A 57,671-nucleotide genomic window follows, 5' to 3' on the forward strand; every position below is an offset into this window, starting at 1 on the left:
GGTCTTGTTTCATAATTTTCTTGCTCCAGGAGATGGAGACCCTCTTGAATTAACAGTACTAGGAAATAGAATGTATATGAGAGCAAATGGACCTACTATAGGTTCGGAGTTATTTGCTACAACAGGCAATACAGGTATAAATAACACCTATCTTGTTAAAGATATTGCACTATTTGGGGCAAATAGTAGACCTTTTTATCTAAATACCTACAACAATGAATTGTTTTTTATAGCTAGTGATGATCCTAGTGGTAGTGGTAGTATTTTTGATTTATGGGTGTCAAATGGAACACAACAAGGAACCATTAAAATTGCACCTCCTATTGCCCCAAATATAGGTCCCTTGAATGAAAATGAGAGAAACTTTACAGTAGTAAACAATTCTTTGTTTTTTACAGCAAGCTTTAATTCTAATGGAAATGAATTGTGGAAACTTACAGCAACTAATTTATCGGCCTCAGAATTCGATTGGTCTAACGAATTAAAAGTCTATCCAAATCCTTCTGATGATTTAGTTACTATCCAGTTTCAAAATGACTTTAAAGGAAGTTATTCTTTGTTTAATCATTTAGGAAAACAAATCCTAACTCATACGATTAATTCACTTGAAACTCAAATTTCATTAGAAAAGTATACCTCAGGAATGTATCTTTTAGTTTTAAGTAGTGATAATGGAGAACAAATTCAAACCTATAAAATTCTAAAAAAATAAACAGTTACACAAAAACAAAAAAATCATGAATAAAAAAATATACATATTAATTGCTTTTTTTTGGCTTAGTCAATTAAGTATAGCACAATACCAGTTTACACAAGTAGCCGAAATTAACGCTGGAAGTGATGGTAGTAATCCAAGGTATTTTATGGAATATAATGGAGAACTATATTTTAATGCATCCACTAGTTTTCAACAAAGACTTTATAAAACATCAGGTTCAGGAGCTACTTTAGTGGCTGATATAAATGGAAATGGTGTGGGTTATAACCCTAAACCTTTAAAAGTAATTAATAATAAATTACTTTTTCTCGCCTCTTCTCAAGCACATGGTGGAGAGCTTTTTATAACAGATGGTACCGCTTCTGGTACTGAAGTCTTATTGGATATTTATCCAGGTACAAATGGATCAAGTCTTAACTATGATTATCTCGATTTCTATGGAGAATTAAATGGAGAATTGTATTTTTGGGCACGAGAAGTTTCAGGGCCTTATTCGCTTTGGAAAACAGATGGTACTTCTTCAGGAACAGTTAAGATTTTAGATCCTGCTTTTTCAGGAGGACCAAATTATATGACAACCTACAACGGGAAAATTTATTTCGCGGCTTATAGTGCACCAGGCGAAAATCCTGAATTGTATGTTACTGATGGAACTGCTAGTGGAACTGGATTGTTTTTAGAAATAAATCCTTCAACAGCATCAAATTTATCTTCTGGCTCAAATCCAAATGATTTATTTGTATATGATGGTTATTTGTTCTTTTCTGCTGACGATGGAACGAATGGTAGAGAACTTTGGAGAACCAATGGAACTGCTGTTGGAACAACTATGGTGGCAGACATTTTTCCAAATACTTTAAATCCTTCTTTTGGAAAAGGGAGTAATCCAGGTGATTTTATTGAATTTAACAATGAACTTTATTTTACTGCAAGAGGTTATGATGCAGGGTTGAATCAAGTAACTGGGAATGAATTGTATAAATATTCAATTGCAGATGGTTGGAATAGAGTTAAGGATTTTTATCCTGGTAATTTAAATAATGGTATTGGTTCTAATAATCCTTTCTTTATTTTAAATAATGAATTATACGTTGCTGCTCAAGATGGAACAGCGGGTTCGAATCAATATGAGATTTGGAAAACGGATGGTACTGAAAGCGGTACAATAAAAGTAGTTAATGCAAGTACTCTGAATAATGAATCGCCTAATTTTTCATTGCAAGACAAAAAATTTACAGTTTTAAATAATAAACTTATTTTTGAACATAATATCCAACAAATTTGGGTTACTGATGGAACTAATGCAGGTACACAAGAATTAACCAATACTGGTGTTACCAACGTGCCTATTGGTGTTTCAGCATTTCAACCCATTGTTTTTAACGACGAAATATACTTTGGTGGAAATTACCCAACACAAGGCGTTGAACTTTGGAAATTAGCAGATACTACCTTATCTATTGAAGATTTTAGTACAAATGAAAAAATTAGTGTTTATCCAAATCCTACAAAAGATTATGTAAATATTGATATCAAGAATAAAGATTTTATTACAGAAATATATGATTTATCCGGAAAGTTATTAGTAACAACAAGCGATTCTAAAATTGACATGAATAAATTTAATAATGGAATATACCTACTTAAAATTATCACTGTAAATGAAACAATGTTTCAAAAAATTATAAAGCACTAAAGAATCGGGTATTTTACCCGATTTTTTTTATTTCCCAATACAGAAATTAGCAAAAATATTACCCAATAATTCATCATTAGTCACTTCACCAGTAATTTCACCGAAATAGAACAAAGCCTGACGAATATCGATAGCCATTAAATCGGAAGAAATCCCAGAGTCTAATCCCCATTTCACTTTTTGTACCTCTTCCAACGCTTTTAATAACGAATCGTAATGACGTGTATTGGTCACAATCGTTTCATTATTGCGTAAAGCCCCTGTGTTTACAAAAGAGAGTAGGGTTTCTTTTAGAGTATCGATACCTAATTTTTGTTTGGCGCTTATGGTTATAAGTTGTAAGTTATAAGTTGTAAGTTGTTCTTGTAGGTTTGTAATCTCTTTTTCAGTTAATAAATCGGCTTTGTTGGCAACCACAACAATTGGTTTTAAAGGAAACATATTTTTGATTTTTTCTGTTTCAACCTTTAAGCTTTTTAAACTGTCAACTGTCAACTGTAAACTGTCCACTAAATACAAAACCACCTGTGCTTGTTCTATCTTCTCGAAAGTTTTTTGAATACCAATACTTTCTACTACGTCTTTCGTTTCGCGAATTCCAGCAGTATCTATAAAACGGAAACCAATCCCTTCAATGACTAACTCATCTTCAATAGTATCGCGAGTCGTTCCAGCAATGTCAGAAACTATGGCACGTTCTTCATTCAATAAGGCATTCAATAAGGTCGATTTCCCAACATTTGGCTCTCCAACAATGGCAACAGGAATTCCGTTTTTAATTACATTTCCTACTGCAAAAGAATCAATCAAACGTTTTAATACAAATTCAATACGACTTAATAAATCATTAAAAGCAGATCGATCCGCAAACTCTACATCTTCTTCTGCAAAGTCTAATTCTAATTCAATTAAAGAAGCAAAGTTTAATAGCTCTTCACGCAATTTAGCAATCTCATTACTAAAACCACCACGCATTTGTTGCATGGCTATTTGATGACTCGCCTCATTATCGGAAGCTATTAAATCGGCTACAGCTTCAGCTTGCGATAAGTCGAGCTTACCATTTAAAAAAGCACGTAAAGTAAATTCACCCGCTTGTGCCATTTTAGCTCCTTTACGCAATAATAATTGTATGATTTGTTGTTGTATGAATGTAGAACCATGACAAGAAATTTCTACTACATTTTCACCAGTATACGAATTAGGCCCTTTAAAAAGAGACACTAAAACTTGGTCATAGGTTTTACTATCGGCAACAATATGCCCTAAGTGGATGGTATGTGTTTTTTGTTGTGCTAAGTCTTTCTTAGATACCGATTGAAAAACGGAACCAGCAATATGTATCGCATCTTTACCCGATAAGCGAATTACAGCAATAGCACCAGCTCCAGATGGAGTAGCAAGAGCAACAATAGTTTCTTGTGAAATCATTTTTTATTGAATATGCTGCAAAGATACTGAAAAGGGATTAGTAATTAATATTTAGTGATTAGACTTAAGGAAAAAGTAAAAAACTTAATAACTGTAAACTGAATATTGTAAATTGAATATTGTAAACTGATTACTGAATATTGAGACTGAACACAGATTCATTATATTTGCACTATAAATTTTACAAATGGATCAATACACAGCATTAAGAACGATACAACAAACAGCAATAAAAAAACTAAAGCAAGAACTGAATATTTTAAGCTTTCTGAGGTTATTCACATTGGGCACAGCCTTGTTTTCGGGATATTACCTGTATGTAACTGGAAATCAGACCTATCTTTATATCGGTTTAGTTGCTATTGTAGTGTTTTTAGTTTTACTTCGTTTTTATGACAAGAAAGCAATAATAAAAAAGCATAAGGAAGCTATTGTAGCCATTAATACAGATGAATTGGCTTTTCTAAACGGGGAAAAGATTCCTTTTGATGATGGAATTGAATGTACTGATGTACACCATGAATATGCTTATGATTTGGATATTTTCGGACACAAATCTTTATTCCAAAACTTAAATAGAACCTATACTTATATTGGTAAGAAAACATTAGCAGCTTCTTTATTGAAACAATTGCCTAATGAAAACATTGTAGCCAATCAGGAAGCAGTGAAAGAGTTGGCTCAGAAAATAGAATGGCGACAAGATTTTATGGCAAATGCTAAATTGGGTAATGATGAAGCTTCATTTTATGCTAAATTATTAGCTTGGAGTAAAGATAATAATGAAGAATTACCATGGTTAACAACTGTTTTATCCTTTGTATTACCTCTTGTCTTTATTAGCCTCTTCGTAACTGATTATTTGGTAGATACCAACGATTTATCATCCTACATCTTTATTTCTTTTTTAATTAACTTGGGTTTTGCTTTCAAACATGTGCAAAGAATTAAACAAGAAAATGAAGTTTCGACTGCTATTGACAAAATTGTGAAACAATATGGGCTAATGATTCATGATATAGAAGGAACCACTTTTAAAGCATCTAAATTAGTAGCATTGCAAAGTGCATTAAAAACAAATTCCGACAAAGCGAGTGTGGCTTTACAGAAATTATCGAAGTTGTTTTCGATATTAGACAGTGTTGCTAATCCTTTGGTTACTGTGCTTTTGAATGGAATGTTTTTGTATCATTTGCATAGTTTAAAAGCTATTATTGCATGGAAAAATAAAAATGCTAAACAGCTAGAGTACTGGTTGTCCATTATAGGAGAGTTTGAAATGCTAAACAGTTTGGCTAATTTCTCTTATAATAATCCTGAATTTACATTCCCAACTTTGAATACAAAACATGAAGTGCGTTTTGAAAACCTTTCTCATCCTTTGTTGAATGCGAAGAATAGAGTGGCAAATACCGTTACATTTCAACCGCAATCGTTCATTATTCTAACAGGGTCTAATATGTCTGGAAAAAGTACGTTTCTAAGAAGTCTAGGCGTAAATATGGTATTAGCAGGAATGGGTTCGGTGGTTTGTGCAACGGCAGCCAACATTCATCCAATGCCTATTTTGGTTTCCATGCGATTGTCAGATTCTTTGTCGGACAGTGAATCTTATTTTTATGCAGAAATTAAGCGTTTAAAACAAATTATGGATGCGCTAGAAAATCAACGTTCTTTTGTGTTGTTAGATGAGATATTGCGAGGTACAAATTCCGATGACAAACGTTCTGGAACAGTTGAAGTGATAAAGAAAATGATGACTCAAAAAGCAATTGGTGCTATTGCTACGCATGATATAGAAGTATGTTTGTTAGCAGATGAATCTCCTGAAGCATTAATAAACAAATGTTTTGAAGTAGCAATTAACAATGACGATTTGCATTTTGATTATACCTTACGCAATGGTATTTGTAAAAATAAAAGTGCTACTTTCTTAATGAAAAAGATTGGAGTTATTTAATTGTTTTATTCTAATAAAAAAAAGCTACAAGTAACCCTTTGGGTATAGTGTAGCTTTTTAGTAAAAAATAAAACAAAAAAACAAAATATAACTAGTTTGAGGCTAAAAATTCTTTATTTATAAATTTAACTTGGCTGTTTAAACTCCAATTGTATTCTAAGTATTCAATTTGTGCATTGTCTTTTATGCGTGTATCAGCATATTTGTTAATATAGTCTATAATAGAAGCATTGTTTTTTAAGAAGTCACTTGCAAACCAGTCAAATACTTTAGAAAGTTTCACTTCTTTTCTAGAGATATCATTTTTAGTGGTGTTGTTAATGAAATTTTTAGCAGCTACTTCCAGTTGATTTTCAATTGTATCTGCATAAAAAGGAACTCTATTGATATTCGGACAAGATATTGAAGCACAATTGATAGCAAAATGTGCACGTTCATCTAATGTTTTGCTTAATATTTCTTTTTCAATATAATTCAAAGAAACATATTGATTTTTAACGGGTATAAAACGTAAATCGAACGATTGTGTGATGTCTTTTATACTATTAATAGGGAAGTTATCTACAATTAATTTTATAGAATATACATTATAGATATTGATCCAATGTGATAATTCCTGATTTTTACTCCAGTTAGGATACGTTTCTAAAGATTCAAATCGGTCTATTACTTTTCTTAAATCGGTTTGATTTTCATAGATGGCATCATAATCTACATAACCATCTTCCGAAACATACGTAAATAAGAAGTCTTCATAGAATTGATAGTTCATATATTGACTAAAAGCAGTTGTTTGTGTTAAAAGGAATACTGTTGTTATTAAGATAAATTTTCTCATGGTGTTTTACTTCTTAGGTTTAAATACACTTACGAGAAAATTGAAGTCTTGGTTTTTTTAGATTAAAAAATAGAACGAAAAACAGTAATTAAGTAGCTATATTGTTTGTTTTACGGAATGGAATTTTATGGAACAATTTAAGTACTGTTTATTGTTGTTTCAGTTCTACTTTTCTACCATCATAATCTTCAATAATAACAGTTTTTCCATAGGATGTTAGGGCAATTTCTTTGATAATTTTCCAGTGGGATAATGCCAACTTTTGTAGTGTTTCTTCTAGATGAGGTACTTCAAACCCCAACCGTAAAGTAGTATCTGGCTGAGTAGTGTTGTTTGGCAATGGATAGATTTCAAAAACTAAACCGTCGAGAGTTGCAGCATAATGAAAAGGTCCATTGTTATGATTGTGATAATCGAATACTATTCCTAATGCTTCATATTGTTGCTTTATTATTGCAATGGCATTGGTTTTTATCACGATTAAATTGATTTTTACCATGTCGTAATTCCGTATGTTATACCACTTTCTTTAAATACTGCTTTAATTAAATCATATTTTTCGGAGCAATAGCTTCCTATTGTCAGCGCTTTATTGCTTGATCTATAGTTTAAACATTCAAAGCAAATTTCGATGTATCCCAGTATTTTTTGGTTTTTATCAAGGAAAATTATTGCATTTCGAGGCATATAACAACCTTTTACAATGACTATTCCTGACTTGTTATTATAATTAAAAAATATATCGGTTAATTTTTCAATTTGAGATAGTGTCAATGTTTCAACTTCATGAAATTCTTTCTCATTAAAATAGTCCTCTTTAACCTTTAGATTATTGAAGTATTTTATTAAAGAATCTCCATGACCACCAACCTTTGTGATATGAGAAACTACTTTTATTTCGGTAATAGAATCTATGGAAAGTAGCGATAATCTTTTTTTAAAGCTATAATTAGTACTACGAATACATTCTTCTCTCTTTTCCTGCTTAGTTTTTTGCTGTGAAAAAGTACTAAAGGAAATTAAAAAAAGTAAAGACAATAATAAATTTTTCATGAGTAGTATTGCGTTTGTTTATATTTTTCCTTTGTTTTTAATAATTGTTGTCATCATTTCTGAAATATAGCCTTTTTTCTGGGTTTCATTTGCAAAATAGATTGCTTTTTTTACATTCTTTAGCTTGTAATGAATTTCTGCAATATTCGCAGTATACATCACATCTTCAGGACAAATATCGGCAGCTTTTTCAAAATAGGGTAGTGCTTTTTCATATTCTTTGTCGTCGTCTAACAAACAGCCATAATTGTTATAAATGCGTGATAAACCATAACGATCATCTTTCGTTTTTTCAATATAATAGGCTTCTTTATCATAGCATGCTTCTTTTCCGTAACGATAGAATACAATGCGTGCTTCATAAAAATATAAAATACCGTCGGAAGGATTTTCTTTAATGGCCTGTTTGCATTTTTCTTCAGCTATAGCATATTCTTTTTTTTGCATGTGTTCATAAATACAAGTATACAGCGTTTCCTTTCGTTTGTTTTCTTCTTGTTCTTTTAGTTTTGTAGTTATTTCTAATAAGTTATGCTCTACATTATTATTTTCCCAAGCATTGAAATTTGAAGGTTGATTGTTAATGTTTAGGTTAAGTTGAATAGTTGCTGTAACTACATCTAAGGAAAGATTAAGTTCAAAAGTAGTAGCTTTTTTACTTAATAAAAGAGCATACAATACTGCTGTGTCAATTTCAATAGTAGTCCATTTTCTTATGCCATTTGCATAACAATAACAGACTAAAGAATGAGGAAGTGTACTTTCAATTCTAGTGGTTGTTACTTCATCAGCTACTATTTTTATATCTTCACTGTCAGCATTATAATAATTGGTTTCTATTAAGTGTTTTTGTGGAGTTGCTACAGTTAAGTCCCAAGAAAAAAAAGTTTCGTTCAGTTTTGTTCTTTTCTCAATGATAGCTTTCAATTCGGGTTGTAAAGTAATTTTGTTTAAACCACGTTTTTCTATATAAACTTCTTTTGCAATGTTTTTTTCTTCTTCAGTAATGGTTTGAGAAACGTGTAAGGAATGTTCTAAAAGAAGCTTTTGACCGCTATATAATTTTATTTTTCCATTTTTAAAGAAAGAAATAGTGATTGTATCGGTTTTGTTACCTCTTAGAATTTGGGGTTCGTCAGTTGGGTATTTATTTTCTTCAAAATGTAATTTTTCGTAAGGAAATGTTATTATATCTTCATAATAAACATTTTCCATAACTGAAAAGTAAGCCACTTTAAATTGATTTGTATTTATAGGAATAAATATGCTTTCATGGTATCTTGGTGAAAAGAGGATTTCATTTCTTGCTGTTATATTTAATGAAGCCAAAGGAACGGATGAATCGTTTTTTTCTTTTTGATGTAATGATAGCCAAGCACCTCTTTTTTTAAGGGTATTTAAAAAGGCTATTTCATCGATTTGTAATAAAAATTCAGGGTCATATTTTATTTTAAAGTGAACTTTGGTATATCTTAATGCTTGCGCATATTGTTTTCGTGAAGCAATAATTTCTCTAGAGACGAAATAGGCAATGGGAAGTCCAAAAACAATTGCCAGCCAAAAGTAAAACAACCCTGCATATAAAATGTTTTCTTTTTGATGTACTACCAATACATAGGCACCAATATTGGCAATTACTAAGATGAAAAGTACAATAACATAAGTCCTTAAAAAAGACAATAAAGCTATAAATGAAGGCACTTTTGGTCTAGAACGACTATTTCCATTGGGAGAAAAACTTTTTAAGCCTAACCAAAGGCTATTAATAATTCCTGCACCAATGAGAATTAGAAATACAGTAAAAATAGTTCCGAAAAAGTATAAACTGATATAGGTAATTATTGATACAACTAGAAGTGCTAAAGCTGGTGCAAGAATGTATTCATTCCAATTGAAATAGATTTCTTCAGTTTTTCTATATGAGCTGTATTTTTCCATTTAAGTTAAGTTTTACTTTCTGTTGTAAAAATATTTCTTTTAATGTGAGTTGGCTTCACTATAAATAATGATTTTTCATGACAAAAAACATATTGAATTTATACCTGTTTCTGGATAAATGATTGCGTAAAAAAGTATTGAAAATGAATATTAGGTTTTAAGGTTTTTATTCCAATATCGTACTAAAAGAAGACAGAAAAGAAATACAAAGACATAATATACAGCTAAATAATCGAAGTTTGTTGCTATTTTTAAAATACAATTTATAAGTAATACAATTAAAATAAAACCAGTAAATAATAACCCCCATTTTTCATTAAAACTAAGTTTCAAAAGAATTAGATTCCCTAAAAACAGATAAAAAGCCCACGGAATAGTATGTAAAAATAGCATTCCAATATATAGATTAATAATCTGTTCTCCTTCTAAAAGTTGATATATTAAAATGAAATGAACGGCTATAATTCCTATTATGAATGATAAACCAATACTGTGTTTAATTTTTAAATTCATTGCAAATTATTTTTTCTTAAATTTTCTTTTTGCAACTAACCATTCTTTTTCTTCAACAATCCAGTATTTCTCTGTCCAAAGGTTATTTTCATTGAACACATATCTAAACTTTTCTACTTCATGATGAGCCCTACCTCCAATCATTATTCGAGGATACTTTTCTTCTGGAATATTTGATCGTTTTAATTCAATAATATTATTATGGGTATCATATTTATAACTTATGGTTTCAACTCTAAAAACACCTTCAAATTTAGAGAATGTTTTGTGTTCTATAACATTTGCTTTGTCATCGTATTTTAATTCATAGCGATAACCAAATAGACTGTCAACTCCACCTTTACATGATCTTTCTATAATTTGAGGTAAATTTTGATGATTGAAATTAGAATACATTTCTTTACAAAAATTATTCATTTCAATTATCTGGTTTTTATCGTTATAAATATAACTATATTTGAGAGTGTCTTGGTCTTGTATTTTATACATAAGATTCCCTTTCTCATCATATTTATGGATTACTTTTACTGTTAATCGTGACCTTAAATAGTTACTTATACTTTCTATTCTTCCGTCATTTAATCGTATCTTTTTTGTCCAGCCAGATTTCCAGTTTTTATCATAATAGTTAATAATTTTTACACTTTTATATTTTTTAAAGTTTTCATTATTTTCTAATTCTTGATATTGAGCATAAGTAGTTTTCGAAAATAGTATAAGAGTTAAGAATAAGAAAGTTAATTGTTTCATTTTGTTGAAATGAGTAGTTTATAAATTATTTCGTTTTTAATTGCTTTTCCTCTCTTTTAAGCCATTGATTATACCGACTTTGAAATTCATTGATATCAATATAGCTAAAGTAGTACTCAATTAAATTAGGATTATCATCACAAAAAGTGAGGGTACAGTTTTGTATTCTTGTCATTTCAAAAAAAGGCATTCTTTTAATTTTATCTGCAATGATTATCGCAACTTCACCTTTTGTTAAAGTTCGATTATGACATTCCGAATAAATTTTGGTACGAGAAGCATCAGTAAAAAAAGTCGATAAAGTTGATAAAATAGAAGTCCCTTTCGCAATTATTTTTTTTGCTGCTATTGTAGTGTTTATTCCTTTAGAGTTAGTTGTAGTAATACTATTTAATAATGTGTCTATATCGCTTCTTGTTCGAGAAAAACAGATATTAGTACTTATTATTAGAAGCAGTATGATTATTTTTTTATTCATTTTATAGTGTTGTAAATTCAAATATAAGTAACTCCTATGTTTTTACATTATCATAACAATCAAATTTCACCAAAAACAGGTATTTCTACGTTATTTTTCTTAATTTCATTACTTTATATTTGATTGAAAATAGAAAAGCGTTTGCTTATGCATATAAAGAACAAAATACTATTGATAATTATATTCTTGTTTGTCGCAATTTCATTGTCTGCACAAAATGAAAAATTAATTATTGGGAGAACGTCAGGGAAATTAATAGTAAAGAAAAATAAAGAATTGAGAGTATTTGGCTTTAGTAATTCACTTTCTGGGCAAGTAACCTTACCTGGCTCTTTAATTGAAGTGAAACAAGGAGATAGTGTGCATATTGATTTTTGGAATATATCGCAAGGTAATCCTGTCTCATTATATTCTAAAGGGATTGATTTTGAACTGCAAAACGAAGCGCATCAATCTATTAAGGAAAAGCAACCAATTGACCATATGGAGCATGGTTTTTATACTTTCTCTACTAAAAATAGAGGGACTTACCTTTATTATAGCCCAGAAAATTATCCATTTAATCTTCAAGCAGGAATGTTCGGAGTGGTCATTATTAGATCAAAAAAAACCGATTCTTCATCTGTGACTAAGAATAATGAGTTGCTATGGTGCAGTTATGAAATTGATACGAATTGGCATACTGATGCAATTATGGATTTGGAACATGATGATATAAACAAACCTATAGAACTTCCAGATTATGAACCGAAACACTTTTTAATTAATGGTGTTGCTACTAAAAAAACAAGGGGTTTGCAAACGTATGTTGACCGAAGTGAAAAGATTGTACTTCGTATTGTAAATGCTGGTTTGTATCGAAACGAAATTCTATTTCCGTTAGAAACAGAGGTAGGTCTTGTTTTTGGAAAAACGAATGCTATTGTTGCTACTTCTAAAAATAAGAAAGTGCTACTTGAAGCAGGCGATTGTATTGAATTATCTATTTCCTTAGCGGAAGTAAATAAAAAAGATACTATTATTTATCAATACATCGAATCAAAAACTAACCAAATGAAACACAAAGCAAAAATTTCAGTTTTTAATTAATACTTAAAGCAAATGAACATGAAAACAATCACTTTTAGCATTATTATATTCTTTTCTTTTTTCATCGGTTTTGCGCAAGGCAAATCTACTTTTTCGGTTGTTGGTAATGCAATCAATAAGGAAAGTTTAACAAAAGGCAAACGTTTGGATATTTCAAAAATTAAAGTAGAAAACACTTCCGACAAACCAATATACTTAGTTTGGGAAACAGTATATAATTCTTTTCCAAAGGAATGGGATTGTTCAATGTGTCAACATGGAGCTTGTCAGATTGGGATTCCAAAAGGTTCTGTTTTTAACAAATTGAATGCAGATCAGCAAGGATTTATTGCCATTCATGTAATTCCTGCTCAAAAAACTGGAAAAGGAGTCGTTAAATTTAAGATCTATGATAAGGCAAATCCAGAATATTCAGAAATCCTCACTTTTGAAGTAGAGGTATTATAAAGCAAACAAATATCCAATTAATAGTAATTAAAACAAACAAAATGAAAAAAGTAATTCTTTTATTAGCAACGATTTTGATGACAGGCATGAGCTATAGTCAAAACAAAAGTAACATCAAGTATGTACGATTAAATGCTTCTTCACCAGAAGCACAAGCCGATTTGGAAGCAATGAATGTAGCTTTCAAGAAAATGCGAGAAATGGGCTGTGAGAATGGTTTAGCGTGGTATTATCAGGGAGCAATGCATAATATTCCTGGAACCATTAATGGGAAAAATGTACTTTGTCCAGAATATCAGAACAGTGACGATAAATTATGGGCTTGGGGAGATTGTACACATAACGGTTCTCAAAATGCAAAATTACATTTTCTGCTTTGGCACAGAATGTACATTTGGTATTTAGAAAAAATTGTTAGAGATTTATCTGGGAAAGCTGATTTTGCACTTCCTTATTGGAATTATGGACAAAACAACACAATGCCAAGTTTATTAAGTAATAAACAAACCTCTTTGTATGAACAAGCACGATATAGTGTACTTAATAATGGGCAACCCATTCCTACTGAAAATGTGAATGATATTGAAGAGGCTATTAATGAATTAAAGACCAATCCTTCTTTTGCAGGAGATGCTGGTTTTAGTAGAAGTTTAGAAGGTTCGCCTCATGGTTATATGCATGATCTAATTGGAGGAACATATGCTAATCCAAGTGAAACTTTTTTTAATGAAATTTATCAATTAGATGATTATTCAGGTTTAATGGCAAACGTACCTTCTGCTGGTTTTGACCCTGTTTTTTGGTTACATCACAGTATGGTGGATCGTATTTGGGAATCTTGGGAAGCTACTTCTTATGGACAAAGACCTACTTTAGCTGAATTAGAAAAATATCCTTGGCAATATGAATTTATTGCTCCTAATGGAGACAGAGTGACTTATACTGTAGCACAAATGTATGATGTTGTTTTTAATTTAGATTATCGTTATGATAATTTACTTTATACAGATGGAGATATGGTGTTGGCTTCTAATGAAAAAGCAACTATGAATAAAGCCTCTTTTCAAGATCCAAAAAAGAAAATTATTTGGGAACAAAAAATAGATAGAACACTTGGAGACGCTATTTTCGTTCATAAAGTAGCAAGTAAATTCTCTAAAAACACGAATAAAGCATTTAAAAGTGAAGCCAATACAAATGTGGTTTTAAACTTAGATGTAGTAGTATATAAAGAACCAAAAGATTATTATAAAGTTTATCTTCGTTATCCTGGAGAAGAGGATCAATACGTTGGAACAATGACATTCTTTGGTGTGGCTCACGATCATGGAACGGGAGAGAATCATACGATTGGAGAGAATGGTGTAAAACTGAATTACTCTTATTATGTATCGGACGATTTATTAGACACTGATAAAAATTTTGAAGTAATCATCAAGAAAAATGGTTCAGGAGATGTGAATGTTACCTTAGAGAAAATTAGTATGGTAAAGCTTAATTAATCAAATTATTTTATAAAATATAAAACGATACTTTTTTAAGAGTATCGTTTTTTATTAATCTACTTTTGGTAAAAAACGTAAAAGAAATAAAGAGATTAGTCCACAAGATAAAAAACCTAAGAATAAAGGAATAGCTGTTTTATCGATAAATAACCCCACAATTATAGCAAATGGAACGGCAATAATTGTAGAGATAAATCCTCTTAATGAAGCTCCAATTCCTGCAATATGACCAATAGGTTGCATAGCAAGAGCGGTTACATTACCAAAGATAAATCCTAATGATAAAAATTGAATACCCATAAAAGAAAGTAGAATATAGATAGGAGGATTTTGAGTATTATAAAAGAGAACCAAATATGCTAAAGCAGAAAAGCTAAACAGATATAAGGCTTTTGTAGACAGTTTTTTCATTCCTAATTTCACGACTAATGAACCATTTAGAAATGTAGCCACTCCTAAAAAAAATGAGATTCCTGCAAAAATATAGGCAAACTCATCTATAAGTCCGTACTGGTCTTGAAAAATTTGTTTTGAGCTGCTTAAGAAAACCATAAAACCACCTGTCATACATCCAGAAATTAAAGTAAAAACGACACTGTCTTTATACCTAAAAAACTCTTTTGTACCATTTATAAAAAGATTTTTAGTCAGTTTAATTTTCATTGATGCTATTAATGTTTCCTCTTGTCTGATAAAAAACCAAACTAAAACAATAAATGAAAATAGGACTTGAAAATAGAAAACGGACTGCCAATTGTACATTTTTAAAATAAATTGTCCCAAAATAGGAGCAACCATTGGAACTGATATAAAAATTACAGAAATGAAAGACATTATTCTTGCCATTTGGTTGCCTTTATATAAATCGCGAATAATAGAAATACAAATAATTCTTGGAGCAGAAAGTCCAATCCCTTGCAGAACTCTACCAAACAACATCATTTCTAACGACTGTGCATAAATACAAATGAAACTAGAAAAGAGGAAGATTAAAACACCTATCAATACACTAGGTTTTCTTCCTAAACTATCCGAAATAGTTCCGAAAAATAATTGACCAATTCCTAACCCTAGAAATATCATGGTAATGATTTGTTGTAAATCGCTATTTTTCGAATTGCCAATCGCATTGCCGATAGCAGATAGACAAGGTAGAATAGAATCTATAGATAAGGCAACATTGGCCATTAAAAAAGCCATTAAAGCAATGAATTCTAATTCTGATGTTTTCTTTTTTAATACAATTTGCATGAAAATATACTTAGTAGTGGTTATAGCTAGTTAGAAAACAGAAATACTTATTTTAACAAACGAATAGAATAGTTTTCTATTTTCTATAAATTATTATTCTGCAAAGTTTAGAAGAAAAAGGGATTAAAAAGTTAAGGTAGATTAAGAAATTATTTTTTGCGAAGTAAGCTAAGAAATTCAGGGGTAATACCTAAATAACTAGCAATATGTTTTTGAGAAATTCGTTGCAGTAAATGAGGGAACTTTGTAATTAAATTTTGAAAACGTTGTTCTGCCGTTAATGTAAACGATTCAATAATACGTTGTTGTTGTTTAATAAAAGCATTTTGATAGAGCGTAATAGAATATCTAGAAAAAGAGGGATATGTTTCTAATAAATGATTCCATTTTTCTTTACTAATAGTTAGAACGGTAGTGTTTTCGAGTGCTTGTATATTATAAGTAGCTTCGTTTTCTTGAATAAAGCTTTGCAAATCACCAATCCAGTGATTTTCGGTACCAAATAGAATATTATGTTCTTTTCCATTATAATCAATGACAAAACAACGAATACATCCTTTAATAATAAAGTATTCTTGATTAGAAATATGTCCAGTTTGTAGTAAGAACTCTTTCTTTTTATATTCTTTTGTTTCAAAATGAGAAAGGATTGCATTTACCTCTTCTTTATTGAAATTGCCATATTTTAATAGGTGATCTTTCAAGTTTTATGTGTTTTACTTTTTTTGCATTAATTTAATCAATCCTAGCTGATGTACATGTTGTCCACGGATATGCACATTGATCATCATCATGTAACCAACCTTCAATTACTTTATTATTCAATTTGAACCGTACTTTTGCCCAAAGATCTTTTATTTCAATCAATCCCGTTTTTAAATACACTGGAGATCTATAAACGAGATTAGATTGTATTGAAGGCTCAGAATAAAATTTAATTCCTTTAGAACCTTCAATTGCTATCTCTGAAATTTCTATTCTTAGATTGTCTTTTTTGATCCAACACCCTTTGTATTTATTGATGTCTTTATTTACTTCATGTGAAGAGCAGTCTGGCACAATCATTAAATTTTCTATTTCAAACCATCCATTTTTAGATTTTAATAATGTTAGTTTATACCAACAAAAAATTTCATCACTATTTGATAATTGTGCTACTATCTTTCCATCAATTTTATCATAAATACTTAATAGTTCTGTAGTTTCTTGTTCATAGAAACATTCTACAAAATCTCTGTAAAATATGCTTGCTTCTTTTTTTTGAGAAAATGTTGTTGAAGTTATAATGAATATAATGAAGATTAGTTTATTCATTGCTATAATTTTTTTGAAACGAAATATAAAACTATTAGCTCAATTAAAAGTGAAATACTATTATTTGGATAGTTCTTTAAATCTATTTTCATTACTACTTTTTTATACCTCTTGCATTAGCTTTTCGAAATCCCAAACTGTTGCAAATTCCTCATTTAAGTTAGCAAGAGTTGTTAAATGGATTAATTCTGAGTCATATTTTTCTCCATTAATTCCAACTCTGTCAAAAGTTGCTGTAGCGTCAGAAATTAAATAAGTTTCATAGCCAAAATTACCAGCCATACGAGTAGAAGTAGAGACACAATGATTCGTTGTTATACCAACAATTACTAAAGAAGTACAATTTAATTGGTCTAATTGCTCTTTCAAATCGGTTCCTATAAAAGCACTATTTACATTTTTTGTAATAATTGGTTCGTTTTCAAGCGGTAATACATGTTCATTAAATTGAAAACCAGGATTGGTTTTATAGAGCTTAGAATTTAGATTGGTAGAACTATGCCTGATGTGAAATATTGGTAAATTGAGTGTTCTCCATTGCTTTAATATTGATCCACAAACAATTTCTGCATTTTTATTATTTCTATTTCCGCCCCAATATTCTTCTTCTAAAAAGGCTTTTTGTACATCAATTAAAAGTAAGGCAGTATTTTTCTCTCTTAGTTTCATTTTAGAATAGGTCTTAAATTCAAATATAAAGAAAATCGTTTAAGTTATTACTATTAATTGTTTTTTAGAATTGAGAGCTTTAAATAATTAGTTAGTTGTTAATTTTCATTTTTCTTAAGATTAAAACATCATCTTTTGAATGCTCTAATTTTTTTGACCTATCACCACAATATATGTAAGGGAAAGAATGGTTAAAATGATCAATTTCAAATTTTTTCATTTTTCTTGAATATATTAAATAGCTTTGATTTAATTCTAATATTGGACATAATCCACTAAAATTTCTTGAATAGATTTTAATTTTAGTTTTAAAGTTTCCTTTAAACTTTTCTTTAACTTCTAAAATAAACCAATAATTGTATTCTGATTCAAAATCTATTGGACCATTACTATTATAGTCCGTTGCGTTTAACTTTTCAGTTCGAATAACCTCAATTACTTTTCCAATGAAAACATATTCAGATTGTTCAATACTGTCTTCAATGTTTGGAATTGAAGTATCATATGTTAGGCATAAAGATGTATTATCTGTTTTTCTGTTTCCTTGGGAAAAGAGAATTAATGAACTAAATAAAATAAATATGAATTTTATAAGTTTAAAATTTAATACCATATTGATGTAAAATATTTTTTTGAAATAATACTATTTCTGTAATAAAACAAAATCCAACAACAATTAATTAAATGCTGTTGGATTGTTTCGTATATAAGCAACAATTAAAGCAACAATGTCTTCTTCTTGCTCATCGTTAAAGAAAAGTTCATCTAAATCTTCCCAACCAGAAATCGCTTTTTCGTCTAGTTTATTAATAGCATTTTGTCTTTTTACAGTATCTTCTGAATAATTATTTACGCCAAATAATCCAATCGCTTTTGCAATAATATTTGCAGTTTTTGGTGCGGCTATATCTTTATAAGCGTTTACTATTTCTCTAGCAAAGCTTCCTGTTTCTCCATTAAAGAAATAGTGAAATCCACCTTCATTCATAGCACCTTCAAAAATATCGATAAGGACAAATGTAGTTTCGGCAGGAGTAAGATTATCGCTTTCTTGTTTTTTGTTCCAAACGTTAGTTCCAATAGCTTCAATAATTTCGATTTCGTCAGTAAGTTGAAGTATTTCATTAGTATTTTTCATTTCTTCTATTTTTATATCTTTTCTTGTAATGCTTTAATTTCGTCTCTAAGTCTTGCTGCCTGCATGAAATCGAGTTCTTTGGCTGCTTTTTCCATGGCTTTGCGTTTTTCGCGTATTTTTTTCTCTATTTCGGGTTTACTTAAGTATTCACTTTCTGGCTCTGCTGCTTTGTATTCTAAATTGTCATAGTATTGTGTTGAAACCGAATTGTTACTAAGCGCATTTCCTAGACTTTTGTTTAAAGCCTTAGGTTCTAGTCCGTGTTTGGTATTGTATGCCGTTTGTTTCTCACGTCGATAAGTAGTTTCGTCGATGGTTTTTTGCATACTTTTTGTTATTTTATCGGCATACATAATGGCTTTTCCATTTACGTTTCGGGCAGCACGTCCTACAGTTTGTGTTAAGGAGCGATGACTACGTAAAAAACCTTCTTTGTCGGCATCGAGAATGGCTACAAGAGAAACTTCTGGTAAATCCAAGCCTTCACGAAGTAGATTAACACCAATTAGTACATCAAAGAGTCCTTTTCGAAGATCTTGCATAATTTGTACTCGTTCTAACGTGTCCACATCAGAATGAATATAACGACAACGAATGGCTACTTTAGTAAGGTACTTTGTTAGTTCTTCTGCCATTCTTTTTGTAAGTGTAGTAATTAGCACGCGTTCATCAACTTCACAACGCAATTGTATTTCTTCAATTAAATCGTCTATTTGATTTTCGCTTGGGCGTATTTCTATAATAGGATCGAGTAGTCCTGTAGGTCGAATAATTTGTTCTACATAAATTCCTTCACATTTTTCTAGTTCATAATCGGCTGGTGTTGCAGAAACATAAACAACCTGATTTTGCAAGGCTTCAAACTCTTCAAACTTTAAAGGTCTATTGTCCATTGCAGCAGGTAATCGGAAACCATATTCTACTAGGTTTTCTTTTCTACTTCGATCTCCTCCATACATGGCATGTACTTGTGAAATGGTAACGTGACTTTCATCGACAACCATTAAAAAATCATCTGGAAAGTAATCGAGTAAACAGAATGGTCTTGTACCTGCTTCTCTACCGTCCAAATAGCGAGAATAGTTTTCTATCCCTGAACAATACCCAAGTTCGCGTATCATTTCTAAATCGAAATTGGTACGTTCTTCCAATCGTTTAGCTTCTAAGTGTTTTCCAATCTCTCTAAAATATTCAACTTGTTTCACCATGTCTTGTTGAATAGCCCAAATTGCTTGTTGTAATACATCTGGAGACGTTACAAACATGTTTGCAGGATAGACGTTTAGTTTTTCGTATTTTTCTATCACTTGAGCCGTTCTTGGATCGAAAGCTTCTATTTCTTCTATTTCGTCTCCAAAAAAATGTACTCTAAAAGGATCGTCTGCATAACTTGGGAAAATTTCAACCGTATCACCTTTAATTCTAAAGGTTCCTGGTGTAAATTCTGCTTCGGTTCTAGCATAGAGACTTTGTACTAATTTGTGGAGTAGTTTGGTTCTAGATATGACTTGATCTCGTTCGATGGAAATAACATTTTTCTGAAACTCTACGGGATTTCCTATACCATAGAGGCAAGAAACAGAGGAAATAACAACAATATCTCTTCGTCCTGAAAGTAGGGCAGAAGTAGTACTTAATCGAAGTTTTTCAAGTTCTTCATTAATGGAAAGGTCTTTTTCTATATAAGTTCCTGTAACAGGAATAAAGGCTTCGGGCTGATAATAATCGTAATAAGAAACAAAATATTGTACAGAATTATTAGGGAAAAATTGTTTGAATTCGGAATATAACTGTGCAGCTAATGTTTTATTATGTGCTAATATTAAAGTAGGTTTTTGTACTTCTTGTATCATATTAGCAACAGTAAATGTTTTTCCTGAACCAGTTACTCCTAATAATGTTTGGTATTTTTCTCCATCAACAATTCCTTTTGCTAATTTTTCAATGGCTTGCGGCTGATCTCCTGTTGGAACGTATTCGGATACTACTTGGAACTTCATTTAAAATGGGTACTTTTTTTATATCTGTAAAGTTACAAAGTTAATTTAAGATTTTTTCATTGCAGAATAAATTATATATTTGTTATTACTGTTTTAGCCCTAACACTTTACAAATCAAATAACAAATGAAAAACAAATTACACTTAACTACGCTATTACTATTATTTATAAACGGTTTGTCTGGACAGAGTTTTATTCAGGCTTATGCAGATATTGCAAACCAAGTTTCTCAATCGAATGTTACTAATAATTTAACAGAATTTGAAGCTTTAGGCGTGAAAAGAAGAGGAACACAACCTTTGGAAGATACCTATACTTGGTTGCGAAATAAATACCTTGGTTTTGGTTATACTGCAGCTCAATTGCAAGAAGATACTTTTACAAACGGAAGTTTTACGTGTAAAAATTTAATTGTTACGAAAGTAGGGACACTTTACCCAGATACTTTTGTTATTATTTGTGGACATTATGATTCTTTAAATGGTACAGGTACAAATGATAACGGTAGTGGTGTAAATACGATTCTTGAAGTTGCGCGCTTATTACAAAATGTATCAACAGAATATTCTATTAAATTCATTAATTTTAGTGGTGAAGAAGATGGACTTGTTGGAAGTAATCATTATGTGAATACTGTGGTGAATGGAACGGTTCCTAAAATGGATATAAAATTAGTTTTTAATATTGATCAAGTGGGAGGTGTTGCTGGAATGACAAACAACACAATTACTTGCGAACGCGATACGGGTACACCAACAACTAATAATGCAGCTTCTAACACAATTACAAATGAATTAATTACTTGTGTTGGGCTTTATTCTCCTTTAAATACCAATCTTTCCTATGCGTATTCTTCAGATTATATGCCATTTGAAAATAATGATGAAGTGATTACAGGTTTTTATGAAACGAATGAAACCACGCACGGTCATTCGGCTACTGATTTGTTAGTGAATATGGATCCTGTTTATAACTATAATGTTGCAAAAGCAGCTACAGGCGCAATGTTGCATTTTGCAGTTGCTCCGACTACTTTAAATGATGAAAGCTTTACTACCTTCAATGAAATTAGTTTTTTTCCAAATCCTGTTAAAGATTATTTAACAATTAACTTAGGAACAAACCCGGAAGCTAATTATTTGTTGAAATTAAACGATATTCAAGGAAAAGAGGTCTATTCGAATACTTTTTTAGGAACACAACAGTTAGTATCTCTTAACTTAGATACTTTATCAAAAGGCATGTATGTTGCTACTTTAAGTTCGGATAAAACTATTGTGAGAAAGAAAATTATTATGGAATAGTTTGGAATGATTAAATCAACTATATTAAAAAACACCTCTTTTAAATTGCTTTAAAGAGGTGTTTTTTGTTTTTAGGTACTTGAAAATGGTTGTCTAATACTTGGGTGCTTTTGTACTGCGGTTTTTTTAGTAGAAGGTTGCTTTATTGAAAAGCAAAAAGGCCATTTTACAAAAGTAAAACGACCTTTTTTACATAACAGGCTTAACAATCTTAATGATTTTAAAGTAGTCATTAACTACTCATAACAGTAAAATAATAATAATAACATTTCTGATACAAACTTAGACTATACTTGTTGTAGTTAATGATAGTTTATTATCTAAAAATGATAGTTTGTTAACTACTTTAATGGAGTAGAGATATGGATTAATGTTAGTGGCTTAATCCCAACATTCCATTAATAGTAAATCTCCTTTTAGATGTTCTATCATTACAATTCCGTCTTCTGCTACATGATTACTACTTCCCGTTCTGTAACCAATTGTTAAAGTGTCGTTTTCTAAAGGATAATATAGGTTTTTGGAATAGATACCAGAAACTTCTCCAATTGGTATAATGGATAAAGGTGTTTCTTTTGGATACCATTTTTCAAACTTAGTTGGTAGAAGAAAAATTTTAGAATGATCGTCTAGAATTACAATTTTTAATTGATTTCTATATTGTACAATATTGGTAATATTGGTAATTGTATGATCGGCTCTTTTTCCTGTTGCCCAGACAATATTAACAGCAGGTATTCCTCTTTTAATGAGGTATTCAAATGCTTTTTCGAGATCGGTTTTGTCTTGATCTGGTGTGTGAACAATTTCTATAGGGTATTGACTGTTTTTATAATATTCAGCATCAAAACCTCTGTCGAAATCACCTAAAAGGACATCAATTTTTATTCCTAATTCTAAAACACGTTCTATTGCTGAATCTAAAACAATTACTAACGGAGACCATTCTAATAGTTGCCCTAATAGTTCTTCATTACAAGCTAATCCGTTTGCAATAATTAAAGCAGGTTCTTGGTCGTCTCGAACAATATGGTGTGAAGACATAATTGATAATCTAATTAGGTTTTAGTACTACGAATGTATTGTTTTTAAATAAAAATAGCAATTTCAAGATTGAAATTGCTATTAATTTTTTAGCGTTTACTTTATTTATTGTACTACATAGCTTTCTGTATCAATTTCACCTAAACTAAAATATCCAAAAGGGAAATTATTAGTATTGGTTTGGTTGATAATGTTTCCTCTAAGTGTAGCAGGTGGAGATGAGAAAGGGTTTCCTCCGTCAGAACCAGCAATATTTAATAATTTTTCCATGTAGTTAAAATATCTCACAGAAATGCCTTGAACAGATAAATCTAAAACGTCATTTGCAACAATTTCATCATCAATATAAATTCCGAACATTTGATTTCCTTGAAAAAACTCATCATCTGCTGTTCCATATTCAGGAAAAGCATTGTTACTGTTTTTTACACCTAATAAATAGTAGTTGTCTTGTAGTCCGTTATCTTGATAGAAAAATTTAATCTCAATTGCATCATCAAATCCTGAAATTACAGATTGTTCCACATAGTCTATTTCTGGAGTTGGATATAACGTATCGGTTGCAGTATAGGTTTCACCATTGTAAATAACGGTTAACGTATAGGTACCATTAATAACTGGATTAAAATTAGTACAGATATAGTTACCTGTTCCAACGTCTTCAATAAAGTCGTAGGTGGTTGTTCCGTCAAATATGGTTACTGTTGCTCCATTTGCATTTGGTATTGTTGCGTCATAAAAATTTGTAGTCGTCGTTAAACGAATAGTTTGTTCGTTACCGCTAGTTCCTTTTTGCCATTTGATTGATGCATCTATTACTAATTTAGGTGTGTCTGTATCTAAATCAATATCTACTACATCTTCACATGAATACATTGTTATTAATGTGACAACTGCGATTGTTATTCTAATTATAATTTTGATCATTGTTTTAAAATTTAAAATTATAGGTTACACTTGGAACTATTCCAAAGATTGATAAGCGAACTGCTTCGTTTTTTCCAGATTCTGCATTTTGCCTGAAACTTATTGACGCAGCGTTTTTACGGCTATATACATTATAAATACCAAAAACCCACTCTCCTTTAATTCTCTTGTCTTTACTATTTCTAGGAGTTAGAGTAGCAGAAATATCCAAACGATGATAAGCGGGTAAATTATTACCATTTCTTTCTCCATAGCTTGGAATTGAAAGTCCTTGATATTCATATTGTCCGTTAGGATAGGTTACAGGTTGTCCTGTTTGTAGTGAAAAAATACTACCAAAACTCCATTTATCATTCAATTCATAAATACCTGTAACTGATAAATTATGTGTTTTGTCCCAACCCGTTTTGTACCAATTTCCGTTATTAATACCAATTTCGGTAGCTGTTCTTCCTGCTGTTTTTTGTTCTGATCGCGATAAAGTATAAGAAATCCAACCGTTCAATTTTCCTTCGTTTTTTCGAGCTAAAATTTCAAGTCCATAGGCTCTAGATTTTCCTCCTAAAACAACTTGTTCAATAGCGTTATTTGCAATTAAATCGGCTCCATCAATATAGTCTAAACGGTTTTGTACATCTTTATAAAAAGACTCTATTTCGAATGAATATCTTCCGTTTTTGATATTTTTTTGGTAACCAATTGCGTATTGATCTAATATTTGAGGTTTCAAGAAATCATCACTTGGTGCCCAAACATCTAATGGAGTAGGAGATTGTGTATTAGATATAAGGTGTAGATATTGAGACATTCTATTGTAACTCGCTTTTACTGATTGATTCTCATCAATAATATAGGCAATAGACAAACGAGGTTCTAAGTTATCAAAACTTGCAATCGTTTCGTTTTTGCCATATTTTTTTGTTCCAATTGGTGTCGCTTTTTCATAGATTTTTAAATCTTCATCATAGGAAACCGCTTGGTTGTTTTCGTAAACATTAATTTCTTGTGCTCCTAAACGATAAAACATACTGTAGCGCAAACCGTAGTTGATAGAGAATTTATCGGATAGTTTTTGTTCTGCATCAATATAGATTGCTGGTTCAAAAGCATATTTTTTATCTAATTGTTTCGGATTAATTTGAGAATCTGGTCCGTTTGGTTTAATTTTTCCAGGGTTGAAATCGTAATAAACTGTATTTATACCATAGGTAAGTTTTGTTTTTTCTGATAAATAATGTTTAAAGTCATATTTCAAATTGTAGTTTTTTATACCACTATCCCAATTGAAACCAATGAAATCAAGTTCTAAACCATAATAATAATCACTATATATTAAAGATAAGTTAGAGAAAAGTTTGTCACTAAATAAGTGATTCCATCTCATGTTTAACACAGAATTACCATAGGTGTTAATAAAACTTTTGCTTAAACTGAAAACATCTCTACCAAAATAACCCGAAACATAAAGATTATTATTGTCGTTAAGTTTATAACTTAATTTAGTGTTTAAATCATAGAAATAAGCTGAATTTTCATTACCAGAAAGCTTTAAGAAAAGATGCGCATATGAACTTCTTCCAGCAACAAGAAATGAACCTTTGTCTTTTACAATTGGACCTTCGGCTAATAATCGACTAGAAATAAGTCCGATTCCTCCATTTAAATGGAACTTATTGCTATTTCCGTCTTTTTGATAAATGTCTAAAACGGAAGCTACTCTTCCTCCAAAACGAGCAGGAACACCACCTTTATATAATTTTAAATCTTTAATTGCATCGGCATTAAAAACAGAGAAAAATCCAAATAGGTGAGAAGAGTTGTAAATTGTTGCTTCATCTAATAGAATTAAATTTTGATCGGCTGCTCCTCCACGAACATTAAAACCAGATTGTCCTTCTCCAGCATTGGTTACACCAGGTAATGTTAATATCGATTTTAGAATATCTGCTTCCCCTAGAACGGCTGGCATTTTTTTAATAGTGCTTACCGAAATTTTGTTAACACTCATTTCTGGTTTCTGAATGTTTGGCTTGTATTGATTTTCGGTAACGATAATTTCATTCAATTGAACGTTACTTTCTTTTATACTTATGTTTTTTCGGGTATTTTCTTGAAGATTAATTTGTTCAACAACATCTTCAAAACCGATATAAGTATACCGAATTGTATAATTACCTTTTGGAAGCGTTATGGAAAAATAACCATATTCGTTTGTTGTTGTTCCTGTTTTTAACTCTTCAATTATTACTGTTACACCTATTAATGTTTCATTTGTGCTTTCATCTGAAATTGTACCACTAAGAGTAACTTTTTCTTGAGAAAAGCTGACGAGTGAAAATAATAAGAGTACTAAGGATAAAATTTTCGTTTTATTGTACATGAGTTTTACTTTGAATTTAATTCTATTGTTTTTTATGTTTATTTCCTACAAAAATCGATTAAAATACACTGTTTACTGTTCAAACTTATAAATCGGAACTCATTTTCTTGAATTCTGATGGGGTTTTATTGGTTATTTTTTTAAATGTTGTGTTAAATGTTGTTTTGGAATTAAAACCAACTTCAAAACCAATTCCTAGTAAACTAAGATGATTATTGTTTTGAATTAATTTTTTAGCTTCTTCAATTCTATACCTATTAATGAATTGATAAAAATTTTCATTAAAACCAGTATTAATAACATAGGAAAGTATATGTGTTGAAGTATTTATTTCTTGTGCTAATTTTTCTAAATTTAATTCGCAGTCTAAAAAAGGCTTTTTCCGATTCATGATTATTAATAACCTACTTTTAAAATCATTTAGGACATCATCTTCAATAAGTTTTTTCTTTTTTTCTGTAGGTGTATTTATCTCAACAATTAAATCATTGATATTTTCAATGGAGTTAAATGGATAAACTTCTTTTTGTTTAGACCAGTTATAGGTGATGAAAAATATACCAGAAAGATAAACTGCATCTACAGCAGGAGAAAGAGTATAATTGGATGTGTCTAAAATAATTTCAACCATCCAAAAGAATATCATGATTAATAAGCAAACACATAAATATTGCAGCCATTTTAAATCTATTTTTTCGGTATTAGAAGAAAAAAAGCGAATATTCTTTTTATGTTTAAGTAACTTTATATAGGAAAGTATAGGATATAATAGAAGTTGAGTAATTAATGAAGTAACTAAGGTAAATTGAATACCATTTGCAATAATAGACTCAACATCATTCGGTTCTTTATTATCATCGATAGCAAATAGAAATATTACTAATAAAGCTATTGAAAGCGGTAAAAAGAAATGCAGATAATTCCTTTTTCTCCATTTAGTATCTGGATTGGTAAAGTAAACAATGCTTAAATAGAATAATGGGCTAATCGAAAAACATGACAAAACTGAAATTATACTTAATAAAAGGCTATTTTCAGACATGTTGCAATCGTCTAGAAGCGTTTCGAAAGCAATAAAAAAAATACAAATAATAAAACTAGCAAACCATTTATTTGCTTTTATATTAATTTTTTGAGTGTTTGTGATAATTAAAAAAGCAAGTAAAAAAGTGCTACCTGCAAAAAGTGAATGCAGAACATTAATCATGTTTTATTAGAAATTAAAAAAGTTAAAGTCATGATTTGTAATTAATTATTTTTTCGGTAATAGTGATATCTATGTTTTTCTCTCTAAAAAATATAAATTTAATAGTATATAAACTCAAATAATGAAAACAAATTGTATAATTTTGTTAACGGTATAATTATTGCAATACAAATATTGATAATTTTTTTACAATTTCAGAATTGAAAGTGTTAATGTATGGTTAATTGTTGCGGTTATTTATATACTTAATTTTAGGTTTGTTGATATGATTTTTATGAAAAAATATAGATTAATTATAGTAATTCTTTTTCTTGGTTTCAATTTGTTTGCGCAAGTTGACACTAAAAAAAAGAAATTGACAATTCAGTTAAGTAATCCATTTGAAAAAGAGACTACTTCAACACCTCCTTCAGAATTTTCTTCTTCTTTACCTTCCTTAGAATATAAAAGCACTTTAAATGAAAATAAAAATTATTTAAAGAAATATTCTACGCTAAACAAGAAAACAAATTCTAAAAGTATACTAGATGAAAGTAATGATTTTGTTAATCTAGGAGATGAGATAAAAGATAAATTAAATAAAGAATTGGCAGAAGAAGGAAATTGGGAAGATGTTTTTTTTGGAAAGTATAGGGTTACAACTCCGATCATTAAAATTATGACACGTGATTTTGCAGAACCAGATGGAGATAGAGTACAAATACTTTTAAACAATCTTATTTTAGTTCAAAGTATTCTTTTGGATGTTGGTTATAAAACTAATTATATCGATTTAAGGGAAGGCGATAATTTGTTAGATATATTAGCTTTAAATCAAGGTTTGGCGGGGCCTAATACTGCTACTTTTACTATTTATGATGGTAATGGTAATTTACTAACTACGGATAATTGGAATTTAAAAAAAGGTGTGTCAGCTAAATTTATTATTGAATATGTTAAAGAAATAGATAGTAAGTAATAAATAATATTATAGATTTTACACTAAATATATATAATAAAAAATGCCCCAAATAGTGTCTAACTTTTTGGGGCATGTTCAATTTTGGTCGCTTTTTTTATTGTAATATATTTAATTTGAAGCTTAGTTCAATTTATCTAAAATAGTATTTAAAGTTATACTTGGACGCATTGCTTTCTCTGTAGCTTCAAAATTTGGATGATAATAACCACCAATTGCTTGTGGTTTTCCTTGTGCAGCGATTAATTCTTCATTAATTTTGGCTTCATTAGTATTCAAGTCAGTCGCAATTGGAGCAAATTTAGCTTTCAATTCTGCATCTTTATCTTGGTTTGCTAATGCATTTGCCCAATATAACGCTAAATAGAAATGAGATCCTCTATTGTCTAAACTTCCAAGTTTTCTAGCAGGAGATTTGTCGTTTTGTAAAAACAATTCAGTTGCTTCATCTAAAGTTTCAGATAAAACTAACGCTTTAGGATTATTGAATACATTACCTAAGTGTTCATAAGAAACACCTAAAGCTAAAAATTCACCTAAAGAATCCCAACGTAAATAGCCTTCTTCAATAAATTGCTCAATATGTTTTGGAGCAGAACCACCAGCACCTGTTTCAAATAATCCACCACCATTCATTAATGGAACAATAGATAACATTTTTGCAGATGTACCTACTTCTAAAATAGGGAATAAATCAGTTAAATAGTCACGTAATACATTTCCTGTAACAGAAACAGTATCTAAGCCTTTAACAATTCTTTCTAAAGATAATTTAGTAGCATCTACTGGATTCATGATACGTATGTCTAAACCATTAGTATCATGATCTTTTAAATATAAGTTTACTTTTTCTATAATTTGTCTGTCATGTGCTCTTTTCTCATCTAACCAGAAAACAGTTGGTACGCCAGTAGCTCTTGCTCTGTTTACCGCTAATTTTACCCAGTCTTGAATTGGAGCGTCTTTTACTTGACACATTCTAAAAACGTCACCAGTTTCAACAGCTTGTTCCATTAATATCGTTCCGTTTGCATCTTTCACAGTAACAGTACCGTTTGCAGTCAATTGGAACGTTTTGTCATGAGAACCATATTCTTCTGCTTTTTGCGCCATTAAACCTACATTAGGAACACTTCCCATTGTTTTAGGGTCTAAAGCACCATTTTCTTTACAGAAGTCAATTGTTGCTTGGTAAATACCAGCATAACATCTGTCTGGAATAATTGCTTTTGTATCTTGAGATTTACCTTCTGCATTCCACATTTTTCCAGAATTACGAATCATTGCAGGCATAGAAGCATCAATAATTACATCAGAAGGAACGTGTAGGTTTGTAATTCCTTTATCAGAATTAACCATTGCTAAAGCAGGTCCGTTTTCAATTGCAGCTGTTAAAGCAGCTTCAACTTCTGCTTGTTTTGCATTACCTTGAATTTTTGCATAAACATCTCCTAAACCATTACGAGTGTCTACTCCGATTTCTTCAAATAAAGAGGCATATTTTTCAAACACATCTTTAAAATATACTTCCACAAAAGCACCAAATAGAAGAGGGTCTGAAATTTTCATCATTGTTGCTTTCAAATGTACCGAAAACAATACACCTTTTGCTTTTGCATCAGCAACTTGCTCAGTAATGAAAGATTTAAGCTTTGCCATGTTCATTACAGAACTATCAATTATTTCACCTGCTTTTAAAGGAGCATTTTCTTTCAAAACTTTAGTAGTTCCATTTGCATCTGTAAAAACAATAGAAAAAGATCCAGCTTCTTTTACAATAACCGATTTTTCAGTACCATAAAAATCACCTTCATTCATATGAGATACATGTGATTTTGAATCTGATGACCAAGCTCCCATTGAGTGCGGATGTGCCTTTGCATAGTTTTTAACAGCTTTAGGAGCTCTTCTGTCTGAATTCCCTTCACGAAGAACTGGATTAACAGCAGAACCTAAAACTTTAGCATATTTTGTTTTTATTGTTTTTTCTTCATCAGATTGTGCATCTTCTGGAAAGTCTGGAATTGCATAACCTTGTGATTGTAATTCTGTAATTGCTTCTTTTAATTGAGGAACAGAAGCAGAAATATTTGGTAACTTTATAATGTTAGCTTCTGGAGTTGTTGCTAATTGACCTAATTCAATTAATGCATCTCCAATTTTTTGATCTTCTTTTAAAAATTCAGGAAAATTTGCCAAAATTCTACCTGCTAATGAAATATCTCTTGTTTCAATTGCAATATTTGCAGGTTTTGAGAAAGCTTTTACTATTGGTAAGAACGAATGTGTTGCCAACATTGGTGCTTCATCAGTAATAGTATAAATAATCTTTGGTTGATTTGACATGTATAAATGTATTATAGTTTATTAAAAATTTTTAAGCCTCGCAAATATAGTAAATTATGATGTTTTTTAATGTGTTTTTGTTTTCTAAATTACTGTTTTAGCAATTTGATAATATAATTATATTTTTTTATTACAATTCTGAAATCAAAATAATAATCGTAGTATTTTTTAGCTTTTTTAAGCATGTGTTTTTTTTATAGTAGCATAAATAAAAATAATATAACCTATTCTGTATCATGTGAATAATTGTATTACTTTTGCACCGCTTTTAACCCCTTTTTTACAAAAATGAAAAAAATATTGCTATTAACCATTGCATTTTGTTTTCCTTTTTATTTGTTTTCTCAAGTTGGTATTGGAACTACATCTCCAAGTCCTTCTTCTGCTTTAGAAATAAAAAGCACAAATGCGGGATTGCTTATCCCAAGAATTAGTCTTTCATCTACTACAGATCATACTACTATTACTAGCCCTGAAACGAGTTTGTTAATTTACAACAAGTCTAATGTTTCTGATGTTACTCCTGGATTTTATTACTGGGATTCCACTTGGAAAAGATTGGATAACCCTAGTTCTGGTATAGTAGGATCTTCTGGTGGTTGGAATTTAAATGGAAATTCATTGACAACAGGAAATGAGTATTTTGGTACATCAAATTATAACCCACTAAATTTCAGGGTTAATAATAAAAATTTTGGAAGATTTCATCCAAATGGTGGTTTAGCATTAGGCTCTAATGCTGTAGCAAATGATAATAGTGCTATTGCTATTGGAACAAACGCTAGTGCAACTACATCAAATGAAGCTATCGCAATAGGTTCGTCTTCATCTGCAAGTGCATATCAATCTATTGCTTTTGGAGTTAGTTCATCTGCTTCAGGAAACGAAACTATTGCATTAGGAAAGAGATCTTTGGCCTCGGGTTATAGATCAACTGCTATTGGAGTAGGAAGTAACTCTTCAAATAATAACTCTACTGCAGTTGGTAATTCATCTGTAGCATCAGGTGAACAAGCAACTGCAGTAGGTACAGAAGCAACTGCAAGTGGTCAAAATGCTACAGCAATTGGATATCAAGCAAAAGCGAATCAAGCTAATTCTATTGTATTAGGAAATTCTACGAATAATAACAATAAAGTTGGAATAGGTACAAATACACCAGATGAACGTCTGCATGTTAATGGTTCTGTTAAAATTGTAGATGGAAATCAAGGAGCGGGAAAAGTCCTTGTCTCTGATGCAAATGGAAAAGCTACTTGGACAGATATTAATGATACGAAGACTTATGGTGAAATTTTTAGAAAATCAAATTTGGTGTTATCTTCTGGAGCTATTAACTTAGGTACAAATGGAGTTGGAAGTGGTGTAACGCAGAACGGTACCAATATTCAGGTGCAAACAACTGGTTTATATAGAATTTCTTATACTGTTTCATTACGAAAAAATTCTGGGAGTTCAACTAATGTAGAGTTCTATTTAGGAATTTATGGAAGTGAGATTGCAGGTACAAGAACTTATGCGTCAGTATCTAATGGTGAAACAAGAACTGTATCTTTTGTAAAATTGGTTAATTTAAATGCCTATCAAGCAGTTTCAATCTACTCTTCTTTGTCAGATTCAAACATAAATTTATTAAGTGGATCAAACTTAATCGTTGAGTTAGTTAAGTAGATTATTTTTTTAATTGTAATTTTGGGTTTTAATATTATAATTGAAAAATTTGAGAACATCCATAATTAAACATATTTCTAATACAGAAAACTTTAAAAAACAACTTCTACATTGGTCTAACCAATTTAGAGAAGTTGTTTTTTTAGATTCTAATAATTACACTCATAAATATTCTAGCTATGATTTAGTTTTCGCAGTAGATGCCTTTACATCTATTAAAACGGATTATCATAATGCATTTGAAGATTTATATCAATACCAATCGCATAGTAAAGATTGGCTTTTTGGTTATCTTTCCTACGATTTAAAAAATGATACAGAAGTACTTCATTCTAAAAATTTAGATAACTTAGAATTTCCTGATGTGTATTTTTTTCAACCAAAGAAATTGTTTTTTCTAAAAGGGAATGCTTTAGAAATTCAATATTTAAATATGTGCGATGATGAAGTTGATGATGACTTTAATGCGATTATTAATTTTCAGTCTGAATTTACAAATTATGAATCTTCCATCGCTATTCAACAAAGAATTGATAAAGAAAACTACCTATCTAAAGTGGGTAAAATGTTAGAATATATTCATCGAGGTGATATTTATGAAGCTAATTTTTGCATGGAGTTTTTTGCAGAAAATACCACAATAGATCCTGCATTTGTTTATCAAAAACTAAATGAAATTTCGGAACCTCCTTTTGCTGTTTTCTTTAAAAATAAGGACAACTTTTTAATGTCCTCATCACCAGAAAGATATTTGAAAAAGGAAGGTGACAAAGTAATATCACAGCCAATAAAAGGAACAGCAAGAAGAAGTTTTGATATTGAACAAGATAATTTTTTAAAAGAAGATCTAGGAAAAAACACAAAAGAACGTTCGGAAAACATAATGATTGTTGACTTAGTTCGTAATGATTTGTCTCATACAGCTAAAAAAGGAACAGTAAAAGTTGAAGAATTGTGTGAAGTTTTTACTTTTAAACAAGTCCATCAAATGATTTCTACAGTTGTTTCGGAAGTAGAAAATACAATCTCTCCAATAGAAATAATAAAATCTACTTTTCCAATGGGAAGTATGACTGGAGCTCCAAAAATTTCAGCAATGAAAATTATTGAAGAATTAGAAGAAACGAAACGTGGATTGTATAGTGGAGCAGTGGGCTATTTTTCTCCTACAGGTGATTTCGATTTTAATGTTGTTATTAGAAGTATACTTTATAATGCGAAAAATAATTATCTTTCTTTTTCTGTTGGCAGTGCTATAACTGCACAATCTAATCCTGAAAATGAATATGAAGAATGTTTGCTTAAAGCGAAAGCAATGTTTGAAGTCTTGAGTTGAGTTTTTCAATTAGAGTAAAAAAGAGAAAAGAATTCAATTAAACAGGAGTTTTTCAGGTAATTATTAACGAACTTCAAATACAAAATCAATACGTAATCTAATGTTAAATAAATTCAAACAACATTTAAAAAATGATTTTTCTTTTTTAAAGAATAAATCTATTTTTTTGGCAGTAAGCGGAGGATTGGACAGTATGGTAATGTTGCATCTTTTTCAACAATTAGAATATGATATTGCTATTTTACATTGTAATTTTCAGTTGAGAGGGAAAGAGAGTGATGGAGATACTGATTTTGTAATAGACTATGCAGAACAATTTAATATCGCTTGGGTAATAGGTCATTTTGATACTAAAGCGTTTGCTAAAGACAATAAATTATCTACTCAAGTTGCAGCACGAGAGTTACGATATGATTGGTTTTTAGAACAATTAGAAGAAAAAGAGTTCGATTTTGTTGCGACAGCACACCACGCAGATGATGATTTAGAAACGTTTATAATCAATTTAAGTCGTGGAACAGGGATTGAAGGTTTAGTTGGAATTCCAGAAACGAATGAAGCTATAATTCGTCCACTTTTGCCATTTTCTAGAATTGAAATTGAGGACTATGCAAAACAAAATAATCTAAAATGGCGAGAAGACTCTAGTAATGCTTCAGATAATTATTTAAGAAATAAAATCAGACATCATGTTGTTCCTCAATTAAAAGAACTAAGTCCTACTTTTTTACAGAGTTTTATAAAAACACAAGACTATTTAAGTCAAGCAAACTCCATGATGGAAGATGCAGCTATGATTGCTTATATGAATATTGCAACCCATAATGGAGATGAAATTCATTTTGATATTGAGGCAATGAAAAATATACCTAGGCTTGAAGGTTATTTGCATTTTTGGTTTAAAAAATACGGATTCACAGCTTGGAAAGATATTTTAGAACTATTAGATGCACAAACAGGAAAAAAAGTTAATTCTGCTTCACATTTGTTGTTAAAGAATCGTAAAGTATTAGTTTTATCAAAAATTAAAATAAAAAAAGCACTAGAGAAGGTGTATAGTATTAAGAAAGATCAAGAAAATCTTAAAATTCCCTTAAATATTACCTTTTGTAACATAGGTTACATAACTAACTCGAATAACAATATTATATTTGTTGATGCTGAAAAATTAAATTATCCATTAGAGATTAGAAAAAAACGTGAAGGCGATGTTTTTCATCCTTCGGGTATGAATGGAAAGAAGAAATTGAGTAAGTACTTTAAAGATGAAAAATATTCACTTTTAGAAAAAGAAGAACAATGGTTGCTTATATCAAACAATGAAATTGTTTGGGTTATTGGGAAAAGAGCCGATCAGCGTTTTTTAGCAAATGAAAAAACAATAAATACTCTAAAAATAGAACTTAAATAATGAAGAAATTTTTAACCTTTTTTATACTATTAGTTTCCTTTATTGGAAATTCGCAGATTTTAGATCCAGTGAAATGGACTACGAAAGTTGTTCAACTATCAAATGATGAATTTGAGCTGGTAATGAACGCTAAAATAGATAATGAATGGCACATGTATTCGCAATTCACTCCAGATGGAGGAGCATTACCAGCAGTATTTGAATATAGAAATGCAAAAGGGAATTATACTTTAGTAGGAAAAACTAAGGAAAGTACTTATAAAAAGATTTTTAATGATATTTTTGAAGTAGATGAATATTATTTTGCAAATACAGCACAATTCAAGCAAAAAATAAAAGTTACGAATACAAAACTTAAAGAAGTAAAAGTATATTTAGAATATCAAGCATGTAAAGAACAATGCATTCAGCAAGATAAGACTTTTATATTTAAACTACCTGAAATAAAAGAAGTAACAAAAGTAGAAGAAAAAACAACTGAATCTCCAGTGATTAAAGAAGAAAAAAAAACTGAAGAAGTTGCTGCTGTTATTGAAGAATTAGTAGAAAAAGACACTTCAGAAACTAAAGTCGATAAAAATAGAGAAGACGTTAAACAAGTTGATAAAGCAACAAGTGAGGTTAGCACTAAAAATGAAAATCCTGATGATGAGATTAATAATTGGACATTATTTTTATTAACTTTAATAGCTGGAATTTTTGTAACATTTACGCCATGTGTTTTTCCAATGATTCCAATGACCGTGAGTTTTTTCTTAAAACAAAGTGCTAATGGAGATAAAAAGAAAGGTAGACTTAATGCACTAATGTATGGTGTGTTTATAGTGCTAATTTATGTACTGATTTCATTGCCTTTCCATATTTTTCAAAGTTTGAGTCCAGATATTTTTTATGAAATATCAACAAACCCTTATTTAAATATTTTTTTCTTTATTGTATTTGTAGTATTTGCAATTTCATTTTTAGGTGCTTTTGAAATAACAATGCCATCAGCATTAGCAAACAAAGTTGATAATGCTTCAAATAAAGGTGGTTTTGCTGGAATTTTCTTTATGGCATTAACATTAATAATTGTTTCATTTTCTTGTACAGGCCCAGCTTTAGGAGCTGTAATTGGAGGAGTGTTGTCAACCGATGGTGGCGCAACTTTATTAACGATTGCAATGCTTGGTTTTGGTTTAGGTCTAGCATTTCCATTTATGATATTTGCATTATTTCCAAGCATGATGGGTAATTTGCCAAAATCGGGTGGTTGGTTAAACACAGTAAAAGTTGTTTTTGGTTTTATAGAATTAGCATTAGCATTTAAGTTTTTGTCAATGGCAGACTTAGTTATGGATTGGCACATTTTAGAACGTGAAGTGTTTATTGTTATTTGGATTGCTATTTTTATTGGTTTGGCGTTATATCTTTTTGGGAAAATTACCTTACCTCATGACAGTCCATTATCTCATATTTCTGTAGGTAGATTGCTTTTAGGATTAGTTTCACTTTCATTTTCAATTTATTTAATTCCAGGTCTTTGGGGGGCACCATTAAATATTATAAGTGGTTTTCCACCACCAATGACTTATAGCGAAAGTCCAAATGGAGTAGGCTTTAAAAGTACTCTTACAAATAGTACAACAACAAATGAAAGCTTACCAGAGCATGCTCATTATGGACCACACAAAATAATTGCTTTTCATGATTATGACGAAGGTTTAGCATATGCCAAGAAAGTCAATAAGCCAGTTCTAATTGATTTTACAGGAAAAACGTGTGTTAATTGTAGAAGAATGGAAGAGTTAGTTTGGGCTAAGCCTGAAATTCTTTCAATTTTAAATGAAGAAGTTGTTTTGATTTCTTTGTATGTGGATGATAGAACTGAATTACCAGAAGATAAAAAATATTCAAGTGATAATGGAAAAGAAATTAATACGTATGGTAAAAAATGGAGCGATTTAGGAATTACTAAATATAAAGCAAATATCCAACCATATTATATATTAATGAAGCATGACGAAGGGAATTTAAATAAGCCCGTAGGATATACACCAGATGTATCTGAGTACAAAGCTTGGCTTGAAGAAGGAATAGCTAATTTTAAAAAATAAGCAATAACAAAAAATCCCATTCTTACGAATGGGATTTTTTGTTATTGCACTATTTTTTCGATATAATCAGAATTTAAGAGATACAATGCACCCATATATTGTAGTTTAAAGGATACTAAATCACCTACTTTATAGTTCTTTTCAGATTTAGTAATATCAATTACCATCATGTCAGAACTAGCATCTACAATAGTAATGTTTGGATTGTCAGGTTCTAAATATTGTGGTTGCATATCTAATAATCCAATATCAAGAATAGCTCTTAATGATGTTGCTCCTAAATCAGTTTCATCTGTTATTTCATAGGTATTTCCTGCTACATTTTCACCTAATTCACCAATTGGATTATCGGGTTTTTCTGTAATTTCAATAACCTCTGCATATAATTTAAAAACATCGTTGTGCATTCCTTCTATAGTTTCTCCAGTAAATAAATCTTTTGCAAAAAATAATGCTTCACCAATTCTAAAGTGATTCACAGCCATGGGTCTTGCATTTTTAAGCATTAATGGAATAGCTACAGAAGTTCCTCCAGAAACCCAAGGTATTTTTACATTAAATTTGGCTTCAATCAATTGTTTGTATAAACTTAACTGTATTAATTTATCTTGTGTTGGCATTACACCACTTAAACAATTTAAATTTGTTCCAATTCCTCTAATCTCTATATTTGGAAAACTAAATACTTGTTCGTAGAAGTGTAATAATTCTTCTCCTAAAACTCCTTCACGTAAATCACCCATTTCTATCATTATGATGATTTTATGGACTTTATTTTGACGTTTTGCTTCTTCAGAAAGCATTTGAATCGTATAAATTTCAGTGTTGAAACTTACATCAGCATATTGCACTATTTTTTCAATATTTCTTTTAGATGGTGGTTTTATATATACCGTTTGAATGTTTGGATCTAATTTTTTTATTTTTTTTAAATTACTAATTCTAGAATCGTGTAGTTCTCGTACACCTAAATTAATTACTTCTTTAATGAAAATTGTATTACCGCAAAGTAGTTTAGTAACAACACCCCATTGAATACCTCTTTCTCTGAAAATTGTATTTAAGAAAGTATAGTTTTCTTGTAATTTTTGACGGTATAATTTTAAAAATGCCATTATTATATAGTTTGTCTTGGAATTGTTTTAGATATTCTTGTTAATAATTCATAATTCAGTTGATTACTCAAATCACTGAATGAAGCAACACTCAAAGATAGTGCATCTTGCTTACCAATTAACACGACTTCATCACCTTTTTTTACATGTTCAACTTCTGTAACATCTATCGTTAACATATTCATATTTACTGTTCCAATAAGCATACAGCGTTGTCCGTTAATGAGAACGCGGCCTTGATTACTTAAGGAACGACTATAACCATGTGAATATCCTAACGGAATAGTTGCAATTTTCATGTTTTCTCTCGCCATAAAACTTGTTCCATAGCCTATAAATTCACCAGATTTGACTCTTTTAACGCTCATTACTTCCGATTTCCATGAAATAACACGCTCTAATGGGTCAATTTTTTTCTTCTTAGTGTTTAAATAACTCACTAATACTTCTGGACTTGGCCATAAACCATATTGTAATATACCAACACGTACTAAATCCATTCTTGTTTCTGGAAACATCATCGATGCTGCAGAACAAGCAGAATGTCTAATTTCTGGTTCTATTCCGTGTGATTTAATAATTTGGTCAGCTTTGTTGAAAATTTCAATTTGTTTGGAAACTCTATAGTAATTAGCAATGCTTTCTGCGCCCGCATAATGTGTACAAAGTCCTTTGAAATAGATGCTCTCTTTTTCTTTAATAATAAATTGTGCAACTTTTGAAATCGTTTTTATATCAAAACCAGTTCTATTCATACCCGTTTCAACCTCAATATGAATTATTGCTTTTTGTTTTAATTTTTTGGCTGTTTTTGTAGCTTTCGCTAATCGGTAACGTTCAAAAACAAAGAATTCGATGTTGTTTTGTATCACCCATTTTAAATCATCATCTGCAACAAATCCCATAATTAGTATGGTTACTTTTTTTCCTAAAGTATCAAATACAATTTTAGCTTCCTCTACATCGAAAACTGAAAAATGTGTAACTCCATTACTATAGGCCATTTTAGAAAATTCTGCTAAACCGTGACCGTACGCATTTCCTTTAACAACAGACGACAGAATTACTTTGTTACCAAATGTTTTTTTGATGAAATCGATATTCTTTTTATGCGCTTCTTTATTTATTGTAATCGTTGAATTTTTATGCATCTATAATTTCTTTGGTAATTTGATGAAATAATGTTACACCAGTTGCTATAATTTCATCTGGAAAATCATAATCAGGATTGTGAAGCGATGGTGTGTTTTCACCAGAACCTAAGCCTAGCATTGCTCCTTTGAAATGTTGGGTAAACAAGCCGAAATCTTCTCCAAACGTAAAAGGAAGTTCTTTTTCTAAAATAGCATACTCTTTTTTTAGCGCTGCTTTTTTAATAAAATCAACGGCCTCAATATTATTTTCATTGGCTTGAAAGCTTTGTGTCCAATCTATTTTTACTTTTAGATTAAACTTTGAAGCAATTTCTGCTACGTTTTCTTCTAAATTAGACTCAATTATTCTCATTTGTGCATTGCTATTGCTTCTCACTGTAAAATGAACTTCACCATAACCCGCAGAAACACCGTATGCTTTCTCTCCCATAGTAATATGAATAGGAGTAATGAGACAATATTGATTGGATGCAACATCTGTATTAATTTTAGCATTAAATACTTGCGTAATTTCAGCTATAGCCAATGCAGGGTTTGTTCCGTTTTCGGGTTCACCAGCATGTGCAGTTTTTCCTTCTAGCTGAATAATCATACTGTTAACAGCACAGGTAAAAGTAGCTTCTTTTACAACTATTTGATGTTTTTTATAGCCAGGAAGGTTATGCAATGCAAATGCAAAATCGGGTTTAATTGTATTGAACTTAAGGTCATTTAAAACTCTTTTTGCTCCATTTCCATCTTCTTCAGCGGGTTGAAACAAAAGCATGACTGTGCCTTTTTCTAATGGATTTTCATGTAACGTTTTTGCCATTCCGCATAAAATAGCCATATGACCGTCGTGTCCACATTTGTGTGAAACACCTTCGTATGAAGATTTATAGTCAAACGTATTGATTTCTTGAATGGGTAATGCATCTAATTCACATCGAAATAAAATGGATTTACCTTCTTGTTTTCCTCTGTAAAGGGCTAAAATACCTTCTCCACCAAGATTAGTAATAATTTCGCTAGGAGGGTAATTGGATAGAAATGCTAAAACACGTTTCGCAGTTTCTTTTTCTTCTCCAGAAACTTCTGGATGTTGGTGTAATTCTTGTCGGAATTGTATAAGTTCTTTCAAAACTTTTTATTTTTCTAAAACATTAACGGATTAAGTTTTATTTTTTTTTTTTTCACCATTAAGAAATTAAGCTTCATTAAGTAGTATCTTAATTTTTCTAAATTTCTTAATGGTTCAAATTATATTATTTCGTTAAACGCATTTCTAAGTACTTGTTTGTAAAGCCTAGTTTTTCATACAAACCTTTTGCAGGATTATCTGGCTCAACATGTAATGCGATATTTCCTTCTGCAGTATCAATTGCTTTTTGCATTAATTTTTTACCAAAACCTTTCCCACGTTGACTATTATCTACAGCGATGTATACTAAAATGTTTTCAGGAATAAAATCTTTCATTCCTGTATTGTTAAGAATAACAACACCAACAATTTTCTCATTGTCTAAACCAACAATAATGTTTCCTCCTTTTGCAGGATTCATAGCATAATCGATACACTTAAGAATGTCTTCAATTTTATCACCATATTGTTCTAGATGCGTGTATAAAAATTGAGCAATGATTTGATGTGTATAAGTCGTGTTTTCTCCAGTTTCTGGATTAATTATTTTGAATTCCATTCGTTGTTTTTTTATAATAATAATTTGAGATTGATATGAACAGTATTAAAGATACACTTATTCCGAAGATATTGGCATCTAAATTTTTAGGCAAGCTTATATTAAATGGTAATCTGTTTTCAGAAAGGATGAGGTAGATTGTTGTTCCTCCACCAAACAACATACTCCAAAAAGCAGCAGTTGGATTACTCTTTTTCCAAAACAAAGCTCCTAAAACAGGAACAAAAAGTCCAGAAACCATAAAAGCGTAGGAGTAGAGCATTAATTCTAATACGTTTTGCATTTGCGATGCTAATAGAATTGCAAACACACCTACAGAAAGTGTAACAATTTGAGAAAGTTGTAGCATTTTCTTTTCAGACAATTCTTTTTTGGAGAATTTAGAGATAATATCGGTTACAATATTTCCAGAAGCTGCCATTAAACAACTGTCGGCAGTAGAAAGAATAGCAGAAAAATAAGAAGACAACATTAATCCCATTAAACCAACAGGAAGAATAGTGCTTAATAAAATAGGTAATCCCATTTCGCTATCCATTGAAGCAGCATCGGTAATACCTTCAAACATACCTTGAGTAGCGGCAACTTTAGCTAACATTCCTAGGATAACACCCATAAATGCCATTATTGGCCATTCGAAGAAACCAGCAATAAACCATGCTTTTTTAGCTTCTTTTTCGTCTTTACAAGCATAAATTCTTTGGTACAATGTCATTCCAATAAACCAAATAGGAATAATAGTAACCGACCAATTTAAAAGTTGGTGCCACGATACATTGGTTAACGATAAATATTCAGGAGCAAGTGTTGCTTTAATAACATCATAACCACCAACAGCATTGTAAGCAATTGGAATTCCGATGAAAACCAATCCTGCAATTAAAATGATCCATTGAATAGTATCGGTATAAATAACTGCTTTTAAACCACCAATAGCTGTATAAACTACAGCAATTATTCCCATAACAATTAATGCCGTTTGAAGGCTCAATCCGTCAATTGTTGCAGAAGCTAATTTGGCACCAGCTAAAACTTGAGAACTTGTAAAACCAATATAACCAATGGCAGAAATTATACCAGCCAATAAAGCTACTTTAGCATTATAATAATGATTAAAAATTTGTGGAAATGTAAAGAACTTATGCATGTGTCCCAATTTACTCACTTTAGGGATTAAAAAAACAGCACTCAACCAGGCACCAATTAACCCTGTAAAAAGCATCCAAGAACCAGAAATTCCCATCGTGAAACCGAGTCCACCGAGACCAATTGAGAAACCTCCACCAACATCTGTTGCAACTACAGAAAGCCCAATGTGCCAACTGTTCATGTTTCTTCCACTAACGTAAAAATCTTCTGAGGATTTGTTTTTCTTATAAAAATATAAGCCTACACCAAGCATAGCTAGCATGTAAACAACAAAGATTATATAATCTACTGCGTGCATTTTTTTACTTTAAAAAATTATGTTTTGCCCGATATGGAATTTTTCCAAAGGCAAGATGTAGCGAACTACAAATCGGATGATTAAAATGAAAGATTTTAAAATGTAAAATCTTATATATAATAGTTAGATTAACTATTTATGAAACCAAATAACGAGCGCAAAGATAATAAAAAGGAATGAAAATGCCTAATTTAGGTTGTCTGTTGTGGGTTGTGGGTTCCAGGTTGACCACAAAAATACATTTATATTAAACTAATTTAAAAAGGGGTCATTTTATTTAGGTGTTGACAACAGAAAATAAAAAATCCTATTACATTTCGTAATAGGAATAGAAATTGCAAACACTTTCGTTTACTGAAAGAAACTAGTTGAAGCTTAATATTTCTCTTTTTGAAAGCCCCAGTCTCTTAATTCTTGTTTGTATGTATCAGGATAATTGGCTTTTAAAGTATAAATAATGGCATTTAACCCTTTATTTAGATTTTTCTTTAGCATGTTTTTATCACCCACTTTAACCGAAACCTGACCGTCTGTTTCAGAAGCTTGTTTTACTAGAAGTGCATATTGTTCTTTTAAAGAGGTCCAGAAAGCCAGTCCAAATTCTTTGTCTTCAAAACCATGCATAGTTAACGCACTAACCATTAATTTTAAAGCTTCACTTCTTTTATTTTTATCAGCGGGTAATAAATATCTATTGTTTTTATATTCGATACCGAAGGCAGCAAAATAGCTTGTATCACTCTCTTTTTTATATTTGTCTGTAATATATCCTTTTACATAAGACAAATGCGTATCCATTGTTTTTTCTAAGGATTCTAAGGTTTGTGTAATTTGTGGTCGCGTAGTACCTTTAGATAATCTAGAAGATAGTGTGTCGTTATAATTCGTTGCATCGGCCTGAAATTGCGCAACGGTTAACCATTTTAAAGTTAGCCAACTAGAAGCTGCCCATTTTTCGCTTACTGTTGTAATGACATTGCCGAAGTTAATATCGGCTACTGGAACATTTCTAGTCTTACTAGTTTTTCCCTTTTCTGAATTGTTTGCATTTGTTTTCATAAATACTGTATTTAATTTTAAATTAACTTACTACTAAGTTATAATTTAAAACATTAACAATAATAATGCCAAAAAGTCATTTAAAATTACCAAAAAATTTCAGAGAAGGATGGAAGAAGGTAGTTGCCCTGCCTGTTTATACAAAACCAAAAAAAGCAGGTGTAGTTGCTACTAAAATTGTGCGTTTAGTAAAGGTAGCAGGTGTAGTTGGTAGTAAAACACTGCGTTTAGTACAGGTAACATCTGCAGTTGGTACTAAAACAATGCGTTTGATGTTGGTAGCAGGTGTAGTTGATAGTAAAACACTGCGTTTGGAGTAGGTTGCAGGTGTAAATTGTGTGGTTTGATTTTTTTTAAGATGAGGATGCTTTGGTAGGTTGTTAAATTGTTTAAAGTGAGGAGAATTTGCGGAGTTGAATTTGCTATTGTTTGTTTTGAATTATAAGGAGTGAAAGTTATTTTTGTTTTTGTTGATTTACTAATATTCTTCTTTTAGATGTTGTATAGTTAGCTTATTAATGCAATGATAAACCATGATCAATTGGTTGTTTTTCAATAGGTTGAATTAGGTTATTACAACCAGTGTAACAAACTTATGTACTCAAATCCTTATTCGTAAATTTACGTTTAATAATTAAACTATAAAAAATGCTAAGGAACACTAACAGTCTAGAAACTGAATTTAACATAAAAAAAAATTAAGCTTCATTTTTATTTAAGTAAAAATTACCTTAACCTATGTGTTTAGTGGTGTTGCCAACTAATTTACTCTCTTTATAATAAAAGTTTAAATAGCTAAAAATCAACAATATAGGTTTTGTTTCTTTGGTAAGAATTTACTTATTCGTTGTTAAAAACTGCTATGTAATGTGAATAAGTTTGACTTTTATTTAGGATTTAAACGAATTATCTTTACAGTCAAATTAACATATAAATAATAACAACCTTCGCTATACTTAAAAATTTTTTAGAAAACTAGAAATGATATAGTTTTTAATTCTTAAGTATCGAATCTATATAAATAAAGAAAAAGGTGATTTAGCTTTTAAACTACAACCTTTTAAATACTAATTAAACTAGAAAAATTATGGAAAACCAAAAAATCGGGAAAATTCCCAAAAAAATTAAATTTTATAAAAATGTTAAAATTAAAAAACAATTCTAAGTTACGACAAGCCTTAAGCTTAGAATTAAACAAAAGGCTTACCATATTACTTATGCAACTATATATAAAATTCAAAAATACATTGGCGTGTATGATTGAATTAACAGCGGTAGGATATATTAAATTTGTTTATAAGATTAAAACATTGAATACTTCTGATATTCAAAACATCACAAAAACAATTGTTAATATACTTAACGCCATCAAATTATTACAAGAAATTGGTTTTATACACTTCTAATTCTTGTAGTTTTTTAAAAGGGGAATCTTTATATAAAGAGTCCCTTTTTTTAATTCTGTTACAAAGATAAAGATAATTAAATTATTTTCATACTAATATTCTAGTTTTGTGTCTTAGTAATTATTCTGTGAATTATTTTAATAAAATTTTAGTATAAATGACAACTGTTGAATTAATCATGTCAATATACTATAGTTTACTCAATTTTATTCTCCTTTAAAAATGAAAGATAAATCTAAGTATCAATATCATAATGGTTTACTTACTTAATTTTATAAGCTTTTATATTTACTTGTTTTGAGAATAATAAAAATTGATTTACATTCAAAAACTTTTCTATATTTGTACTTATATAAGCCAATTTTTAAAAGTACAAGCCATGTTAGTAAAAGTATTCGGAAGTGCCGTTTTCGGTGTGGAAGCGACAACCATTACCGTAGAAGTAAATATAGATAAAGGAATAGGCTACCACTTGGTAGGATTACCTGATTCCGCAATTAAAGAAAGCAGTTATCGCATTGCTGCTGCGCTCAAAAACAACAACTATTCGTTACCAGGAAAGAAGATTACGATAAATATGGCTCCTGCCGATTTGCGTAAGGAAGGTTCTGCCTACGATTTAACGCTTGCAGTTGGTATTCTTGCAGCGTCTTCACAAATTAAAACCGATAAAGTAACAGATTATATCATCATGGGTGAATTGTCGCTCGATGGTGGTTTGCAACCTATAAAAGGAGCGTTGTCTATTGCCATAAAAGCAAAAGAAGAAGGTTTTAAAGGCGTAATTTTACCCATTCAAAACGTAAAAGAAGCAGCTGTTGTAGATGGAATAGATGTGTATGGAGCTGAAAATGTATTGCAAGTAATCGATTTTTTTGATGGAAAAGATGGTTTAGTCCCTACAGTTATTGATTGTCAAGAAGAATTTAATAAAACTTTAGATTTTCCAGAATTCGATTTTTCCGATGTGAAAGGACAAGAAAGCATCAAACGTTGTATGGAGATTGCTGCTGCTGGTGGTCATAATATTATTTTAATTGGTCCACCTGGATCAGGAAAAACGATGTTAGCGAAACGTTTGCCGAGTATTTTGCCACCAATGACAATGCAAGAGGCTTTAGAAACTACAAAAATACATTCTGTTGCAGGGAAAGTGAAAGAATCAGGTTTATTAACACAACGTCCATTTCGATCTCCGCATCACAGTGCCAGTTCAGTTTCACTAGTTGGAGGCGGAAGTTATCCACAACCGGGAGAGATTTCTTTAGCACACAATGGTGTGTTGTTTTTGGATGAATTACCAGAATTTAAAAGAGAAGTTTTGGAAGTAATGCGTCAACCTTTAGAAGATAGAGAAGTGACTATTGCAAGAGCAAAATTCACAATTACCTATCCATCATCTTTTATGTTAGTAGCGAGTATGAATCCTAGTCCGGGTGGTTATTTTAACGATCCAAACGCACCAGTTTCTAGCTCACCAATGGAAATGCAACGTTATTTGAGTAAAATTTCAGGTCCGTTGTTAGATAGAATTGATATTCATATTGAAGTGACACCTGTTCCATTTGAAAAACTATCCGATAAACGAAAAGCAGAATGTAGTGCAGATATTAGAAAAAGGGTCACAAAAGCTAGAGATATTCAGTCTAATCGTTTTCAAGAGTTTAAAAATATTCATTATAACGCACAATTGAGTAGTAAATTAATTCGCGAATATTGTGCGCTAGACGAGCAATCTTTACAGTTGTTAAAAACAGCTATGGAACGATTGAATTTATCAGCGAGAGCCTATGATAGAATTTTAAAAGTAGCACGAACTATTGCCGATTTAGAAGCGTCAATTGCTATTCAATCGTATCATATTGCAGAAGCGATTCAATACAGAAGTTTAGATAGAGAAGGTTGGTTGAAATAATCTAATTTTTAGACAATAGTATTTATAAGCTTCAAATTTTTTAATTTTGGAGCTATGATGCTAATTGTGAGTTTTTTAGATAATAGAAGCTTTAACAACTTTAGAGATCGTTTATTACTATCTAAATTGTTAACTGTAAAAGAATTGTACTTAATTTATGTTTTAAGCAATTAGGCGGTTATGTCTTTTAATATAAAAGTTCATAACAGTTGTATTTACATCTTTTAGTTCTGGTGTTAATATACTTTTCATGCCTTTATAATTGTTTGTGAATTCAAGTTCACAACATGTACATTTGTATTCTCTTATATGTTTAGTAATATCTTTTGTAACTACTAATTTATGACCAAATAACGTACAATTTAATTTTTTATGTAAAAGTATTTTCATAATTATTGTGTTTTATTATGATAAATATAACAAAAAAACCGATAAAAAGCATTTAAACAAGATTAAATGTCGTTTTTGGATAAAAAAAGTGCTTTTTTAATGAAAATTTTATAATTTTTTAAGAATAAATAATTTTTTTCTTACATGATTTTTTTGATTTGAAAAGAAGTTTTAAAAAAGAGTAGAAAAAATCAACCAACCTGATAATCAAAAAACTAATGATTTTAGGTTGGTTGAAAATATTTTATATGTTTTTTTTTATTTTATAAAATTGCTATCTGATAAATCTATTTTTTTGATTGATTTCAATTATATTTTCGGGTTGAACATACCATTCTGTAAATTTGGTATAGGTCGATTCGTTGTTGTTTTTCCACTCATTAAATTCTGAAGAAGAGCCAACTTGGAAAAGATAAAAATTGTAAGCTTCTAATAAATCATTTTGCAATAATCTATTATGGTATTCAAAAAGTAGGTTTGGATGTTTTTCGTAATCTTTTTTGAAATAACTGTTTATGAAAAATAATCGCATTTCAGATAAGGTTTTAAGATTTACTTCTTTTTGCGTTATTGTTGCAAGTATAAAATGACTACCAAATATGCCACAAAAAGGCATTTCTATTTTGCCATTATCAACATCTTTTAGGTCGATTGTTAATTCACAAAAATGAATTGAAGCATTATCACCGTCAATTTTTATTACTTCAGTGTAGGTGTCGTATAAAAGTTTACTCATTTCAGTTGTTCGTTTTGTTGTTCTTTCTATATTCATAAAAAGTTCGCCATAAATTAAACCTGAAAGTTTGTCCTTTGATGCGAAGAATAATTTTGCTAATCTATAATAGTTTGATGGGTACATTGGGTCAACTTTTATACCATCTTCATAACATTGTATTGCTTCATTGTATTTTTCTTGAAACAAATAAATATTTCCTTTTTCTAGATAAAGATTTCCCGAATTAGGAAACTTCTTCATGCCTTCTTCATACTCTTTAATTGCTTTTTCAGGTTCACCAGAATAGCTGTAGCAATTTCCAAGTAATTGATAGACTTGATTGGTTATACCTTTATACTTTTTTGTTTTAGTTAGAATTTTTATAGCCGTTTTATAATCCTTTTTAAGAATGTATGCATAAGCCTTCTCGTAAGGGTATGTATAATCCTTACTGTCTATTTTTTCACATTCTTTAAGTAAATCGATGCTTTCATCAATTTTACCTTCTTCCATTAGTTTGATGGCTTCTTTGGCTTTATTCCAAGCTTCTTCATTACGTTTTTGCGCATGAAAATGAATTGAAGTAAAGACAAACAGTAATAAAATTATTTTTTTCATATTGAGAAGTGTAAGATTATTTAATAGTTCCATTTAAAGAAGTCAATCTTCCTAATGCATCAAAATCGGCTGTAATTGTACTTTCATTCTTCATAGCTTGAACAGTGTTTGGTGTAATCGCTATTTGAAACTCTTTATCTATAAGATAATTGATGAAAGCATCTTTATGATTCACATCAATACTACTAATAACTTGTGGGAAATGGGTTAGTATTTTTTCAGCTTTATTAGTGTCAATTTCAGGAATTAAGTCACTATCTATTGTAACAACTAATGTTCCTTGACCGTAATTGGCACAATAATAGCTTTTAGAATTGAACAAACCACATGCAATCATTCCAATTTTATGTTCAAAACCTTCAGCAACTTGGAAATGTGCATCTGTTAACTCTACTATGTTTTTATCGGTTCCAATATTTTTTAGTTGATTGGATTGTATTAGTAGGTTTTCTGGAATGCCACTTTGTGTATTTGCCCAACCCCACATCCAAGAATTATTATTAAATGATAAAGAACCTATTATTTGAATTGGAAACGTAAGTTCTTCAAATGAAATAGTACCAAGACTCATGTCTAATTGCCATGGTTTAGATTCAATAATGTCTCCAAAAAGGAATTGTTTTTCTAATGATAGTGCTGCGTTTTGATCGAGTAATTCTAAAAAAGTATTAAAATCTGATTTTGTTTTATTTTGAAAGCTCATAGTTTATTATTAAATTAATGTAGTTACAAATGTAACGAAATGAAGTAAAATCTTATGTTTTTGACTTTTATAAATATAAAAAAACTCCGAGATATTCTCGGAGTTTATAGTATAATAAAGAATAAATGAATTATTCTTCGCTTTCAGATTCTTGCATGGTATGATAAACATTCATTACATCATCATCTTCTTCAAATTTTTCTAATAATTTTTCAACATCAGCAACTTCATCAGGTGTTAATTCTTTTGTAACTTGAGGAATTCTTTCAAAACCAGAAGATAGAATTTCTAATCCTCTATTCTCTAATTCTTTTTGAATGGCACCAAAGCTTTCAAAAGGAGCGTACATTAAAATTCCGTCTTCGTCTGCGAAAATTTCTTCCACACCGAAATCTATCATTTCTAATTCTAGCTCTTCTACATCTTGACCCTCTGCTGGAATTCTAAAATTACAAGTATGATCGAACATAAATTCGACAGAACCTTGCGTTCCTAGAGTTCCATTGCATTTGTTAAAATAACTTCTAACATTAGCAACAGTTCTATTATTATTGTCGGTAGCTGTTTCAATAAGTATAGCAATTCCATGTGGAGCATAACCTTCGAAAAGTACTTCTTTAAAATCGGCAGTATCTTTTTCAGATGCTTTTTTAATAGCGCGCTCTACATTTTCTTTCGGCATGTTTGCCGACTTTGCATTTTGTATAACTGCTCTCAAACGAGAATTAGTTTCAGGACTTGGTCCGCCTTCTTTAACGGCCATAACGATGTCTTTACCAATTCTTGTAAACGTTTTAGCCATTGCTGACCAACGTTTCATTTTTCTAGCTTTTCTAAATTCGAATGCTCTTCCCATTTCTTTTAAAGTTTTACAAAATATTCTGCAAAAGTAAGGTTTCTTTACAATCTTTCAAATTGTTATCTATTTTTTATAAAAAGGTAATTTAACCACCTTAGCAGCAATATCTTTATTTCTAATTCTAATGAATATTTCTGAATCTAATTTTGATAATTCAGTTGGAACATATCCTAAACCAATTGCTATTCCTAATGATGGCGATTGAGTTCCAGAAGTTACAATTCCTACAACATTACCGCTTGCATCTGCAATTTCATAATCATGACGAGGAATTCCTCTTTCGACCATTTCAAAAGCAACTAATTTACGAGTAACACCTTCTTCTTTTTGCTTTTTAAGATTTTCAGAATTTGTAAACTCTTTTGTGAATTTAGTAATCCAACCTAACCCAGCTTCAAGTGGTGAAGTTGTGTCGCTAATATCGTTTCCGTATAAACAGAATCCCATTTCTAAACGAAGTGTATCTCTTGCTGCTAAACCGATTGGTTTGATACCAAAACTAGCACCAGCTTCGAAAACTTTGTTCCAAACTTGCTCTGCTACTGTGTTTTTGCAATAGATTTCAAATCCACCAGAACCTGTATATCCTGTAGCAGAAACGATAACGTCATCAACACCTGCAAAATTTGCTATTTCGAAGTGATAATATTTAATTTCTGATAAATTTACAGTTGTTAAAGACTGCATTGCTTCAACTGCTTTAGGACCTTGGATAGCTAAAAGTGAATAACTTTCAGAAATATCTTCCATAGTAACGCCTAAGTCATTGTGCGAAGAAATCCAATTCCAATCTTTTTCAATATTTGAAGCGTTTACAACTAATAAATATTGGTCTTCTTTAAGTTTATATATAATTAAATCATCAACAATTCCACCATCATTATTTGGTAAACATGAATATTGTGCACGACCAACTTCTAAAACTGAAGCGTCATTTGATGTTACTTTTTGAATTAATGCTAATGCGTTTTCTCCTGTTAGAAGGAATTCTCCCATGTGTGAAACATCAAAAACTCCAACACCATTTCTAACGGTTTCATGTTCTGCATTTACACCTTCATATTGAACAGGCATATTGTAACCTGCAAAAGGAACCATTTTTGCTCCTAAACTTTCATGAATGTGAGATAAAGCTGTATTTTTCATTGATTTGTAGTTATAAAATTTAAAGTGGCTAATTTATTCAAAAAATGTTAATCTGTAAGTGATTAACCTTATAATTTGTTAGATGTTTTTAACAAAATGAATATAATTTGTAACAGATTTATTTTGTAAGGATTACATTTTTCAATTCTTCGTAATTTGATATTTTTATACTCGATTTTTCTTTAGTCATAATTTCTTTAATCTGATTTGGAATTTCTAATGAAATACCCAATGTGCTTTCTACAATATTATGAAACTTTATCGGGTGTGCTGTTTCAAGGAAAAAACCAACACGATCAGTTGAATTGTTTAGCTCTTTTTTCAAGCCTAAATAACCAACAGCTCCATGTGGTTCTGCTACATATTTAAATTTTTTGTAAATTTTCTTCATACATCTCTTCGTTTCTTCATCTGAATAAGAGTAGGAAGAAAAATCTTTTTTAAATTCAGTCAAGTCATTATTATACATTTCTTGAATTCGAACAAAATTACTTGGATTACCAACATCCATAGCGTTGGAAATGGTTGCAATTGAAGCTTTCGGATTATATTTTCCATCTTCTAAAAAACGTGGAACAGTATCATTCGCATTGGTAGTTGCAACGAAATGCTGGATGGGTAGACCTAATTTTTTAGCTAGAATTCCTGCACAAATATTTCCGAAATTTCCACTAGGACATGAAACAACTAATGGGTTTTTTAATTTTTTTAGTTCTTTATAGGCAAAGAAAAAGTAGAACATTTGCGGTAACCAACGAGCAATATTTATAGAGTTGGCCGATGTTAGATTTTTTATTTGTAATTCTTGATCTAAAAATGCCTTTTTCACCATATCCTGACAATAATCGAAAACACCATCTACTTCTAAAGCAGTTATATTTTTTCCTAAGGTAGTTAATTGTTTTTCTTGAATATCGCTTACTTTTCCAGAAGGATAGAGTATGATTACCTCTACATCTTTAACGTTTAAAAAACCACTTGCAACAGCTCCTCCAGTATCTCCTGAAGTAGCTACCAAAACAATATTTTTTTGATTTTTATCTTTGTTAAAATAACCAAGGCAGCGCGACATAAAGCGTGCGCCTACATCTTTAAAAGCCATAGTTGGTCCGTGATATAATTCTAAAGAATAGATATTTTCTTCAACTTGAACTAGTGGGAAATTAAATGATAAGGTTTCTGAAATTATTTTTTTTAATTCTTCTTTTGGGATCTCTTCACCTACAAATTGTTCAATTACTTGAAAAGCAATTTCTTCATTAGATAGTTTTCCGATAGTATCAAAAAAAGAGTTCGATAAAGGTTGAAGCTCTTTTGGGAAATACAATCCTTTATCTGGTGCTAAACCATTAACGACAGCTTCTTGAAAAGATACTTCGTGTTGTTTGTTATTTAAACTATAATATTTCATTTTGATGTTGTTTTGTTAGATAGTTTTTACGCCTTGAGGGTTTACTTTTGATATATGAATGTCGAATGGAATTTTTGTTTCTAAATAAGCATTCTGCATTGCATTGGCAACATTTCTAGCTATGGTTTCTCCTTTGCAAAGTGCAAAAATGGAAGGGCCAGCACCCGATATTCCAGCTCCTAATGCTCCAGTATTTAAAGCAGCATTTTTTACATTATCAAAGTTTGGAATTAAGCCTTTTCGGAGCGGTTCCACAATTACATCACGTAGTGAACGACCTATTAATTCATAGTCTTTAGTGTATAAACCAGCAATTAATCCGCCAACATTTCCCCATTGGGTTATGGCCGATTGTAATGGTATCATTGGTTTTAATACAGCTCTTGCATCGGAAGTTTTGATTTCTATTTGTGGATGTAAAACGACAGCATAAAGTTCGGACGGACTTTCTATTTGAATGATGTCTAACGGATTATAACCACGTACTAATGTAAAACCACCAAGCATGCAAGGTGCCACATTATCTGCATGTTCTGAACCACTTGCAACTGCTTCTCCTTTCATAGCAAACTGTACCAATTCTTTTTTTGTATAGGGTTTTCCTAATAATTCATTTATACCATATACTGCTCCTGCTGCACTTGCTGCTGAACTTCCAATTCCGCTTCCTGCTTTTATTTTTTTATGTATTTCTATTTCGAAACCATATTCTAAATCTAAGTTTTCGATAATAGCTAATGCTGCTACTCCTGCAACGTTTTTATCGGTTTCATATGGAATATCGGCACCTGTTATTTTTGTGATTTTGATTCCTTTTTGTGGTGATTTTCTAAAGATCATTTCATCACCTATATTGTCTATGCAAAGCCCAAGCACATCAAATCCGCAATTGAGATTTGCTATTGTTGCTGGACAGAATATTTTTATTTCGTTCATAATTATTGTGAAGTTTTTGACTTCTTTTTTAATCTATTCAAATTTTTAAAATGGTTAAAGTAATAACCCTGATTGCAGTGGAAATCCTATTATTGAAAAGCGATATTCTATATTGTTTTTTTACTGTTTTTTAGTTGCTTTTCAATAATAGATTGGAACGAAAAGCAGGAATTACATTTGCTGATAAAACCTAAGCCTTTCGTTGCTGATTTTTATACATTTCCAATTCTAACAACATCAGCGAAAATACCTGATGCTGTTACTGCTGCTCCCGCACCAGCTCCTTTAATAAGTAGTGGTTGGTCTACATATCTATCGGTATAAAATTGAACAATATTGTCTTTTCCTTCTAAGTTGTAAAACGGACTTTCTTGTGGTATGAATTCGAGACCAACATTTGCTTTTCCGTTTTCGAAAGTGGCAACATATTTTAGCTTGCAATTTTTTGAATTTGCTTCTTTAAGAAGATTTTCAAAATGTGGAGCGTACTTGATGAGTGAAGCAAAAAAATCTTCATTATTTGCAGTTTGCATACATTCTTCGGGTAAAAATGATTTATTTTCTATGTTGTTATTTTCCATTTTATAACCACTTTCTCTAATAAGAATAAGTATTTTTCGAGCAACATCAATTCCGCTTAAATCTATTTTTGGATCGGGTTCTGTGAAACCTTGAATTCCAGCTTCTTTTACAACATCATGAAACGAATTATTTTCGTCGAAATTATTAAAAATGAAGTTTAAACTTCCAGATAATACAGCTTGAATTTTGTTTACTTTGTCGCCAGATGCAATGAGGTGTTTTAAAGTGTCAATTATAGGTAAACCTGCACCAACATTAGTTTCGAATAAGAAAGGAGCGTTGTATTTTCGAGATAAATTCTTTAAATTTTGATAATTTTCATATTGTGAAGAACAAGCTATTTTATTGCAAGTTACTACTGCAATACTTTGTTTTAAGAATTGATCGTAAATATTTGCAATGTCACTATTAGCAGTTATGTCTACAAAAATACTGTTGCGCAAATTGAGTTTTTGTACTTCTGAAATGAATTTTTCGGTATTTGCTTCTTCGGATTCATTAAGTTGCAATTTCCAATTGTTAAGATCTAATCCTTCTTCGTTGAATATCATTTTTCGAGAATTAGACAAGGCAATTACACGTACATTCATTTTAAGATTTTCTTTTAGGAATTTCTTTTGTTGATTGATTTGGTCAATGAATTTTTCGCCAACATTACCAACACCCATAACAAACAGGTTGAGTTGTTTGGTGTTGTCTTCAAAAAAGCGTTCGTGCAATGCATTCAATGCTTTTTTGATGTCGTTTTTATTAATTACGGCTGAAATATTTCTTTCGGATGCACCTTGGGCAATGGCTCTAATGTTTACGTTGTTTTTTCCTAATGTACTGAACATTTTTCCGCTTAACCCTTGGTGGTTTTTCATGTTTTCACCAACTAGGGCAATGATGCAAAGGTCTTTTTCTAGTAGACAAGAATCGATTTTATTTTGAGATATTTCAATATCAAAGGTTGCATCTATTATTGTTTTTGCTTTTTCAGCATCATTATTTGAAATCCCTATGCAGATTGAATGTTCTGAAGAGGCTTGGGTAATGAAAATTACATTTATATCGTGTTGCGATAATGCTTCAAACAAACGTTTGGAAGAACCTGTAATACCTATCATTCCTGATCCTTCTAGAGTTAATAATGTAATTGCATCGATATGTGATATTCCTTTTACAGGATTTCCGTTTGAAATACTTTGATTGGAAATATAAGTTCCTTGTGCATTGGGTTCAAAAGTATTCTTAATTAAGATCGGAATCATAGCGTTAAGAACGGGTTGGATTGTTGGAGGATAAAGAACTTTAGCTCCAAAGTGAGACAATTCCATTGCTTCCTGATAGGATAAATTTTCTATTGATTTGGCTTGTTTTACAATTTTTGGATTGGCGGTATACATACCGTTTACATCTGTCCAAATTTCTAAAGAACTTGCATTAGAACAATAGGCTAGGATGGAAGCAGTATAATCGGAACCGCCACGACCAAGTGTTGTAGTTTCTTCATTAACTGTTGAAGCAATAAAACCAGGAAAGACTATTATTTGTTCATTTATATTTTGTAAAACTGAGGAAAATAATTCTTTAGTTTTATTGAAAATTACGGCTGCTTTGCCAAAATTATCGTTTGTTTTGATGATTTTTCGACTGTCTATAAAACAACAATTATTTTCATTGTTTTTTAATGCATAACTGATTATTTGTGAAGATAATAATTCTCCAAAACTTAAAATTCGATCAAGAGTTTTTGTTGATAATTCATTAAGTAGAAAACAACCATCTAACAATGTTTGAAGTTGTTTTATTTCGTTGTTAACAATTGTTTTTAAGGCTAATTGATTTTCAGAATCTACTAGGTTCACTATAAGTTCTTCATGTTTTAAGGCAATTTTTGATACTAATTTTTGATACTCTTTATTTTTATTTGCAGCAGTTGTGCCTGCTAAGTGTAATAAATCGGTTACTCCGCTAAGAGCAGAAACAACAATTAGGAGTTTTTCTTTTTGCGATTTATTTATAATTATGTCAATTACTTTTGAAATATTTTGTGCGTTGGCTACAGATGTACCACCAAATTTTAATACAATCATTTTGTTTGTTTTTTGAAAAAAAATATACTAAGAGATATATCTTTCGGTAGAAAAATATATAATACGGGATTATATGTAATGAATATACCCCTAAGGGGTAATAGTAATGATTGTAGATGTTGTGGTAATAACAAAAGACACAACCAAAGTCTTGGTTGTATTTAAAGAAGAATATTTTCTTTTGTTATTAAACATGCTTCAAATATAGAGTAAAATTATTAATGTAGTGATGTATGTGTTAAAAATAAAACAAAAAAGGTGTGTTTTGTTTTATTTTTGGTTTTAATCTTAGTTCTTTTAGTATCAGATTACTAAAAATTGTAGTTAAAAATGTTGTTTCTTAACAATTGTTTACGGAATTTTGGCAATAAATTTTTTAAAGAAATGGAAACAGTGCATTATATAAGTTCAGATTTATTATCAATTGAAATGATTAATGAAATTATTTCGCAAGATTTAAAGTTAGAACTATCGGAAGAAGCAAGAGCGAATATTGTTAAATGTAGAGTTTATTTAGATGATAAGTTAAAATCTAACGAAAATCCTATTTATGGTATAAATACTGGTTTTGGTTCGCTTTGTAATGTGAAAATTTCTACAGAAAATTTATCAAAATTACAAGATAACCTAGTGAAATCTCATGCTTGTGGTACAGGTGAGGAAGTACCTTTGGAAATCGTAAAGATAATGCTTCTACTTAAAATTCAATCATTAAGTTATGGACATTCTGGTGTTCAATTAGAAACGGTTGAACGCTTGATTGCATTTTATAATCATGATATTTTACCAGTAATTTATACATTAGGTTCTTTAGGAGCAAGTGGAGATTTAGCACCTTTGGCTCATTTAGCATTACCTTTAATTGGAGAAGGTGAAGTTTATAAAGATGGTTTTAGACAACCTGCTTATAAAATGTTAGAGAGTATGGGGTGGGATTTATTAACATTGAAATCTAAAGAAGGGTTGGCACTATTAAATGGTACTCAGTTT

At 30.5% G+C, this 57,671-nt stretch carries 49 protein-coding genes (2 of these 49 only partly in view); 16 read left to right on the top strand and 33 right to left on the bottom strand.

From position 1 onward, the window contains the following. Both L2Z92_RS14845 and L2Z92_RS14850 read left to right on the top strand, forming a co-directional pair. Window positions 1–712: the 3' end of an ELWxxDGT repeat protein gene (locus L2Z92_RS14845; protein ID WP_236455033.1), read on the top strand. 917 nt of this gene lie to the left of the window's left edge; 712 of the gene's 1,629 nt are visible here — the last part of the coding sequence; its start codon lies off the left edge, out of view; the stop codon is at window positions 710–712. 25 nt (window positions 713–737) lie between these two features. Beyond that, on the top strand, window positions 738–2,414 hold the full coding sequence (locus tag L2Z92_RS14850) for a T9SS type A sorting domain-containing protein (protein ID WP_236455035.1): 1,677 nt from the start codon (window positions 738–740) through the stop codon (window positions 2,412–2,414). Window positions 2,415–2,441: 27 nt separating this feature from the next. Here L2Z92_RS14850 and mnmE read toward each other — a convergent pair whose 3' ends face one another. Continuing rightward, on the bottom strand, window positions 2,442–3,845 hold the full coding sequence (gene mnmE, locus L2Z92_RS14855; RefSeq protein ID WP_236455036.1) for a tRNA uridine-5-carboxymethylaminomethyl(34) synthesis GTPase MnmE: 1,404 nt from the start codon (window positions 3,843–3,845) through the stop codon (window positions 2,442–2,444). Window positions 3,846–4,032: 187 nt separating this feature from the next. On the opposite strand from mnmE, the gene L2Z92_RS14860 reads away from it, so the two are divergent. After that, window positions 4,033–5,805, top strand: coding sequence for a MutS-related protein (locus L2Z92_RS14860; protein WP_236455045.1), 1,773 nt, complete (start codon window positions 4,033–4,035; stop codon window positions 5,803–5,805). Between the two features lie 91 nt (window positions 5,806–5,896). Here L2Z92_RS14860 and L2Z92_RS14865 read toward each other — a convergent pair whose 3' ends face one another. The 7 genes from L2Z92_RS14865 to L2Z92_RS14895 all read right to left on the bottom strand — a co-directional run bounded on the left by L2Z92_RS14865 (window position 5,897) and on the right by L2Z92_RS14895 (window position 11,375). Beyond that, complete coding sequence (locus L2Z92_RS14865; RefSeq protein ID WP_236455047.1) at window positions 5,897–6,643, bottom strand: DUF547 domain-containing protein; 747 nt, start codon at window positions 6,641–6,643, stop codon at window positions 5,897–5,899. A 148-nt stretch (window positions 6,644–6,791) separates the two neighbouring features. Then, window positions 6,792–7,142 carry a VOC family protein gene (locus L2Z92_RS14870; protein WP_236455049.1) on the bottom strand — a complete coding sequence of 117 codons (351 nt, stop codon included), beginning with the start codon at window positions 7,140–7,142 and terminating at the stop codon, window positions 6,792–6,794. Next, window positions 7,136–7,696 carry a hypothetical protein gene (locus tag L2Z92_RS14875; protein WP_236455051.1) on the bottom strand — a complete coding sequence of 187 codons (561 nt, stop codon included), beginning with the start codon at window positions 7,694–7,696 and terminating at the stop codon, window positions 7,136–7,138. Before L2Z92_RS14875 ends, L2Z92_RS14870 begins: the two co-directional genes overlap by 7 nt. 18 nt (window positions 7,697–7,714) lie before the next feature. Next, on the bottom strand, window positions 7,715–9,634 hold the full coding sequence (locus L2Z92_RS14880) for a tetratricopeptide repeat protein (protein ID WP_236455052.1): 1,920 nt from the start codon (window positions 9,632–9,634) through the stop codon (window positions 7,715–7,717). 150 nt (window positions 9,635–9,784) lie between these two features. Then, window positions 9,785–10,147 carry a hypothetical protein gene (locus tag L2Z92_RS14885; protein ID WP_236455053.1) on the bottom strand — a complete coding sequence of 121 codons (363 nt, stop codon included), beginning with the start codon at window positions 10,145–10,147 and terminating at the stop codon, window positions 9,785–9,787. 6 nt (window positions 10,148–10,153) lie between these two features. Then, entirely contained in the window at window positions 10,154–10,897 is a 744-nt protein-coding gene (locus tag L2Z92_RS14890; RefSeq protein WP_236455054.1) for a hypothetical protein, read from the bottom strand. 25 nt (window positions 10,898–10,922) lie between these two features. After that, complete coding sequence (locus L2Z92_RS14895) at window positions 10,923–11,375, bottom strand: hypothetical protein (protein ID WP_236455055.1); 453 nt, start codon at window positions 11,373–11,375, stop codon at window positions 10,923–10,925. 147 nt (window positions 11,376–11,522) lie between these two features. On the opposite strand from L2Z92_RS14895, the gene L2Z92_RS14900 reads away from it, so the two are divergent. The 3 genes from L2Z92_RS14900 to L2Z92_RS14910 are packed head-to-tail and all read left to right on the top strand — an operon-like array spanning window position 11,523 to window position 14,413. After that, window positions 11,523–12,464 (top strand): multicopper oxidase domain-containing protein, encoded by a 942-nt coding sequence (locus L2Z92_RS14900; protein ID WP_236455056.1) that lies wholly within the window; start codon window positions 11,523–11,525, stop codon window positions 12,462–12,464. Window positions 12,465–12,482: 18 nt separating this feature from the next. After that, on the top strand, window positions 12,483–12,911 hold the full coding sequence (locus L2Z92_RS14905) for a hypothetical protein (protein WP_236455057.1): 429 nt from the start codon (window positions 12,483–12,485) through the stop codon (window positions 12,909–12,911). Window positions 12,912–12,952: 41 nt separating this feature from the next. Then, on the top strand, window positions 12,953–14,413 hold the full coding sequence (locus L2Z92_RS14910) for a tyrosinase family protein (protein WP_236455059.1): 1,461 nt from the start codon (window positions 12,953–12,955) through the stop codon (window positions 14,411–14,413). 54 nt (window positions 14,414–14,467) lie between these two features. Here the strand turns inward: L2Z92_RS14910 and L2Z92_RS14915 are convergent, their stop codons facing one another. The 7 genes from L2Z92_RS14915 to uvrB all read right to left on the bottom strand — a co-directional run bounded on the left by L2Z92_RS14915 (window position 14,468) and on the right by uvrB (window position 20,788). Further along, on the bottom strand, window positions 14,468–15,667 hold the full coding sequence (locus L2Z92_RS14915) for a multidrug effflux MFS transporter (RefSeq protein ID WP_236455060.1): 1,200 nt from the start codon (window positions 15,665–15,667) through the stop codon (window positions 14,468–14,470). Between the two features lie 149 nt (window positions 15,668–15,816). Then, window positions 15,817–16,371, bottom strand: a complete 555-nt coding sequence (locus L2Z92_RS14920) for a Crp/Fnr family transcriptional regulator (RefSeq protein ID WP_236455062.1) — start codon at window positions 16,369–16,371, stop codon at window positions 15,817–15,819. A 31-nt stretch (window positions 16,372–16,402) separates the two neighbouring features. After that, the gene (locus L2Z92_RS14925; RefSeq protein WP_236455065.1) at window positions 16,403–16,981 is read right to left on the bottom strand and encodes a hypothetical protein; all 579 of its coding nucleotides are present in this window, start codon (window positions 16,979–16,981) and stop codon (window positions 16,403–16,405) included. Between the two features lie 102 nt (window positions 16,982–17,083). Next, window positions 17,084–17,650, bottom strand: a complete 567-nt coding sequence (locus L2Z92_RS14930) for a cysteine hydrolase family protein (RefSeq protein ID WP_236455067.1) — start codon at window positions 17,648–17,650, stop codon at window positions 17,084–17,086. Window positions 17,651–17,741: 91 nt separating this feature from the next. Further along, window positions 17,742–18,263: a hypothetical protein gene (locus tag L2Z92_RS14935; protein ID WP_236455068.1), complete on the bottom strand. Its 522-nt coding sequence runs from the start codon at window positions 18,261–18,263 to the stop codon at window positions 17,742–17,744. A 63-nt stretch (window positions 18,264–18,326) separates the two neighbouring features. After that, on the bottom strand, window positions 18,327–18,788 hold the full coding sequence (locus tag L2Z92_RS14940; RefSeq protein WP_236455070.1) for a DMP19 family protein: 462 nt from the start codon (window positions 18,786–18,788) through the stop codon (window positions 18,327–18,329). An 11-nt stretch (window positions 18,789–18,799) separates the two neighbouring features. Continuing rightward, window positions 18,800–20,788 (bottom strand): excinuclease ABC subunit UvrB, encoded by a 1,989-nt coding sequence (gene uvrB, locus L2Z92_RS14945; RefSeq protein ID WP_236455072.1) that lies wholly within the window; start codon window positions 20,786–20,788, stop codon window positions 18,800–18,802. Window positions 20,789–20,913: 125 nt separating this feature from the next. On the opposite strand from uvrB, the gene L2Z92_RS14950 reads away from it, so the two are divergent. Next, window positions 20,914–22,092 carry a M28 family peptidase gene (locus L2Z92_RS14950; RefSeq protein WP_236455074.1) on the top strand — a complete coding sequence of 393 codons (1,179 nt, stop codon included), beginning with the start codon at window positions 20,914–20,916 and terminating at the stop codon, window positions 22,090–22,092. A gap of 381 nt (window positions 22,093–22,473) precedes the next feature. On the opposite strand, the gene L2Z92_RS14955 is transcribed toward L2Z92_RS14950, so the two are convergent. The 4 genes from L2Z92_RS14955 to L2Z92_RS14970 form a co-directional block, all read right to left on the bottom strand. Then, window positions 22,474–23,136, bottom strand: a complete 663-nt coding sequence (locus L2Z92_RS14955) for a thiamine diphosphokinase (protein ID WP_236455076.1) — start codon at window positions 23,134–23,136, stop codon at window positions 22,474–22,476. Window positions 23,137–23,241: 105 nt separating this feature from the next. Then, window positions 23,242–24,063: a DUF4249 domain-containing protein gene (locus L2Z92_RS14960; RefSeq protein ID WP_236455078.1), complete on the bottom strand. Its 822-nt coding sequence runs from the start codon at window positions 24,061–24,063 to the stop codon at window positions 23,242–23,244. Between the two features lie 4 nt (window positions 24,064–24,067). Continuing rightward, complete coding sequence (locus tag L2Z92_RS14965) at window positions 24,068–26,443, bottom strand: TonB-dependent receptor (protein WP_236455080.1); 2,376 nt, start codon at window positions 26,441–26,443, stop codon at window positions 24,068–24,070. 85 nt (window positions 26,444–26,528) lie between these two features. Beyond that, window positions 26,529–27,650 carry a helix-turn-helix domain-containing protein gene (locus tag L2Z92_RS14970; protein ID WP_236455082.1) on the bottom strand — a complete coding sequence of 374 codons (1,122 nt, stop codon included), beginning with the start codon at window positions 27,648–27,650 and terminating at the stop codon, window positions 26,529–26,531. Window positions 27,651–27,924: 274 nt separating this feature from the next. On the opposite strand from L2Z92_RS14970, the gene L2Z92_RS14975 reads away from it, so the two are divergent. Further along, window positions 27,925–28,608, top strand: coding sequence for a hypothetical protein (locus L2Z92_RS14975; protein WP_236455084.1), 684 nt, complete (start codon window positions 27,925–27,927; stop codon window positions 28,606–28,608). 123 nt (window positions 28,609–28,731) lie between these two features. Here L2Z92_RS14975 and L2Z92_RS14980 read toward each other — a convergent pair whose 3' ends face one another. Next, window positions 28,732–30,954, bottom strand: a complete 2,223-nt coding sequence (locus L2Z92_RS14980; RefSeq protein WP_236455086.1) for an NADP-dependent isocitrate dehydrogenase — start codon at window positions 30,952–30,954, stop codon at window positions 28,732–28,734. A gap of 288 nt (window positions 30,955–31,242) precedes the next feature. Here L2Z92_RS14980 and L2Z92_RS14985 point away from each other — a divergent pair, with 288 nt between their 5' ends. The 4 genes from L2Z92_RS14985 (at window position 31,243) to L2Z92_RS15000 (ending at window position 37,468) form a co-directional block, all read left to right on the top strand. Further along, window positions 31,243–32,625, top strand: a complete 1,383-nt coding sequence (locus tag L2Z92_RS14985; RefSeq protein WP_236455088.1) for a hypothetical protein — start codon at window positions 31,243–31,245, stop codon at window positions 32,623–32,625. A gap of 49 nt (window positions 32,626–32,674) precedes the next feature. Continuing rightward, window positions 32,675–33,961, top strand: coding sequence for an anthranilate synthase component I family protein (locus tag L2Z92_RS14990; RefSeq protein ID WP_236455090.1), 1,287 nt, complete (start codon window positions 32,675–32,677; stop codon window positions 33,959–33,961). A gap of 100 nt (window positions 33,962–34,061) precedes the next feature. Further along, window positions 34,062–35,372 (top strand): tRNA lysidine(34) synthetase TilS, encoded by a 1,311-nt coding sequence (gene tilS / locus L2Z92_RS14995; RefSeq protein WP_236455092.1) that lies wholly within the window; start codon window positions 34,062–34,064, stop codon window positions 35,370–35,372. Further along, window positions 35,372–37,468: a protein-disulfide reductase DsbD family protein gene (locus tag L2Z92_RS15000; protein ID WP_236455094.1), complete on the top strand. Its 2,097-nt coding sequence runs from the start codon at window positions 35,372–35,374 to the stop codon at window positions 37,466–37,468. Before tilS ends, L2Z92_RS15000 begins: the two co-directional genes overlap by 1 nt. 41 nt (window positions 37,469–37,509) lie before the next feature. Here the strand turns inward: L2Z92_RS15000 and L2Z92_RS15005 are convergent, their stop codons facing one another. The 6 genes from L2Z92_RS15005 to L2Z92_RS15030 form a co-directional block, all read right to left on the bottom strand. Further along, window positions 37,510–38,583, bottom strand: coding sequence for an alanine/ornithine racemase family PLP-dependent enzyme (locus tag L2Z92_RS15005; protein ID WP_236455096.1), 1,074 nt, complete (start codon window positions 38,581–38,583; stop codon window positions 37,510–37,512). A gap of 2 nt (window positions 38,584–38,585) precedes the next feature. Further along, window positions 38,586–39,734, bottom strand: a complete 1,149-nt coding sequence (gene alr / locus L2Z92_RS15010; RefSeq protein ID WP_236455101.1) for an alanine racemase — start codon at window positions 39,732–39,734, stop codon at window positions 38,586–38,588. Then, a complete protein-coding gene (locus L2Z92_RS15015; RefSeq protein ID WP_236455102.1) occupies window positions 39,727–40,857 on the bottom strand; it encodes an amidohydrolase in 1,131 nt (376 codons plus the stop codon). Before L2Z92_RS15015 ends, alr begins: the two co-directional genes overlap by 8 nt. A gap of 124 nt (window positions 40,858–40,981) precedes the next feature. Continuing rightward, window positions 40,982–41,416 (bottom strand): GNAT family N-acetyltransferase, encoded by a 435-nt coding sequence (locus L2Z92_RS15020; protein ID WP_236455103.1) that lies wholly within the window; start codon window positions 41,414–41,416, stop codon window positions 40,982–40,984. Continuing rightward, a complete protein-coding gene (locus tag L2Z92_RS15025) occupies window positions 41,397–42,863 on the bottom strand; it encodes a sodium:solute symporter family protein (RefSeq protein ID WP_236455105.1) in 1,467 nt (488 codons plus the stop codon). The genes L2Z92_RS15020 and L2Z92_RS15025 overlap by 20 nt, the downstream gene beginning before the upstream one ends. 375 nt (window positions 42,864–43,238) lie before the next feature. Then, complete coding sequence (locus tag L2Z92_RS15030; RefSeq protein ID WP_236455107.1) at window positions 43,239–43,922, bottom strand: hypothetical protein; 684 nt, start codon at window positions 43,920–43,922, stop codon at window positions 43,239–43,241. A gap of 65 nt (window positions 43,923–43,987) precedes the next feature. Between L2Z92_RS15030 and L2Z92_RS15035 the strand changes: the two genes are divergently transcribed. The 3 genes from L2Z92_RS15035 to L2Z92_RS15045 all read left to right on the top strand — a co-directional run bounded on the left by L2Z92_RS15035 (window position 43,988) and on the right by L2Z92_RS15045 (window position 47,243). Beyond that, entirely contained in the window at window positions 43,988–44,242 is a 255-nt protein-coding gene (locus tag L2Z92_RS15035; RefSeq protein ID WP_236455110.1) for a hypothetical protein, read from the top strand. Between the two features lie 936 nt (window positions 44,243–45,178). Beyond that, the gene (locus L2Z92_RS15040) at window positions 45,179–45,328 is read left to right on the top strand and encodes a hypothetical protein (RefSeq protein ID WP_236455111.1); all 150 of its coding nucleotides are present in this window, start codon (window positions 45,179–45,181) and stop codon (window positions 45,326–45,328) included. Between the two features lie 379 nt (window positions 45,329–45,707). Further along, window positions 45,708–47,243, top strand: coding sequence for a YifB family Mg chelatase-like AAA ATPase (locus tag L2Z92_RS15045; protein ID WP_236455113.1), 1,536 nt, complete (start codon window positions 45,708–45,710; stop codon window positions 47,241–47,243). A 664-nt stretch (window positions 47,244–47,907) separates the two neighbouring features. Here the strand turns inward: L2Z92_RS15045 and L2Z92_RS15050 are convergent. The 7 genes from L2Z92_RS15050 to thrA form a co-directional block, all read right to left on the bottom strand. Further along, window positions 47,908–48,966: a tetratricopeptide repeat protein gene (locus tag L2Z92_RS15050; RefSeq protein WP_236455115.1), complete on the bottom strand. Its 1,059-nt coding sequence runs from the start codon at window positions 48,964–48,966 to the stop codon at window positions 47,908–47,910. 16 nt (window positions 48,967–48,982) lie between these two features. Next, a complete protein-coding gene (locus tag L2Z92_RS15055) occupies window positions 48,983–49,669 on the bottom strand; it encodes a DUF6882 domain-containing protein (RefSeq protein ID WP_236455117.1) in 687 nt (228 codons plus the stop codon). Window positions 49,670–49,799: 130 nt separating this feature from the next. Next, window positions 49,800–50,525, bottom strand: coding sequence for a YebC/PmpR family DNA-binding transcriptional regulator (locus L2Z92_RS15060; protein WP_236455119.1), 726 nt, complete (start codon window positions 50,523–50,525; stop codon window positions 49,800–49,802). Between the two features lie 66 nt (window positions 50,526–50,591). Then, complete coding sequence (gene gcvT, locus L2Z92_RS15065; RefSeq protein ID WP_236455121.1) at window positions 50,592–51,674, bottom strand: glycine cleavage system aminomethyltransferase GcvT; 1,083 nt, start codon at window positions 51,672–51,674, stop codon at window positions 50,592–50,594. 118 nt (window positions 51,675–51,792) lie between these two features. Then, a complete protein-coding gene (gene thrC / locus L2Z92_RS15070; protein ID WP_236455123.1) occupies window positions 51,793–53,085 on the bottom strand; it encodes a threonine synthase in 1,293 nt (430 codons plus the stop codon). A 15-nt stretch (window positions 53,086–53,100) separates the two neighbouring features. Next, window positions 53,101–54,021 carry a homoserine kinase gene (locus tag L2Z92_RS15075; RefSeq protein WP_236455133.1) on the bottom strand — a complete coding sequence of 307 codons (921 nt, stop codon included), beginning with the start codon at window positions 54,019–54,021 and terminating at the stop codon, window positions 53,101–53,103. A gap of 212 nt (window positions 54,022–54,233) precedes the next feature. After that, the gene (gene thrA / locus L2Z92_RS15080) at window positions 54,234–56,681 is read right to left on the bottom strand and encodes a bifunctional aspartate kinase/homoserine dehydrogenase I (RefSeq protein ID WP_236455135.1); all 2,448 of its coding nucleotides are present in this window, start codon (window positions 56,679–56,681) and stop codon (window positions 54,234–54,236) included. A gap of 384 nt (window positions 56,682–57,065) precedes the next feature. Here thrA and hutH point away from each other — a divergent pair, with 384 nt between their 5' ends. Next, on the top strand, window positions 57,066–57,671 hold the beginning of the coding sequence (gene hutH, locus L2Z92_RS15085; protein WP_236455137.1) for a histidine ammonia-lyase. It continues 903 nt past the right edge of the window; only the first 606 of its 1,509 coding nucleotides appear in the window; it begins with the start codon at window positions 57,066–57,068; its stop codon lies off the right edge, out of view.

Source organism: Flavobacterium jumunjinense (assembly GCF_021650975.2).
Taxonomy (GTDB): domain Bacteria; phylum Bacteroidota; class Bacteroidia; order Flavobacteriales; family Flavobacteriaceae; genus Flavobacterium; species Flavobacterium jumunjinense.

Excerpts from the sequence above, each read along its gene's own strand:
- L2Z92_RS14975 (WP_236455084.1), top strand. The coding sequence starts at position 27,925 with ATGAAAAAATATAGATTAATTATAGTAATTCTTTTTCTTGGTTTCAAT.
- L2Z92_RS14875 (WP_236455051.1), bottom strand. The coding sequence starts at position 7,696 with ATGAAAAATTTATTATTGTCTTTACTTTTTTTAATTTCCTTTAGTACT.
- L2Z92_RS15005 (WP_236455096.1), bottom strand. The coding sequence starts at position 38,583 with ATGGCATTTTTAAAATTATACCGTCAAAAATTACAAGAAAACTATACT.
- gcvT (WP_236455121.1), bottom strand. The coding sequence starts at position 51,674 with ATGAAAAATACAGCTTTATCTCACATTCATGAAAGTTTAGGAGCAAAA.
- L2Z92_RS14850 (WP_236455035.1), top strand. The coding sequence starts at position 738 with ATGAATAAAAAAATATACATATTAATTGCTTTTTTTTGGCTTAGTCAA.
- tilS (WP_236455092.1), top strand. The coding sequence starts at position 34,062 with ATGTTAAATAAATTCAAACAACATTTAAAAAATGATTTTTCTTTTTTA.
- L2Z92_RS15000 (WP_236455094.1), top strand. The coding sequence starts at position 35,372 with ATGAAGAAATTTTTAACCTTTTTTATACTATTAGTTTCCTTTATTGGA.
- L2Z92_RS14955 (WP_236455076.1), bottom strand. The coding sequence starts at position 23,136 with ATGTCTTCACACCATATTGTTCGAGACGACCAAGAACCTGCTTTAATT.
- thrA (WP_236455135.1), bottom strand. The coding sequence starts at position 56,681 with ATGATTGTATTAAAATTTGGTGGTACATCTGTAGCCAACGCACAAAAT.
- L2Z92_RS14985 (WP_236455088.1), top strand. The coding sequence starts at position 31,243 with ATGAAAAAAATATTGCTATTAACCATTGCATTTTGTTTTCCTTTTTAT.
- L2Z92_RS14870 (WP_236455049.1), bottom strand. The coding sequence starts at position 7,142 with ATGGTAAAAATCAATTTAATCGTGATAAAAACCAATGCCATTGCAATA.
- alr (WP_236455101.1), bottom strand. The coding sequence starts at position 39,734 with ATGCATAAAAATTCAACGATTACAATAAATAAAGAAGCGCATAAAAAG.
- L2Z92_RS14860 (WP_236455045.1), top strand. The coding sequence starts at position 4,033 with ATGGATCAATACACAGCATTAAGAACGATACAACAAACAGCAATAAAA.
- L2Z92_RS14965 (WP_236455080.1), bottom strand. The coding sequence starts at position 26,443 with ATGTACAATAAAACGAAAATTTTATCCTTAGTACTCTTATTATTTTCA.
- L2Z92_RS15055 (WP_236455117.1), bottom strand. The coding sequence starts at position 49,669 with ATGAGCTTTCAAAATAAAACAAAATCAGATTTTAATACTTTTTTAGAA.
- L2Z92_RS14980 (WP_236455086.1), bottom strand. The coding sequence starts at position 30,954 with ATGTCAAATCAACCAAAGATTATTTATACTATTACTGATGAAGCACCA.
- thrC (WP_236455123.1), bottom strand. The coding sequence starts at position 53,085 with ATGAAATATTATAGTTTAAATAACAAACAACACGAAGTATCTTTTCAA.
- L2Z92_RS15060 (WP_236455119.1), bottom strand. The coding sequence starts at position 50,525 with ATGGGAAGAGCATTCGAATTTAGAAAAGCTAGAAAAATGAAACGTTGG.
- L2Z92_RS14930 (WP_236455067.1), bottom strand. The coding sequence starts at position 17,650 with ATGAAACTAAGAGAGAAAAATACTGCCTTACTTTTAATTGATGTACAA.
- L2Z92_RS14905 (WP_236455057.1), top strand. The coding sequence starts at position 12,483 with ATGAAAACAATCACTTTTAGCATTATTATATTCTTTTCTTTTTTCATC.
- L2Z92_RS15025 (WP_236455105.1), bottom strand. The coding sequence starts at position 42,863 with ATGCACGCAGTAGATTATATAATCTTTGTTGTTTACATGCTAGCTATG.
- L2Z92_RS14940 (WP_236455070.1), bottom strand. The coding sequence starts at position 18,788 with ATGAAAAATACTAATGAAATACTTCAACTTACTGACGAAATCGAAATT.
- L2Z92_RS14865 (WP_236455047.1), bottom strand. The coding sequence starts at position 6,643 with ATGAGAAAATTTATCTTAATAACAACAGTATTCCTTTTAACACAAACA.
- uvrB (WP_236455072.1), bottom strand. The coding sequence starts at position 20,788 with ATGAAGTTCCAAGTAGTATCCGAATACGTTCCAACAGGAGATCAGCCG.
- L2Z92_RS14925 (WP_236455065.1), bottom strand. The coding sequence starts at position 16,981 with ATGAATAAACTAATCTTCATTATATTCATTATAACTTCAACAACATTT.
- L2Z92_RS14890 (WP_236455054.1), bottom strand. The coding sequence starts at position 10,897 with ATGAAACAATTAACTTTCTTATTCTTAACTCTTATACTATTTTCGAAA.
- L2Z92_RS14935 (WP_236455068.1), bottom strand. The coding sequence starts at position 18,263 with ATGGTATTAAATTTTAAACTTATAAAATTCATATTTATTTTATTTAGT.
- mnmE (WP_236455036.1), bottom strand. The coding sequence starts at position 3,845 with ATGATTTCACAAGAAACTATTGTTGCTCTTGCTACTCCATCTGGAGCT.
- L2Z92_RS15075 (WP_236455133.1), bottom strand. The coding sequence starts at position 54,021 with ATGAACGAAATAAAAATATTCTGTCCAGCAACAATAGCAAATCTCAAT.
- L2Z92_RS15050 (WP_236455115.1), bottom strand. The coding sequence starts at position 48,966 with ATGAAAAAAATAATTTTATTACTGTTTGTCTTTACTTCAATTCATTTT.
- L2Z92_RS14880 (WP_236455052.1), bottom strand. The coding sequence starts at position 9,634 with ATGGAAAAATACAGCTCATATAGAAAAACTGAAGAAATCTATTTCAAT.
- L2Z92_RS14950 (WP_236455074.1), top strand. The coding sequence starts at position 20,914 with ATGAAAAACAAATTACACTTAACTACGCTATTACTATTATTTATAAAC.
- L2Z92_RS15020 (WP_236455103.1), bottom strand. The coding sequence starts at position 41,416 with ATGGAATTCAAAATAATTAATCCAGAAACTGGAGAAAACACGACTTAT.
- L2Z92_RS15040 (WP_236455111.1), top strand. The coding sequence starts at position 45,179 with ATGATTGAATTAACAGCGGTAGGATATATTAAATTTGTTTATAAGATT.
- L2Z92_RS14885 (WP_236455053.1), bottom strand. The coding sequence starts at position 10,147 with ATGAATTTAAAAATTAAACACAGTATTGGTTTATCATTCATAATAGGA.
- L2Z92_RS14895 (WP_236455055.1), bottom strand. The coding sequence starts at position 11,375 with ATGAATAAAAAAATAATCATACTGCTTCTAATAATAAGTACTAATATC.
- L2Z92_RS15030 (WP_236455107.1), bottom strand. The coding sequence starts at position 43,922 with ATGAAAACAAATGCAAACAATTCAGAAAAGGGAAAAACTAGTAAGACT.
- L2Z92_RS14910 (WP_236455059.1), top strand. The coding sequence starts at position 12,953 with ATGAAAAAAGTAATTCTTTTATTAGCAACGATTTTGATGACAGGCATG.
- L2Z92_RS14960 (WP_236455078.1), bottom strand. The coding sequence starts at position 24,063 with ATGATCAAAATTATAATTAGAATAACAATCGCAGTTGTCACATTAATA.
- L2Z92_RS15045 (WP_236455113.1), top strand. The coding sequence starts at position 45,708 with ATGTTAGTAAAAGTATTCGGAAGTGCCGTTTTCGGTGTGGAAGCGACA.
- L2Z92_RS14915 (WP_236455060.1), bottom strand. The coding sequence starts at position 15,667 with ATGCAAATTGTATTAAAAAAGAAAACATCAGAATTAGAATTCATTGCT.
- L2Z92_RS15035 (WP_236455110.1), top strand. The coding sequence starts at position 43,988 with ATGCCAAAAAGTCATTTAAAATTACCAAAAAATTTCAGAGAAGGATGG.
- L2Z92_RS14900 (WP_236455056.1), top strand. The coding sequence starts at position 11,523 with ATGCATATAAAGAACAAAATACTATTGATAATTATATTCTTGTTTGTC.
- L2Z92_RS14970 (WP_236455082.1), bottom strand. The coding sequence starts at position 27,650 with ATGATTAATGTTCTGCATTCACTTTTTGCAGGTAGCACTTTTTTACTT.